Origin of the sequence: Paucibacter soli (assembly GCF_037482845.1) — a bacterium.
GTDB lineage: Bacteria > Pseudomonadota > Gammaproteobacteria > Burkholderiales > Burkholderiaceae_C > Paucibacter_B > Paucibacter_B soli.
The window spans coordinates 53,469-107,539 of the sequence record NZ_JBBHJW010000008.1 but is presented as its reverse complement, the minus strand read 5'-3'; the positions used below and the strand labels follow the sequence as shown (position 1 = coordinate 107,539).

Annotated in this window: 54 protein-coding genes and 2 riboswitches (2 of these 56 cut by a window edge); of the genes, 28 read left to right on the top strand and 26 right to left on the bottom strand. The window is 68.8% G+C overall.

The window, feature by feature from the left end; translation table 11 throughout:
- Positions 1-152, top strand: partial view of an ATP-dependent zinc metalloprotease FtsH gene (gene ftsH / locus WG898_RS16910; protein WP_339603970.1) — the end only. 1,726 nt of this gene lie to the left of the window's left edge; only the last 152 of its 1,878 coding nucleotides appear in the window; its start codon lies off the left edge, out of view; the stop codon is at positions 150-152.
- On the opposite strand, the gene WG898_RS16905 is transcribed toward ftsH, so the two are convergent.
- Positions 149-349 (bottom strand): ribbon-helix-helix protein, encoded by a 201-nt coding sequence (locus WG898_RS16905; protein WP_339603969.1) that lies wholly within the window; start codon positions 347-349, stop codon positions 149-151. The two genes, ftsH and WG898_RS16905, sit on opposite strands and share 4 nt — an antisense overlap.
- A 66-nt stretch (positions 350-415) precedes the next feature.
- Here WG898_RS16905 and WG898_RS16900 point away from each other — a divergent pair, with 66 nt between their 5' ends.
- A complete protein-coding gene (locus WG898_RS16900) occupies positions 416-1,192 on the top strand; it encodes a YoaK family protein (protein ID WP_339603968.1) in 777 nt (258 codons plus the stop codon).
- A gap of 4 nt (positions 1,193-1,196) precedes the next feature.
- The gene (locus WG898_RS16895; protein WP_339603967.1) at positions 1,197-1,958 is read left to right on the top strand and encodes a spermine/spermidine synthase domain-containing protein; all 762 of its coding nucleotides are present in this window, start codon (positions 1,197-1,199) and stop codon (positions 1,956-1,958) included.
- 15 nt (positions 1,959-1,973) lie between these two features.
- On the opposite strand, the gene WG898_RS16890 is transcribed toward WG898_RS16895, so the two are convergent.
- The 4 genes from WG898_RS16890 to gcvT form a co-directional block, all read right to left on the bottom strand.
- A complete protein-coding gene (locus tag WG898_RS16890; RefSeq protein WP_339603966.1) occupies positions 1,974-3,365 on the bottom strand; it encodes an L-serine ammonia-lyase in 1,392 nt (463 codons plus the stop codon).
- A 12-nt stretch (positions 3,366-3,377) separates the two neighbouring features.
- Complete coding sequence (gene gcvP, locus WG898_RS16885; protein ID WP_339603965.1) at positions 3,378-6,254, bottom strand: aminomethyl-transferring glycine dehydrogenase; 2,877 nt, start codon at positions 6,252-6,254, stop codon at positions 3,378-3,380.
- 98 nt (positions 6,255-6,352) lie between these two features.
- Positions 6,353-6,730, bottom strand: a complete 378-nt coding sequence (gene gcvH / locus WG898_RS16880) for a glycine cleavage system protein GcvH (RefSeq protein WP_339603964.1) — start codon at positions 6,728-6,730, stop codon at positions 6,353-6,355.
- A 56-nt stretch (positions 6,731-6,786) separates the two neighbouring features.
- Complete coding sequence (gcvT, locus tag WG898_RS16875) at positions 6,787-7,902, bottom strand: glycine cleavage system aminomethyltransferase GcvT (RefSeq protein ID WP_339603963.1); 1,116 nt, start codon at positions 7,900-7,902, stop codon at positions 6,787-6,789.
- Between the two features lie 59 nt (positions 7,903-7,961).
- Positions 7,962-8,078: riboswitch (glycine riboswitch) on the bottom strand.
- Between the two features lie 9 nt (positions 8,079-8,087).
- Positions 8,088-8,192, bottom strand: a riboswitch (glycine riboswitch).
- Between the two features lie 101 nt (positions 8,193-8,293).
- Between gcvT and WG898_RS16870 the strand changes: the two genes are divergently transcribed.
- From WG898_RS16870 to WG898_RS16860, 3 genes are all read left to right on the top strand, one after another.
- Positions 8,294-8,953, top strand: a complete 660-nt coding sequence (locus tag WG898_RS16870; protein WP_339603962.1) for a response regulator — start codon at positions 8,294-8,296, stop codon at positions 8,951-8,953.
- 2 nt (positions 8,954-8,955) lie between these two features.
- A complete protein-coding gene (locus tag WG898_RS16865) occupies positions 8,956-10,287 on the top strand; it encodes an ATP-binding protein (RefSeq protein ID WP_339603961.1) in 1,332 nt (443 codons plus the stop codon).
- A gap of 66 nt (positions 10,288-10,353) precedes the next feature.
- Complete coding sequence (locus tag WG898_RS16860) at positions 10,354-11,907, top strand: DegQ family serine endoprotease (RefSeq protein WP_339603960.1); 1,554 nt, start codon at positions 10,354-10,356, stop codon at positions 11,905-11,907.
- Here the strand turns inward: WG898_RS16860 and WG898_RS16855 are convergent.
- Positions 11,904-15,146, bottom strand: a complete 3,243-nt coding sequence (locus tag WG898_RS16855; protein WP_339603959.1) for an amidohydrolase family protein — start codon at positions 15,144-15,146, stop codon at positions 11,904-11,906. The genes WG898_RS16860 and WG898_RS16855 overlap by 4 nt on opposite strands.
- Positions 15,147-15,283: 137 nt before the next feature.
- Between WG898_RS16855 and WG898_RS16850 the strand changes: the two genes are divergently transcribed.
- Entirely contained in the window at positions 15,284-15,784 is a 501-nt protein-coding gene (locus tag WG898_RS16850) for a GlcG/HbpS family heme-binding protein (RefSeq protein WP_339603958.1), read from the top strand.
- A gap of 11 nt (positions 15,785-15,795) precedes the next feature.
- Here WG898_RS16850 and WG898_RS16845 read toward each other — a convergent pair whose 3' ends face one another.
- Positions 15,796-16,428, bottom strand: a complete 633-nt coding sequence (locus tag WG898_RS16845; RefSeq protein ID WP_339603957.1) for a phosphoribosyltransferase — start codon at positions 16,426-16,428, stop codon at positions 15,796-15,798.
- A 133-nt stretch (positions 16,429-16,561) separates the two neighbouring features.
- On the opposite strand from WG898_RS16845, the gene WG898_RS16840 reads away from it, so the two are divergent.
- The 4 genes from WG898_RS16840 to WG898_RS16825 all read left to right on the top strand — a co-directional run bounded on the left by WG898_RS16840 (position 16,562) and on the right by WG898_RS16825 (position 18,055).
- A complete protein-coding gene (locus WG898_RS16840; protein ID WP_339603956.1) occupies positions 16,562-17,035 on the top strand; it encodes a flavodoxin family protein in 474 nt (157 codons plus the stop codon).
- A gap of 111 nt (positions 17,036-17,146) precedes the next feature.
- Positions 17,147-17,374 (top strand): CBS domain-containing protein, encoded by a 228-nt coding sequence (locus WG898_RS16835; protein WP_339603955.1) that lies wholly within the window; start codon positions 17,147-17,149, stop codon positions 17,372-17,374.
- A gap of 169 nt (positions 17,375-17,543) precedes the next feature.
- Entirely contained in the window at positions 17,544-17,771 is a 228-nt protein-coding gene (locus tag WG898_RS16830; RefSeq protein WP_339603954.1) for a YMGG-like glycine zipper-containing protein, read from the top strand.
- A gap of 20 nt (positions 17,772-17,791) precedes the next feature.
- A complete protein-coding gene (locus WG898_RS16825) occupies positions 17,792-18,055 on the top strand; it encodes a hypothetical protein (RefSeq protein ID WP_339603953.1) in 264 nt (87 codons plus the stop codon).
- A gap of 10 nt (positions 18,056-18,065) precedes the next feature.
- Here the strand turns inward: WG898_RS16825 and WG898_RS16820 are convergent, their stop codons facing one another.
- The 7 genes from WG898_RS16820 to mltG form a co-directional block, all read right to left on the bottom strand.
- Positions 18,066-18,323, bottom strand: a complete 258-nt coding sequence (locus tag WG898_RS16820) for a hypothetical protein (RefSeq protein ID WP_339603952.1) — start codon at positions 18,321-18,323, stop codon at positions 18,066-18,068.
- Positions 18,324-18,445: 122 nt separating this feature from the next.
- Positions 18,446-19,093, bottom strand: coding sequence for an ankyrin repeat domain-containing protein (locus tag WG898_RS16815; protein ID WP_339603951.1), 648 nt, complete (start codon positions 19,091-19,093; stop codon positions 18,446-18,448).
- 4 nt (positions 19,094-19,097) lie between these two features.
- Entirely contained in the window at positions 19,098-19,880 is a 783-nt protein-coding gene (locus tag WG898_RS16810; protein ID WP_339603950.1) for a TatD family hydrolase, read from the bottom strand.
- 50 nt (positions 19,881-19,930) lie between these two features.
- On the bottom strand, positions 19,931-20,332 hold the full coding sequence (locus tag WG898_RS16805) for a PilZ domain-containing protein (protein ID WP_339603949.1): 402 nt from the start codon (positions 20,330-20,332) through the stop codon (positions 19,931-19,933).
- A gap of 95 nt (positions 20,333-20,427) precedes the next feature.
- On the bottom strand, positions 20,428-21,444 hold the full coding sequence (gene holB / locus WG898_RS16800) for a DNA polymerase III subunit delta' (RefSeq protein WP_339603948.1): 1,017 nt from the start codon (positions 21,442-21,444) through the stop codon (positions 20,428-20,430).
- Positions 21,438-22,064: a dTMP kinase gene (gene tmk, locus WG898_RS16795; RefSeq protein WP_339603947.1), complete on the bottom strand. Its 627-nt coding sequence runs from the start codon at positions 22,062-22,064 to the stop codon at positions 21,438-21,440. The genes holB and tmk overlap by 7 nt, the downstream gene beginning before the upstream one ends.
- Positions 22,061-23,065, bottom strand: coding sequence for an endolytic transglycosylase MltG (mltG, locus tag WG898_RS16790; RefSeq protein WP_339603946.1), 1,005 nt, complete (start codon positions 23,063-23,065; stop codon positions 22,061-22,063). The genes tmk and mltG overlap by 4 nt, the downstream gene beginning before the upstream one ends.
- A 59-nt stretch (positions 23,066-23,124) precedes the next feature.
- Here mltG and ygfZ point away from each other — a divergent pair, with 59 nt between their 5' ends.
- Both ygfZ and WG898_RS16780 read left to right on the top strand, forming a co-directional pair.
- On the top strand, positions 23,125-24,057 hold the full coding sequence (ygfZ, locus tag WG898_RS16785) for a CAF17-like 4Fe-4S cluster assembly/insertion protein YgfZ (protein ID WP_339603945.1): 933 nt from the start codon (positions 23,125-23,127) through the stop codon (positions 24,055-24,057).
- Entirely contained in the window at positions 24,054-24,350 is a 297-nt protein-coding gene (locus WG898_RS16780) for a DUF4936 family protein (RefSeq protein WP_339603944.1), read from the top strand. The genes ygfZ and WG898_RS16780 overlap by 4 nt, the downstream gene beginning before the upstream one ends.
- Here the strand turns inward: WG898_RS16780 and WG898_RS16775 are convergent.
- Both WG898_RS16775 and WG898_RS16770 read right to left on the bottom strand, forming a co-directional pair.
- A complete protein-coding gene (locus WG898_RS16775; RefSeq protein WP_339603943.1) occupies positions 24,337-25,194 on the bottom strand; it encodes a YbgC/FadM family acyl-CoA thioesterase in 858 nt (285 codons plus the stop codon). The two genes, WG898_RS16780 and WG898_RS16775, sit on opposite strands and share 14 nt — an antisense overlap.
- A complete protein-coding gene (locus tag WG898_RS16770; protein WP_339604147.1) occupies positions 25,191-26,126 on the bottom strand; it encodes an alpha/beta hydrolase in 936 nt (311 codons plus the stop codon). The genes WG898_RS16775 and WG898_RS16770 overlap by 4 nt, the downstream gene beginning before the upstream one ends.
- Before the next feature lie 83 nt (positions 26,127-26,209).
- Between WG898_RS16770 and gbd the strand changes: the two genes are divergently transcribed.
- The gene (gene gbd, locus WG898_RS16765) at positions 26,210-27,358 is read left to right on the top strand and encodes a 4-hydroxybutyrate dehydrogenase (RefSeq protein ID WP_339603942.1); all 1,149 of its coding nucleotides are present in this window, start codon (positions 26,210-26,212) and stop codon (positions 27,356-27,358) included.
- Positions 27,359-27,420: 62 nt separating this feature from the next.
- Here the strand turns inward: gbd and aceA are convergent, their stop codons facing one another.
- Positions 27,421-28,722 carry an isocitrate lyase gene (gene aceA / locus WG898_RS16760; RefSeq protein WP_339603941.1) on the bottom strand — a complete coding sequence of 434 codons (1,302 nt, stop codon included), beginning with the start codon at positions 28,720-28,722 and terminating at the stop codon, positions 27,421-27,423.
- Between the two features lie 249 nt (positions 28,723-28,971).
- Positions 28,972-29,574, bottom strand: a complete 603-nt coding sequence (locus WG898_RS16755; RefSeq protein WP_339603940.1) for a MarC family protein — start codon at positions 29,572-29,574, stop codon at positions 28,972-28,974.
- Between the two features lie 43 nt (positions 29,575-29,617).
- Here WG898_RS16755 and WG898_RS16750 point away from each other — a divergent pair, with 43 nt between their 5' ends.
- Positions 29,618-30,097 carry an Lrp/AsnC family transcriptional regulator gene (locus tag WG898_RS16750; RefSeq protein WP_339603939.1) on the top strand — a complete coding sequence of 160 codons (480 nt, stop codon included), beginning with the start codon at positions 29,618-29,620 and terminating at the stop codon, positions 30,095-30,097.
- On the opposite strand, the gene xerD is transcribed toward WG898_RS16750, so the two are convergent.
- Positions 30,098-31,003: a site-specific tyrosine recombinase XerD gene (xerD, locus tag WG898_RS16745; protein ID WP_339603938.1), complete on the bottom strand. Its 906-nt coding sequence runs from the start codon at positions 31,001-31,003 to the stop codon at positions 30,098-30,100.
- Positions 30,996-31,973: a tripartite tricarboxylate transporter substrate binding protein BugE gene (locus WG898_RS16740; protein ID WP_339603937.1), complete on the bottom strand. Its 978-nt coding sequence runs from the start codon at positions 31,971-31,973 to the stop codon at positions 30,996-30,998. Before WG898_RS16740 ends, xerD begins: the two co-directional genes overlap by 8 nt.
- Before the next feature lie 121 nt (positions 31,974-32,094).
- Here WG898_RS16740 and WG898_RS16735 point away from each other — a divergent pair, with 121 nt between their 5' ends.
- Positions 32,095-32,991 (top strand): AEC family transporter, encoded by an 897-nt coding sequence (locus tag WG898_RS16735; protein WP_339603936.1) that lies wholly within the window; start codon positions 32,095-32,097, stop codon positions 32,989-32,991.
- Here the strand turns inward: WG898_RS16735 and queG are convergent.
- Positions 32,980-34,035, bottom strand: a complete 1,056-nt coding sequence (gene queG, locus WG898_RS16730; RefSeq protein ID WP_339604146.1) for a tRNA epoxyqueuosine(34) reductase QueG — start codon at positions 34,033-34,035, stop codon at positions 32,980-32,982. The genes WG898_RS16735 and queG overlap by 12 nt on opposite strands.
- 54 nt (positions 34,036-34,089) lie before the next feature.
- Here queG and tsaE point away from each other — a divergent pair, with 54 nt between their 5' ends.
- Together tsaE and WG898_RS16720 are read left to right on the top strand one after the other, a co-directional pair.
- The gene (gene tsaE / locus WG898_RS16725) at positions 34,090-34,581 is read left to right on the top strand and encodes a tRNA (adenosine(37)-N6)-threonylcarbamoyltransferase complex ATPase subunit type 1 TsaE (RefSeq protein ID WP_339604145.1); all 492 of its coding nucleotides are present in this window, start codon (positions 34,090-34,092) and stop codon (positions 34,579-34,581) included.
- A 73-nt stretch (positions 34,582-34,654) separates the two neighbouring features.
- Positions 34,655-36,037, top strand: coding sequence for an N-acetylmuramoyl-L-alanine amidase (locus tag WG898_RS16720; protein WP_339603935.1), 1,383 nt, complete (start codon positions 34,655-34,657; stop codon positions 36,035-36,037).
- Between the two features lie 28 nt (positions 36,038-36,065).
- Here WG898_RS16720 and WG898_RS16715 read toward each other — a convergent pair whose 3' ends face one another.
- From WG898_RS16715 to WG898_RS16705, 3 genes are read right to left on the bottom strand one after another with little or no spacing between them, the layout of a single operon-like run.
- Positions 36,066-36,716, bottom strand: coding sequence for a DedA family protein (locus WG898_RS16715; protein ID WP_339603934.1), 651 nt, complete (start codon positions 36,714-36,716; stop codon positions 36,066-36,068).
- Positions 36,717-36,725: 9 nt separating this feature from the next.
- On the bottom strand, positions 36,726-38,153 hold the full coding sequence (locus WG898_RS16710; protein ID WP_339603933.1) for a serine/threonine-protein kinase: 1,428 nt from the start codon (positions 38,151-38,153) through the stop codon (positions 36,726-36,728).
- 11 nt (positions 38,154-38,164) lie between these two features.
- A complete protein-coding gene (locus WG898_RS16705; protein WP_339603932.1) occupies positions 38,165-39,037 on the bottom strand; it encodes a Tll0287-like and HAMP domain-containing protein in 873 nt (290 codons plus the stop codon).
- A 101-nt stretch (positions 39,038-39,138) separates the two neighbouring features.
- Here WG898_RS16705 and mutL point away from each other — a divergent pair, with 101 nt between their 5' ends.
- From mutL to WG898_RS16670, 7 genes are read left to right on the top strand one after another with little or no spacing between them, the layout of a single operon-like run.
- Positions 39,139-41,052, top strand: a complete 1,914-nt coding sequence (mutL, locus tag WG898_RS16700; RefSeq protein WP_339603931.1) for a DNA mismatch repair endonuclease MutL — start codon at positions 39,139-39,141, stop codon at positions 41,050-41,052.
- A gap of 57 nt (positions 41,053-41,109) precedes the next feature.
- Complete coding sequence (locus WG898_RS16695; protein ID WP_339603930.1) at positions 41,110-42,342, top strand: pseudouridine synthase; 1,233 nt, start codon at positions 41,110-41,112, stop codon at positions 42,340-42,342.
- On the top strand, positions 42,342-43,592 hold the full coding sequence (locus WG898_RS16690) for a Bcr/CflA family efflux MFS transporter (RefSeq protein WP_339603929.1): 1,251 nt from the start codon (positions 42,342-42,344) through the stop codon (positions 43,590-43,592). Before WG898_RS16695 ends, WG898_RS16690 begins: the two co-directional genes overlap by 1 nt.
- A 15-nt stretch (positions 43,593-43,607) precedes the next feature.
- Entirely contained in the window at positions 43,608-44,570 is a 963-nt protein-coding gene (gene miaA / locus WG898_RS16685) for a tRNA (adenosine(37)-N6)-dimethylallyltransferase MiaA (protein ID WP_339603928.1), read from the top strand.
- Positions 44,554-45,189, top strand: coding sequence for an ABC transporter ATP-binding protein (locus WG898_RS16680; RefSeq protein WP_339603927.1), 636 nt, complete (start codon positions 44,554-44,556; stop codon positions 45,187-45,189). Before miaA ends, WG898_RS16680 begins: the two co-directional genes overlap by 17 nt.
- Before the next feature lie 3 nt (positions 45,190-45,192).
- Positions 45,193-47,733 (top strand): ABC transporter permease, encoded by a 2,541-nt coding sequence (locus tag WG898_RS16675; protein ID WP_339603926.1) that lies wholly within the window; start codon positions 45,193-45,195, stop codon positions 47,731-47,733.
- On the top strand, positions 47,733-48,845 hold the full coding sequence (locus WG898_RS16670; protein ID WP_339603925.1) for a lipocalin-like domain-containing protein: 1,113 nt from the start codon (positions 47,733-47,735) through the stop codon (positions 48,843-48,845). Before WG898_RS16675 ends, WG898_RS16670 begins: the two co-directional genes overlap by 1 nt.
- Here WG898_RS16670 and WG898_RS16665 read toward each other — a convergent pair.
- Both WG898_RS16665 and WG898_RS16660 read right to left on the bottom strand, forming a co-directional pair.
- Positions 48,837-49,721 (bottom strand): delta(1)-pyrroline-2-carboxylate reductase family protein, encoded by an 885-nt coding sequence (locus tag WG898_RS16665; protein ID WP_339603924.1) that lies wholly within the window; start codon positions 49,719-49,721, stop codon positions 48,837-48,839. The two genes, WG898_RS16670 and WG898_RS16665, sit on opposite strands and share 9 nt — an antisense overlap.
- A 16-nt stretch (positions 49,722-49,737) precedes the next feature.
- On the bottom strand, positions 49,738-50,583 hold the full coding sequence (locus tag WG898_RS16660) for a GGDEF domain-containing protein (protein ID WP_339603923.1): 846 nt from the start codon (positions 50,581-50,583) through the stop codon (positions 49,738-49,740).
- A 152-nt stretch (positions 50,584-50,735) separates the two neighbouring features.
- Between WG898_RS16660 and WG898_RS16655 the strand changes: the two genes are divergently transcribed.
- The 3 genes from WG898_RS16655 to WG898_RS16645 form a co-directional block, all read left to right on the top strand.
- The gene (locus WG898_RS16655) at positions 50,736-52,841 is read left to right on the top strand and encodes an acetyl-CoA hydrolase/transferase C-terminal domain-containing protein (protein ID WP_339603922.1); all 2,106 of its coding nucleotides are present in this window, start codon (positions 50,736-50,738) and stop codon (positions 52,839-52,841) included.
- Positions 52,842-53,250: 409 nt separating this feature from the next.
- Positions 53,251-53,940: an orotidine-5'-phosphate decarboxylase gene (pyrF, locus tag WG898_RS16650; protein ID WP_339603921.1), complete on the top strand. Its 690-nt coding sequence runs from the start codon at positions 53,251-53,253 to the stop codon at positions 53,938-53,940.
- A 23-nt stretch (positions 53,941-53,963) separates the two neighbouring features.
- On the top strand, positions 53,964-54,071 hold the beginning of the coding sequence (locus tag WG898_RS16645; protein WP_339603920.1) for a SixA phosphatase family protein. Its footprint extends 438 nt past the window's final position; 108 of the gene's 546 nt are visible here — the first part of the coding sequence; it begins with the start codon at positions 53,964-53,966; its stop codon lies beyond the right edge, outside the window.

Below are 54,071 nucleotides of genomic sequence, written 5' to 3'. Positions count from 1 at the left end.
AGGCCTATGGGCGCGCCACGGCGCTGTTGACGACCCGGCGCGGCCTGCTGGAGCAAGGGGCCGAGCGCCTGCTGGCGCAGGAAACACTCGGCGAGGATGAGCTGCGGCCCCTGGCCGAGGCGGCCAGGGCAATGTCCGCGGCTGGCGCTTAGCTTGGCGCCCGCGCCTCGGCGCCGTTGTCGTCCTCGCCGCCCGGCACAAGACTCGCGCCATGGGCCGCGAGGTACTCGCGTATCAGCTTGCGCACGACCTGGGACGGGGTCACGTCCTGCTTGGCGCACAGCGTTTCAAAGGCTTTCTTCTTGGCCGGATCGATCAACACGGTCAGGCGGGCAGTCTTCAGTTCCATACCGACTCCATATGTTAATCAAATTGTAATTGCAATCATGCTAAATGCACATTAGATTACAAGCTCATGGCATTCCACTACCTGCATCGTCTGACCGGCCGGGTTCGCACCCGCGAGGCGAACCGGCAGTTGGGCGGCATCCTGGCCTTTGTGGCAGGTGCCATCAATGCCGGTGGCTATCTGGCCGTGCAGCGCTACACCTCGCACATGACGGGCATCGTCTCGTCGATCGCTGACGACCTGGCCACTGGAGGTTTCGGCCTGGCGATTGCCGGGCTGGCGGCGCTGGCCTCGTTCGTGTGCGGCGCCGCCAGCACAGCGGTGCTGATCAACTGGGCCAGACGCCGTCAGTTGCGCAGCAAATATGCGCTGGCGCTGTTGCTGGAGGCTGTGCTGCTGCTGGCCTTCGGCCTGGTGGGGGCGCATCTGAGCTCCTTCGGGCATCTGCTGATTCCGACCGCGGTGCTGCTGCTGTGCTTTGTGATGGGCTTGCAGAACGCCATCGTCACCAAGATCTCGCGCGCCGAGATACGTACCACCCATATGACCGGCGTGGTCACCGACCTGGGCCTAGAACTGGGGCGCCTGTTCTACTGGAACCGCAACCCCGATGCCAATGCCATCCATGTCGTGCGGGCCAACCGCGACAAGCTGGCCATCCATGCGCTGGTGCTGGGCCTGTTCTTCTTCGGCGGCCTGCTTGGCGCCCTGGCCTTCAAGCACTTCGGCTTCAGTGCCACCATCCCGATTGCCTGCCTGCTGGTCCTGCTGGCCGCGCCACCGCTGCTGCTCGACCTGCGGCACGGCCGCCAGCTTTCACCTCCCCTGTCTCGCCACACCTGATCTGATGCTCGAATCCGAACCCGTGAACGACCACGTCAAGCCCTTCGTCTACGAGACACTCAACACCAAGGCCCTGCATTTCTCCATCTGCGAGATTCAGAGCCGTATGCAGACGCTGCGGCCCGATGCGCTGGACCTGGACTACACGCGCACCATGATGGGCTTTCTGTTGCTCAGGGACGAGCCCGACACGCTCACCATGATCGGCCTGGGCGGCGGTTCGCTGGCCAAGTTCTGCCACCGCTACCTGCCCACGACGCGCATCAAGGTGGTGGAGATCAACCCCCATGTGATCGCGTTGAAGAGCGAGTTCAAGGTGCCACCGGACGACGAGCGCTTCAAGGTACGCGAGGGCGACGGCGCCGATTTCGTGCGCTTCCCACCCTACCGCATGGACGTGCTGATGGTGGACGGCTTTGACAGCGAGGGCACGCCGCCGGCCCTGTGCTCGCAACGCTTCTACGACGACTGCCTGGACGCCTTGCAGCCCAATGGCCTGATGGTGGCCAATCTGCACAGCGGCCATGTCGATTTCGAGACCCATCTGGCGCGCATCAGGCGCAGCTTTGGCGAAGAGGTGCTGGTGGTGGGCGACGGCGACTGCAGCAACAGCATCGTGTTCGCCTGCAAGGGCCTGCTGCTGCGCCAGGCGCGGCCGGCGCTCCTGCGCAAGCCGCGGCATTTCGATCGCCAGACCTGGGACGAATTGCTGCCCTCGTTTGCCGCGGTGGCGGCCGAACTCAAGCGCCTGCAGGACGGCGCCTGAGCGCGGCCTGACGGCCTAACACTCGACGATATTCACCGCCAGACCGCCGCGTGCGGTCTCCTTGTACTTGGTCATCATGTCGGCGCCGGTGTCGCGCATGGTCTTGATGACCTTGTCAAGGCTGACGAAATGGGTGCCGTCGCCGCGCAGCGCCATGCGCGCGGCATTGATGGCCTTCACCGAGGCGATCGCGTTGCGCTCGATGCAGGGGATCTGCACCAGGCCGCCCACCGGGTCGCAGGTCAGGCCCAGGTGGTGCTCCATGCCGATCTCGGCGGCGTTCTCCACCTGCTCGGGCGTGCCGCCCATCACCTGGCATAAGGCCGCTGCGGCCATCGAGCAGGCCACGCCCACTTCGCCCTGGCAGCCGACCTCGGCGCCCGAGATCGAGGCGTTTTCCTTGTAGAGGATGCCGATGGCCGCGGCGGTGAGCAAAAAGTCGATCACGCCCTCGTCGTTGGCATGGTGGACGAAGCGGCTGTAGTAGTGCAGCACCGCCGGCACGATGCCGGCCGCGCCATTGGTGGGCGCGGTGACGACGCGGCCACCGGCGGCGTTCTCCTCGTTCACCGCCAGCGCATAGAGGTTGACCCAGTCCATCACCTGCAGCGGGTCGCGCAGCGCGGCCTCGGGGTTGGCGGTGAGGTCGCGGTGCAACTGGGCGGCGCGGCGCTTGACCTTGAAGCCTCCCGGCAGAATGCCCTCGGTGCGGCAGCCGCGGCTCACGCAATCCTGCATCACCTGCCAGATCTTGAGCAGGCCGGCGCGCGTCTCCTCGTCGCTGCGCCAGTGGCGCTCGTTGCGGCGCATCACCTCGGCGATGCTGATGCCATGCTCTTTGGTCAGCGCCAGCAATTCGTCGCCGGTTTTGAAGGGGTAGGGCAGCACGGTGGCGTCGGGTGCGATCACCTTGTGCTTCTGGCCGTCGGCCAGCACTTCTTCGGTGACGACGAAGCCGCCGCCCACCGAGTAATAGGTGCGCTCCGCCAGCAGCTCGCCGGCCGCATCGAAGGCGCTGAAGCGCATGCCGTTGGCATGCAGGGGCAGGCTCTGGCGGCGGAACAGGGTCAGGTCCTTGCTCTCGTCGAAGCCGATCTCATGCTCGCCCAGCAGCGCAATGCGCTTGGCGGCGCGGATCTCGGCCAGATAGCCCTCGATGCGCTCCACGTCGACGCTGTCGGGCTCATGGCCGGCCAGGCCCAGAAGCACCGCCTTGTCGCTGCCATGGCCCTTGCCGGTGGCGCCCAGCGAGCCGTAGAGCTGGGAGCTGACGCGCGCGGTGCGCGCCAGCAGGCCCTCATGGCGCAGGCGCAGCCCGAACAGGCGCGCCGCCCGCATCGGGCCCACGGTGTGCGAGCTCGATGGCCCGATACCGATCTTGAACAGGTCGAAAACGGAAACGGCCATCGGGGACTCGCTTTACTGATAGTCGGACAGGGGGGGGCAGGAGCAGACCAGATTGCGGTCGCCATAGACGTTGTCCACCCGTCCCACCGGCACCCAGTACTTCTGGCGGCGCAGCGTGGCCACCGGGTAGGCAGCGACCTCGCGGCTGTAGCCATGCGTCCACTCGGCCTTGAGCAGGCTCTCGGCGGTATGCGGTGCGTTCACCAGCGGGTTGTCCTCGCGCGTCCAGACCCCATCGGCCACTTGGGCAATCTCGGCGCGGATCGCCAGCATGGCATCGCAGAAGCGATCGAGCTCGGCCTTGGATTCGCTCTCGGTGGGTTCCACCATCAGCGTGCCGGCCACCGGGAAGCTCAGGGTGGGTGCATGGAAACCGTAGTCGATCAGGCGCTTGGCCACGTCCTCGGCACCCACGCCGGTGGCGTCCTTGAGCGGGCGGATGTCCAGGATGCACTCATGCGCGACGCCGCCGCCCTTCACGCCGGCGATATTGCCGCTGAAGTGGATGTCGTAGGCATCGGCCAAGCGCGCCGCCACATAATTGGCCGAGAGGATGGCCACCTCGGTGGCGGCGGTCAGACCCTCGGCGGCCATCATGCGCACATACATCCAGCTGATCGGCAGCACCGCGGCATTGCCCAGCGGCGCGGCCGAGACGGCGCCGATGGCGGTCTCGCTGGCATAGCCGGCCGAGCGATGGGTGGGCAGATAGGGCACCAGATCGGCCACCACGCAGACCGGGCCGACGCCCGGGCCGCCACCGCCGTGCGGGATGCAGAAGGTCTTGTGCAGATTCAGGTGGCTGACATCGCCGCCGAACTCGCCGGGCGCCGCCACGCCCACCAGGGCGTTCATGTTCGCGCCGTCCACATAGACGCGGCCGCCGTGGCTCTTGACCAGCGCGCAGATCTCCTTCACATGGGTGTCGAACACGCCATAGGTGGAGGGATAGGTGATCATGATGGCGGCCAAGTTGGCGGCATGTTGCTCGCACTTGGCCTTCAGGTCCACCAGGTCGATATTGCCCTCCTTGTCGCACTTGGTCACCACCACCTGCATGCCCACCATCTGGGCCGAGGCAGGGTTGGTGCCATGCGCCGATTCGGGGATCAGGCAGATCTTGCGGTGGCCTTCGCCGCGCGACTCATGCCAGGCCTTGATGGCCAGCAGGCCCGCGTACTCGCCCTGCGAGCCGGCATTGGGCTGCAGCGAGATGCCGGCATAGCCGGTGGCCTGGCAGAGCCAGCCGGTGAGCTGCTCGTTGAGCAGTGCATAACCCTGCAGCTGATCGTGCGGGGCGAAGGGGTGCACGCCCGCGAACTCCGGCCAGGTGATGGGGATCATCTCGCTGGTGGCGTTGAGCTTCATGGTGCAGGAGCCCAGCGGGATCATGCTGCGGTCCAGCGCCAGGTCCTTGTCGGCCAGGGCGCGCAGATAGCGCAGCATCTCGGTTTCCGAGTGGTAGCGGTTGAACACCGGGTGCGTCAGATAGGCGCTGCTGCGCTGCAGCTCGGCGGGGATCAGGCTCGCCACGCCCTTCTCGAAGGCGGCGAGGTCCGACGACAGGCCGAACACCGCCAGGATGGCAGCCAGGTCGGCGCGCGTGGTGGTTTCGTCCAGCGAAACCGACACGCTCTGAGCCGAGGCGCGGCGCAGGTTCATGCCGGCGGCCACGGCCTTGGCCAGGGTGGCCTCGGTGGCGGCTCCGGTCTTGATTACCAGCGTGTCGAAGGCGCTGCCGTTGGCCACGCGCTCGCCCAGCGCCTGGGCCAGGATGGCGGTGTAGCTGGCCACGCGCTGCGCGATGCGCTTGAGGCCTTGCGGGCCATGGTAGACCGCGTACATGCTGGCCACCACGGCCGGCAGCACCTGGGCGGTACAGATATTGGAGGTGGCCTTCTCGCGGCGGATATGCTGCTCGCGCGTCTGCAGCGCCAGGCGGTAGGCCGGGTTGCCGTGCACGTCCACGCTCACGCCCACCAAGCGGCCGGGCAGATTGCGCTTGTACTCGTCCTTGCAGGCCATATAGGCGGCGTGCGGGCCGCCATTGCACATCGGCATGCCAAAGCGCTGGGTGGTGCCCACGGCGATGTCGGCGCCTTGCTCGCCGGGTGCCTTCAGGAGCGTCAGCGCCAGCAGGTCGGCCGCGACGATCAGCAGGCCGCCCTGGGCGTGCACCGCATCGGCAATGGCTTGCAGGCCGCGCACTTCGCCGCCCACGCCGGGGTATTGCACCAGCGCTGCAAAGCATGCGCTCTGGCCGGCCTCGGCGGCCGGGCCCACCTGCACCTGGTAGCCCAGGGGCAGGGCGCGCGTGCGCACCACTTCCAGGGTCTGCGGCAGCACATCGTCGGCCACGAACAGGGTGGTGGACTTGCTCTTGCCCACGCGCGCGGCCAGGGTCATGGCCTCGGCGGCGGCGGTGGCCTCGTCCAGCATCGAGGAGTTGGCAATCGCCATGCCGGTCAGGTCGGTGACCATGGTCTGGAAGTTCACCAGCGCTTCCATGCGGCCTTGCGAGATCTCGGCCTGGTAGGGCGTGTAGGCGGTGTACCAGGCGGGGTTTTCGAGGATGTTGCGCAGGATCACGCCGGGGGTCAGGGTGTCGTAATAGCCCTGGCCGATATAGCTCTTCAGCACCTTGTTCTTGGCCGCCACAGCCTTCAATTCGGCCAGCGCCTGGGCTTCGGTGGCGACGCCCGGCAGCTGCATGCCCTGGCTGCGCTTGATGCTGGCTGGCACGATGGCCTCGATCAGCGCGCGGCGCGAGGCCGCGCCAATCACGGACAGCATCGCCGCCTCATCGGCCGCATCGGGACCGATATGACGGGCTTGGAATTCGGCGGCGTTCTCGAGCTCACCGAGCGGCTTCAGGGCAGACATCAACATGGCGCAATCCTTGGATGCCAGAGTTCGTGGCCCGGGCATCGGTATTCAATACAACAACGGGCACCACGTGCCCGCTTTCTTACCGGAAGAGCTGGTAATCAGCTGTTCTTGACCAGCTCGTCGTAGGCGGTGCTGTCCATCAGCGCGTCCAGCTGGGCGGGGTTGCTCAACTTGACCTTGAAGAACCAGCCGCTCTTGAGCGGGTCGGTGTTGGCCAGCGAGGGATCGTTGCGCAGCTCTTCGTTGACTTCGGTGATCTCGCCATCGACGGGCATGTAGACGTCGGCCGCGGCCTTCACCGACTCCACCACGCCGGCCACTTCCTTCTCGGCATAGCTCTGGCCCACATTGGGCAGGTCCACAAACACCACATCGCCCAGCGCGTCTTGCGCATGAACGGTGATGCCCACGGTGGCGGTGCCATCGGCTTCGATCTGGACCCACTCGTGGTCAGGCGTGTACTTGATGTTGCTCATGGTGTGCTCCGAATGTTGGGAGAAAAGACCAGGGGGTCAAAAGAAGATTGGCCGGTTCAGCCGCGGAAATAGCGATGCGGTGCAAAGGGTGTCGGTGCCACGCTCATGGCCACGCGCTTGTCGCGCACGATGGCGAACACCTGGGTGCCCACCGCCTGGTGGCTGCTGGGCAGATAGGCCAGGGCCACCGGGCTGCCCACCGTGGGGCCCAGCGAGCCGCTGGTGACGACGCCCAGCTCCCGGCCCTCGGCGTCCACCACCTTGGCGCCTTCGCGCACCGGCATGCGCTCGGCGCTGATCAGGCCCACGCGCTTGCGGCTGGCGCCGGCAGCGAGCTGGCCGTCGATCACCGCGGCGCCGGGGTAGCCACCGGCACGCGCGCCACCGGCGCGGCGCACCTTCTGGATCGCCCAGGTCAGCGCGCCTTCCACCGGCGTGGTTTCGGTATTGATGTCGTGGCCGTAGAGGCACAGGCCGGCTTCCAGGCGCAGGGTGTCGCGCGCGCCCAGGCCGATGGGCTTGACCTCGGGTTGGGCCAGCAGCTTGCGCGCCAGCGCCACCGCCTGGTCGTTGTGCACCGAGATCTCGAAGCCGTCTTCGCCGGTATAGCCCGAGCGGGTCAGGAAGGTCTCGATGCCGTCCAGACTGAAGAAGCCCCCGGTCATGAAGGTGAGCTTGGCCACCTCGGGGTTCAGGCGGGCCAGCGCGGTCACGGCCTGCGGGCCCTGCAGCGCCAGCAGGGCGCGCTCGGGCAGGCTGATGACCTCGCAGCGGCCGCCGATCTTGGCCTGCAGATGCGCGGTGTCCTGCTCCTTGCAGGCGGCGTTCACCACCACGAAGATGTCGTCGGGGCGGCGGCACAGCATCAGGTCGTCGAGGATGCCGCCCTGCTCATTGGTGAAGAGCGCATAGCGCTGTTTGAACACCGGCAGATCGATCACGTCGACGGGCACGATGGTTTCCAACGCGGCACCGGCATCGGCGCCGACCAGGCGCAGCTGGCCCATGTGCGAGACGTCGAACAGGCCGGCCGCCGTGCGCGTGTGCTTGTGCTCGGCGAGGATGCCTTCCTTGTACTGCACCGGCATGTCGTAGCCGCCAAACGGCACCATCTTGGCGCCAAGTTCGATGTGCAGAGCGTGCAGGGGGGTGGTCTTGAGATCGGCGGACAAGGGACATTCTCCGAGGGCATTTCGAAAGCCCACCCGGCCCTGAGACCCGTGGTGGGGGGTATGCCCTCGCTGTCCTTGGTACCTGAGAGATTGACCACCGGCGTATTGCCGACAGCTTGCCCCTTCGGTGGACGGGTTCAATGAACAAAGACCCGCCTCTCTCCAGTGAGGAACGCCTGCATCGAGGCGTTTTGTCAGTCCTTTTGCCTGAGCGTTCGAAGCGTGGGATCACCAGTGCCTCTGCGCCTTCGGCGGCTTTCGCGTGAAAAGCTCTCTCCTGACGGCGCGGATTGTAGCCATGGATTGGGGGGCGGGCGAGCAAATTAAGCCTCGTCTAATTGCTGAGCCATGCCGCCATGGAGAATCTCACTTCCCGGTAAAAGGACAAGGCATGCGACTGCTGCTGGTGGAAGACGACCCGATGATTGGCGAGCAGCTGCTCGAGTTGCTGCGCGCCGAGGGCTATGCGGTCGATTGGGTGCGCGATGGCGAGCTGGCCGACGCGGCCCTGCAGGCACAGAACTACGACCTGGTGCTCCTGGACCTGGGCCTGCCCAGGCGCGACGGCATGAGCGTGCTGCGTGCGCTGCGAGCGCGCAAGCAGGTCATGCCGGTGCTGATCGCCACCGCGCGCGACGCGCTGGAGCAGCGCATCGCCGGGCTGGACGCCGGCGCCGATGACTATGTGCTCAAGCCCTTCGAGCTGCACGAGCTGCTGGCGCGCATCCGCGCGCTCCTGCGGCGCGCCAGTGGCCGCGCCGAGCCGGTCTACGAGCACCGCGGCGTGAGCATCAACCCCGCCACCCGCGAGGTGGTGGCCGAGGGTAAACAGGTCACGCTGTCGGCACGCGAATGGGCGGTGCTGGAGCCGCTGCTGGCGCGGCCGGGCATGGTGCTGTCGCGCCAGCAGCTGGAGGAAAAGCTCTATGGCTGGAAGGACGAGATCAGCAGCAATGCGGTGGAGGTCTACATCCACGGCCTGCGCAAGAAGCTGGGCGCGGCGCTGATCCAGAACGTGCGCGGCGTGGGCTACCGGGTACCCAAGGAATGACGATGGTGATGAAGCTGCTGCCGCGTTCGCTGCGCTATCGCCTGATCGCCTTCCTGCTGCTGGCCTTCTCGCTCTCGGCCCTGGTGCAGGGCGGCAGCGCCTACCGCACCGCGCTGCAGGAGGCCGACGAGATCTTCGACTACCACATGCAGCAGATGGCCTTCTCGCTGCAGGGCAGCGTCGGCAGCGGCACGTTGAGCCTGCCGCTGGGCGACCAGAAGAGCTACGACTTCATGGTGCAGGTCTGGGGGCTGGACGGCGTGCCGATGTTTCGCTCGCCGGGCGAGGCCTTGTTGCCGCAGCGCGCGGTGCTGGGCTTCTCGAACCTGGACGCCAATGGCAAGCATTTCCGCGTGTTCTCGCTGCAGACGCGCTACCAGGTGGTGCAGGTGGCGCAGGACCTGGCGGTGCGCCAGCGCATGGCCGGCCAACTGGCCTTTCGCACCATCGCGCCCATCGCCCTGATGCTGCCGCTCTTGGCCCTGGTGGTGTGGTGGGTGGTGAGCCAATCGCTGGAGCCGGTGGCCAAGGTGCGCGACCAGCTGGCCGCGCGCGCGGTCGACGACCTCTCGCCGGTGGCCAGCGAGGAGCTGCCCGCCGAGGTGAAGCCCCTGGTGGACGAGCTTAACTCGCTGCTGGGCCGGGTGCGCCAGGCATTCGAGGCGCAGCAGCACTTCATTGCCGATGCGGCGCACGAGCTGCGCTCGCCGCTGGCGGCGCTCAAGCTGCAGCTGCAATCGCTGCAGCGCGCGCCCGATGCGCCTGGTCAGGCGCAGGCGATCGGGCGCCTGGCCAGCGGCATCGAGCGCGCCAGCCATCTGATCGAACAGCTGATGGCGCTGGCGCGCGAGCAGGCGCCGGGCGAGGCCCAGCAAACCATGCAGGCGCTGGCGCTGGACCAGCTCTGCAAGGACGCGGTGGTGGACATCAGCGATACCGCCGCGGCGCGCCAGATCGACCTGGGCCTGGCACGCTGCGATGCTGCGCAGGTGCGGGGCGAGCCCCAGGCCCTGCGCATCTTGCTGCGAAATCTGTTGGACAACGCCGTCAAGTACAGCCCCGCCGGCGGGCGCGTGGACCTGAGCCTGCTGGCCACGCCCGACGAGGCTCTGCTGGTGGTGGAGGACAGCGGCCCCGGCATTGCGGTGGCCGAGCGCGAGCGCGTGTTCGACCGCTTCTACCGCAGCGCCGACGCGCAGCAGGCCAGCGGCAGTGGCCTGGGCCTGGCCATCGTGAAGGCGATTGCCGAGCGCCATGGCGCCAAGCTCGGCTTGGGCGAGGCTGCCACATTGGGTGGCTTGCGTGTGGAGCTCAGGCTGCCCCGTGTTGGTTAAGTGAGGTCTAAGTCTCCGTTGGCAAAGTTTGGCCATCGCGTCAACTCTCTCTCAGGAGGCTTACTCATGAACACCAAGCAAGTCAGCGAAACCATGGTTCCGGCCAAGCGCCTTGTGTGGGCGCTGGTGACGGCCGGGGTGCTCGGCGCCGCCGGCGGAGCCGCTGCGATGCGTGGTGCGGTGGCGATCAAGACCTCGGCCACTGCCGAAGCCGCAGCGCCGGCTGCCGAGCTGCTGGCCAGCGCGACGCCCAGCGCCGCGACGCCGGCCCCGGCGGCCACGCCCACGCCTGCCGGCCTGCCCGACTTTGCGCAGATCGCGGCGCGGCAGGGCCCGGCGGTGGTGAACATCAGCGTCACCGGTACGGTGAAGACCGCGGCGCGCCGCGGCCAGCCGCCGCAGCAGCTGGATCCGAACGATCCCTTCTACGAATTCTTCCGTCGCTTCGGCGTGCCCGGCATGCCTGGGGGGGGCGAGGGCAGGGAGATGCCCACGCGCGGCCAGGGCTCGGGCTTCATCGTCAGCGACGACGGCGTTATCCTCACCAACGCCCATGTGGTGCGCGATGCCAGCGAGGTCAGTGTCAAGCTCACCGATCGCCGCGAGTTCCGCGCCAAGGTGCTGGGCAGTGATCCCAAGACCGATGTGGCGGTGATCAAGATCGAGGCCAAGGGTCTGCCCACGGTCCAGCTGGGTTCGACCAAAGACCTGCGCGTGGGCGAATGGGTGCTGGCGATCGGCTCGCCCTTTGGCTTCGAGAACAGCGTCAGTGCCGGCGTGGTGAGCGCCAAGGGCCGCGCCCTGCCGCAGGAGAACTTCGTGCCCTTCCTGCAGACCGATGTGGCGATCAACCCCGGCAATTCGGGCGGCCCGCTGTTCAATGCGCGCGGCGAGGTGGTGGGCATCAACTCGCAGATCTACAGCCAGAGCGGCGGCTACCAGGGCCTGTCCTTCGCGATCCCGATCGAGCTCGCGAACCGGGTGCGCCAGCAGATCCAGAACGGCGGCAAGGCCCAGCATGCGCGCCTGGGCGTGACCATCCAAGACGTCAACCAGGGCTTTGCCGACTCCTTCAAGCTGGAGCGTCCCGAGGGCGCGCTGGTGGCGAGCGTGGAGGAGGGCGGGCCCGCCGCCAAGGCCGGCCTGCGCCCGGGCGATGTGATCCTGAAGTTCAAGGGCCAGCCGATTGTGGCCAGCACCGACCTGCCCGCCATGCTGGGCCTGGCCACGCCGGGCGAGAGCGCCAAGCTGGAGATCTGGCGCCAGGGCAAGCGCGAGGAAATCAGCGCCAAGCTGGGTGATGCCAACGAGAAGGCAGCGCAGGTGGCGAGCAGCGACGAGGCCGGACCGGCCCAGGGCAAGCTGGGACTGGCGCTGCGCCCGCTGCAGCCCGAGGAAAAGCGCGAGTCCGGCCTGCGCGAGGGCCTGGTGGTGGAGGACGCCGGCGGCCCCGCCGCACAGGCCGGCGTGCGCCCCGGCGATGTGCTGCTGGCGGTGAACGGCACGCCTGTCAGCAGCATCGAACAGGTGCGCGCCGTGGTGGCCGGCGCCGAGAAGTCGGTGGCCCTGCTGGTGCAGCGCGGCAAGGAGAAGATCTTCGTGCCGGTGCGGCTGGGCTAATCGGCGTGCCCATGCGACACCTGTTCTGTGTCGATGGGCGTGTGCACGCCGGCCCCCTCGAAGAAGAAGGGCTTGCGCGCCTTGGGGCGCAGGCCCACCTCGTTCATCGAGGGCAGGGCGTATAGGCGGCCGTTCAGCATCACCTGGCTGATCTTGTCGCTGTTGCGGATATCGCCCAGCACATCGCCGTCGATGATCACCAGGTCGGCCAGCTTGCCGGCCTCGAGCGAGCCGATGTCCTTGTCCAGCCCCAGGTAGCGGGCCGGATTCAGGGTGGCGCTGCGGATCGCTTCCAGCGAGCTCATGCCGCCCAGGCCGAACATCCACATCTCCCAGTGCGCGCCCAGGCCCTCGCGCTGGCCATGGGCGCCGATATTGCTGCGCACGCCGGCACGCTCCAGCTCGGTGGCGGTCTTGGCCACCTGGATGATGTTGAAGTCTTCCAGCGGTGCGGTGAGACGGCGCACGCTGCGCGGCTCCAGCACCGAGCGCGGCACGAACTGCGAAAGAATCGGGTGCTTCCACACCTCGGTGCTGGCGTACCAGTAATGCTCGCCGTCCAGGCCGCCGTAGCCGACGTTGAGCGTCGGCGTGTAGCCCACCTGGGTCTGGCTCCAGAGCTGCTTCACGTCGTCGTAGATCTTGGCCACCGGCAAGGCATGCTCGACGCCGGTGTGGCCGTCCACCACCTGGGTCATATTCAGCTGGAACAGCGAGCCGCCCTCGGGCACCACCATCATGCCGGTCTGGCGCGCCGCTTCGATGATCTGCTGGCGCTGGTCGCGGCGCGGCTGGTTGTAGCTCTTCACGCTGATCGCACCGCCGGCCTTGAGGCGCTTGAGGTGGGTGAGGGCGTCGTCGAGGTTGTTGACGACGGCCGTCACATCCGCCTTGGCGCCATAGAGGATGGTGCCGGTGGAGTAGATGCGCGGCGCCACCAGATGGCCGGCGCGCTGCATCTCCGATTGCGTATAGATGTCGCTGGTGCGGTTGGAGGGGTCGTGGATGGTGGTGAGGCCGAAGGCCAGCGAGGCGTAGTTGACCCAGCTCTGCTGCGGGATGATCTGGCTCTCGCCCATGCCGCCGTGCCAATGCGCGTCGATCAGGCCGGGGATCACGGTCTTGCCCCTGGCATCGACGGCGAGCGCATCGGCCGGCAGCTGCAGCTCGCCGCGCTTGCCGACGGCGGCGATGCGGTTGCCGTCCACCAGGATCACGCCGTCGTCGATGACCTCGTCGCCCCGCATCGTGACGATGCGTGCGCCGCTGATGGCCAGCCTGCCGCGTGGCTTGTCGGCGGCCTGCTTGAAGCCGATCTTGATGCCGGTCTCCGAGGGCTTGCCGTCCACCACCGCCACATTGAAGAGCTGGTCGCCCAGGGCATAGCGCAGGGTCTGGCTGTCGCCCGACCAATGCAGGTATTCGCCGGCGTTCACATCCAGCTGCCGGACCGGCAGGGCATCGGCCTTGGGGCCGACGCTGATCGACTTGCCGGTCTGCGGCAACGGCATCACATAGGCGTGGAAGCGCTCGGCAAAGCCCAGCCAGCGACCGTCGGGCGAGACCGCGTATTCGCTCGCGAACTCGCTCTTGGCGATCTCGGTCTCCTGCCGGTCCGCCAGGTTCACGCGCACCAGCTTGTGCGCCGAGTCCACCTCGTTGGCAAAGCTGTGGCGGCTCAGGTAGAGGGTATCGCTGGCGGCGCCGAACTGCGGCGCATCGCCGTCCTTGCTGATGCGTTCGGCCTTGCCGCGGCCATCGCTGGCGGCGATGAACACGCCCGTCTCCAGACCATGCCATGGCGTGGTGAGGTAGCCGCCGCGCGCCTTCACATAAGCCACCTGCCTGCCATCGGGCGAGAAGCGCGGCTGCAGGTATTTGCCGGGCTGCTTGGTGATGACGGTCTCGCGGCCGCTGGCCAGCTCCAGCTTGCGCACGCTGCCCAGCTGCTCGTCGCTCCAGGTCGTGAACACAAGCTCGCGGCCATCGCGCGAGAAGCTCGGGAAGAACTCGAAATGCTCGCCCTGCTGCGTCAGACGCTTCGGTGCACCGTTAGGCAGGTGCTTCAGGTATAGATGGCCCAGGGCCGAATAGACCACGCGCTTGCCGTCGGGCGAGACATTGACCCAGCGCAGCTGGTGCACGTCGAACTGCTCGGGTGCCACCTCGTGCGCCACGCGCAGTGCCGGGCGCAGCTCGCGGCTGTCCTTCACATGGAAGGGAATCGGCGTGGCGCTTTGCTTGAAGGGGTCGACCCGCCACAGCCCGCCCTGGGCCCAGACGACGATCTGCTTGGCGTCGGGCGTCCAGGCAAAACCGGGGTAGACGCCGTGTACCGACCAGGCCTCCTGCATATCGCGCTCGAGCTCGCCCCAGGCGGGGAATTCGCGCCCCGTTTGCAGGTCCTTCAGGAACAGGGTCGATTGATGGCTTGAGCCATTGCGCACGCGGCGCACAAAGGCGAGGTATTTGCCATCGGGCGAGGGCGTGGGGCGGATCGCGCCGCCGGGGCCGGTGACAAAGGGCTCGCTGCTGCCGTCGCTCAAGTCCTGCCGCACGATGCGGAAGATCTCCTTGTTCGAATCCTTGTTGTACTCGAAGCTGCGGCCCGGCGTGGCGTCGGTCGAGTAGTAGAGGTATTTGCCATCGGGCGAGAGCGCGGGCTCGCCCAGGTCCTTCTGCCAGTTGGGCTTCTCGTTGAGCTGCACGCCCTTGCCACCATCGAGGCTGAATAGCCAGATCTCGCCCGAGCCCAGCGAGCGCGTCCCGGTGTAATGCTTGCGTGCGGCGATGTAGCGGCCATTGGGGTGCCAGACCGGGTTGTTGAGCAGACGGTAGTCTTCCTTGCTGATGGCGCGCGCGCCGCTGCCGTCCACATTCATGACCCAGATGTTGTCGCCACCGCCGGCGTCCGACACATAGGCCAGCTGCTTGCCGTCGGGCGAGAAACGCGCCTGCATCTCCCAGGCGATGCTGTGGGTCAGGGCCTTGGCCTCACCGCCTGCGATGGGCAGCAGATAGAGATCGCCCAGCAGGTCGAACACCAGCTGCTTGCCGTCTGGGCTCACGTCCACACTCATCCAGGTGCCGCTGCGTGTGTCGATCTGAGCCAGCCTGGCCTCGCCGGGCGGCTTGTTGACGTCCCAGACCGGCGCCTGGGCATCGCCGGCAGCCATGGAGTTGGAGAGGAGGGCCGCTTGCAGCAGCGCAGCGCTGAGGAGTCGGAATATGTGTGACATGGCGGCGCAGCTTAGCGACGCGTCAAGCCCGTCACCATGGGGCTTGCCCCGTTTTGAGCCGCCAGGCGAACGGCCGTGCCCGCTTACCATCGGGGATACCACCGAAACTTGGATCAACGAAAGCGCTGGAGGTTTGCATGTCCCACAAGATCCGCCTTGCGCTGTTGCTGTGCGCCTGCTTTTCATGTCTGCATGCGCAGGCCCAGGAAGGCAGCTTCACGACACGGTCACTGACGCCGGAGACCGCCCTGCAGGCGGCTCGCACGGCGCTGGAGTCCTGCCGCAAGCAGGGCTTCCAGGTGGCGGTGGCGGTGGTCGATCGCGGCGGCATCACCCAGGTCCTGTTGCGCGACCGTTACGCCGGGCCGCACACCGTGGAGGTGGCCGCCAGCAAGGCCTGGACGGCGCTGAGTTTTCGCACCGCTAGCAGCACGCTGGCGCAGGAAACCCAGGCCGGCCGGCCGATGAGCGGCATGCGCAACCAGCCGCGCGTCATCGCCGCGGGCGGTGGCCTGCCTGTCGAGGGCGGCGGCAGCCTGCTGGGCGGCATCGGCGTGTCCGGTGCACCAAGTGGTGAGCTGGACGACGCTTGCGCGCAAGCGGGGCTGAAGGCGGTGGCCGATCTGATCGAGTTCTGAACAAGTTCGAGTCAATCGCGCAGCAGCACCATCACCTCGTCGTCCTCGATCTGCGGGAAATGGCGATAGAACTGCCCCACGGCTTCGAAGCCCGAGGGGATTTGCAGGCAAACCAACTCGTCGGCCAGCGGGCCGACCTTGTCGATCGCGCTGTCCGACGCCACCGGTACGGCGCAGATCAACCGGGCAGGGTGGCGTTGGCGCAGTCCATGCAGGGCCGCCACCATGGTGGCGCCGGTGGCCAGGCCATCGTCCACCACGATCACGATGCGGCCGGCCGGATCTATCGGTGCGCGCACCGGCGTGTAGGCAGCGCGGCGCTGCCTGATGGTCTCAAGCTGGCGGCGTTTCTCGGCCTCGATATGGGCCTCGTCGGCGCCCGCCGAAGCCGCATAGGGCGCCAGATAGGTCCAGCCGCTCTCGTCCACCGAGCCGATCGCCAGCTCGGGCTGCCACGGCGCCCGCAGCTTGCGCACCAGCACCACGTCCAGCTCGCCCTGCAGTTGATGGGCGAGCAGCTTGCCCATCGGCACCGCGCCGCGCGGAATCGCGAGTATCAAGGGCTGCTGTCCGCGATAGGCCTGCAGCCGCTCGCCCAGCTGGCGTGCCGCGTCGGCGCGGTGCGCGAATGTCTGACTTCTCATCGCTGGCTCCCGTCATTGATGCCTATGCTCGGTCGTCGCAGGCGACGGCGCTTGCGCTGGCTCAACGTCACAGGTAAGTCTTGACCTAGGCTGTGCCGTGGGCCGCACGCCCGTTCATGCTTGGAGTGCTGTGATGAAGACCTTGGTCGTTTACTACTCTCGCTCAGGCCATACGGCGCGCATCGCCGAGGAGATCGCGTCGCATTGCAAGGCGGACATCGAGCGTATCAAGGACGCCGGCGCAGAGCGTGGCGGGCTGTGGGGCTATCTGCGCTCGGCCTGCCAGGCCGCCATCGGGGCCAAGCCGCCGATCAAGAAACCCAGCAAGAACCCGGCCGACTACGAGCTCGTGGTGATAGGCACACCGGTCTGGAACTGGGGTTTGGCAGCACCCGTGCGTAGCTATGCCAGCCAATATGCACAGCAGTTCAAGCAGGTCGCGTTCTTCTGCACCGAGGGTGGGTCGGGCGAGCAAGGGGCTTTTGACGAACTGCAGCGCATCTGTGGCAAGTCCCCGCTTGTCACACTGGCCGTCAAGGAAGGCGAACTTGAGCCCCTGCAGCATGCGCAGCCGCTGCGCCGCTTTGCCATGCGGCTGTCCGGCTGAGCCGGCCATACGGACTGGCCGACCCGCGGCCTTGAGTTGGCGGACTCATGCCGGCATGCGCGACGACCGGCAGACGCAGGTGGGCCAGCGTGCCCCGGGGCCATCGAGCGCATGCGCGCGGCCGGCGTGCGGTGGCTGCTGGTCTGCGATGCCGAAGGGATGTTGATGGGGCTGGTATCTCTGGGCCTGCGCGTGGTGGCCGAGGGCGTGGAAAACGCCGCGCAGCTGCTGCGCCTGCGCGAGCAGGGCTGCGACGAAGTGCAGAGCTTCTTGTTCGGCGCGGCGATGTCGCCGGACGCAAGCCGGGCTTGCTTGCTCAGGCGGCCTGAAAGTTTCTGAATTGCCAGGGATCGCTGGCGTCCGGCACTTAGTCGAACAAGCAATGTTGGTTTACATAATACACATTGTCGTAATTTACGACGCGCTCGGTGCGGCAGCGTACGGACATCGGCCTTGCCAAGCCCTAGGTTGGGTTTGTTCGTTTCACTTTCACTACCGAGGTCCCATCATGATCCAACGTTACCGTATCCCAATTGGCCTGTGCGCACTGGTCCTGATGCTTGGACTGAGCGCCTGTGCGGGCATGTCACACCGTGATCGCAATGTGGCCGTGGGGGCTGGCGTTGGCGCCGTGGGCGGCGCGGTGCTGACCGGCGGCAGCACGGTGGGCACCGTGGGCGGCGCCATCATTGGCGGCGTGATCGCCAACGAACTTGAAAAGGACAAGAAGCGTTGATGCGGCGGCCGGAGCCCGTCTTGTCACACGACGCCTACTTCCACGTCGACTCGGAGGCCGTACGCTTCTGGGTCTGTCATGGGGATGCGCTGGTGGGCGCCAGCGTCAGCCGGCGCGCTCTGCATTACCGGTTTCGCCCCGAGGCCGTCGACGATGATCCGCTGGAAACCTACCAACGCTTCGCCGAACTGATAGACGCTGCGGTGTTGCGCCGTGTCGCCGAGGGTGCGCTGGCACCGGTGATGTTGCGCGAGTTCGACCTGCGCCTGCAAGACGCGCCATAGCCCAATCGCGTCAGCAGGACTGCGCGTCGCTGGCGTCGCATCCGATGCAAGCGTCATCGACCATGCGGTCGAAATCGGCCAGATCGCTGAGCGCCTTCAGCGCGGCCTTGCCCTTGGGGATCAGCGGCTTGTCCAGCGGGCGATAGATGCGGCTGCGCAGGCGCGCGAGGCGCTCGGAATGCTCCATCGCGAACACCACGCTGTCGAGGTCCAGCAGCATGGCGAATGGGTCGACGAGCGAGGTGGCGGCGTTGGGGTTCAGGCGCATGGTGCTTGCTCCGTTAGGGTTTGAAGCAACTGTAGGCAGCATGGGCTCGATGCAGTAGTCGGCCCAGGGCCAAAGCGCTTGTCAGGCAAGTTCCTAGGCCGCTGCTGCGGCGCGGGCCCGGATCAAGGCTTGCGCGCCCGGGCGAGCTGCTCGGCCAGTCGCTCGCGCCCGGCGCGGCGCGCGAAGTCGGCTGCGTCCATGCCCTGCTCGTTGCGCAGGCCGGCATCGGCGCCGGCCTTCAGCAAGACCTCGACGCTGCTGCTGTCGCCATAGCCGGCCGCCATCATCAGCGGCGTGCTGCCATTGGCCGAGCGTGCGTCGATCGCGGCGCCCTGCTCCAGCAACCAGCGCACCGCACCGCGATCGGGGCCGCTGCAGGCGTAATGCAGGGCGGTCCAGCCCGGTTCATTGACGAGCGCGCCGCGCGCCACTAGGGCCTTCATCCAGTCCAGCCGCCCTTTCAAGGCCGCCAGCATCAGCGGCGTTTCGCCGGCCTGGTTGATGGCGTTGACGTCCAGCCCGGGATGTTTGAGCAGGGTCTGGAAGGTTGTGTCGGATTCGTGGCGCAGCGCCAGATGCAGCGCGGTCTGGCGCTCGGCATTGCGCAGATTGGGGTCGGTGCCGCGCAACATCAGGGTCATGACGAGGCTGGCGTTGTCGCGCTGCGCGGCCGTGAGCAGTTGTTCGGTCAGCTCGGCGCCGGCTTGAGCCTGCAGCATCGCGGGCAGCGCCAGCAGCAGGCCCAGCCAATGGCGTGCCCTTCTTTTCATGCTTTCAGGCCTCGGGCAGGCGGAACAGCCGCCTGGTGTTGGCGCTGCAGGCCTCGGCCAGCGCCTCCAGCGCCAGCCCCTTCACCGCCGCCAGCTGCTGCGCCACATGCGGCACATAGGCCGGGCTATTGGTCTTGCCGCGGTAGGGCATGGGGGCGAGGTAGGGGCTGTCGGTCTCGATCAGCAGATGGTCCAGCGGCAGGGCCAGCGCCACGGCGCGCAGGTCGGCGGCGTTCTTGAAGGTCAGGATGCCCGAGAAGGAGATATAGAAACCCAGGTCCACCGCGGCCTTGGCCACCTCCAGGCTTTCGGTGAAGCAATGAAACACACCGCCGGCCTGCTCGCCGCCCTCCTCCTTGAGGATCTCCAAGGTGTGCGCGGCGCTGCTGCGCGTGTGTATCACCATGGGTTTGGCGGCCTGGCGCGCGGCGCGGATATGGGTGCGAAAACGTTCGCGCTGCCATTCCATATCGGCCAGGGTGCGCTCGCCCAGGCGGTAATAGTCCAGGCCGGTCTCGCCGATGGCCAGCACCCTGGCATCCTGCGCGCCCGCCACCAGCTCGGCCACACTGGGCTCGTGCACATCCTCGTTGTCGGGGTGCACGCCCACGGTGGCAAAGAGCTGCGGATGCGCATGCGCCAGGGCGCGCACCTCGGGAAATTCCTCCATGGTGGTGCAGATGCAGATCGCCTGCGTCACGCGCGCGGCCTGCATCTCGGCCAGGATTTGCGGCAGCTTGGCCTTGAGCTCGGGAAAGCTCAGATGGCAATGGGAGTCGATATACATGGCAGCCTCGCACGGGCCCGCGCCGGGCGGCGCGCCGTATGTCAAAAGGGTCAGATGGTCTGCGTCGCCTTGGACGAGGAGATCGAGGTGCCCAGCATCTCTTCGATCTTCAGCTTGATGTGGCGGGTTTTCTCGTCGCCTGGGAAGCGCACGCCCACGCCCTGGGTGCGGCCGGCCGAGGCATTCGCCGGGGTGATCCAGGCGATCTTGCCAGCCACCGGATAACGCTGCGGATCATCGGGCAGCATCATCAGCAGGTAGATGTCTTCGCCAAGCTTGTAGTCGCGCGTGGTGGGCACGAAGATGCCCCCGTCGATGAAGATAGGAATGTAGGCGGCATAGAGCGCGCTCTTTTCCTTGAAGACCAACTGCACCACGCTCGGGCGCGCACCCCCGCCAGCCGGCACGGCTGCCAGGGCGGCGGCCTGGGGTTTGGTTGGAATTTCACTCATATGCGGCAGTGTAGCGAAGGTCAAGGCCGCCCATCCGCGCGAATGCACCGACAAGCGGGAGCTTCTTGGCCCTTGCTTGTCCCTTCCTTTGCCGTTCAGGCCGCCACGCGCATCGCGCGCTGCCCCTGCGCCACCAGCGACTCCATCAGCAGGCCGGCGTTGAGCGGATGTTCGGCGTGCCGCGCCGCATCCTGCAAGGCGCGGCCCCAGGCATGCAGGCCGGCCGCGCCGCGCGGCTTGGGCAGGGCGGTGGGCGGGAAATAGCTGGGCGGCGCGCCATGGCTGCCGCGCAGCAGGTCGTGGGTGAGGCGCTGCAACGCGGCGATGGCGCGTGGCACCGGCCAGTCGCTCAGCGCCGCGCTTTCACCGCGCGCCACGCGGCGCGGCAACTCCAGCCAGGCCTGGGCGCGCACGCCGTCGGCCCACCAGGCCAGCGCCTCCTGCGGGCGGCCGCCGGTGGCGGCCAGCAGCACCTCGGCCGCCTCCACGCCCTGCTCGGCCAGCCAGGCCTGCGCCAGTTCTTGAGGCGGCAGGCCCAGCGGCACTGGCTGGCAGCGGCTGCGTATGGTGGGCAGCAAGGCCTCGGGGGCCGTGCTGGCAAGCGCGAAGCGCAGCACGCCGGCCGGCTCTTCCAGGGTCTTCAGCAGGGCATTCGCCGCCACGGTGTTGAGGGCCTCGGCGGGATAGACCACCACCACCTTGGCGCGCCCGCGCGCCGCCGTGACCTGGGCGAAGCCCAGCATCTGTCGCACCGCATCGATCTTGATCTCGCGGCTGGGCTTGGCCTTGCCGGCCTTAGTGCCCTTGCCCTCGCCCTCCTCCTCGTCGGCGCCATAACCCAGGCTTTCGCGCAGCGCCTCGGGCAGCAGCACCATGAAGTCCGGATGCGCATGGGCCAGGAACAGGTGGCAGGCGGCGCAGCGGCCACAGGCCAGCTTGCCGGCGGCGGGTGCCTCGCACAGCCAGGACTGGGCCAGCAGCAGGGCCAGCTCGAACTGGCCCACGCCGGCCGGACCCTGCACCAGCAGGGCATGCGAGCGCGCGGTCGCGAGCGCCTGCGCCAGTGGCGCCTCCAGCCAGGGCAGCGGCAGCTTGCCGTCGGGGCCTAGCATCCCCTGGCCTCCATCAGCGCGCGCAACTGCGCCGCGACCTGGTCCACCGTGCCGCTAGCGTCGATGCGGGCAAAGCGTGCCGGTGCGGCCGCGGCGCGAGCCGCGTAGCCGGCGCGCACGCGTTCGAAGAAGTCCAGATCCTGCTGCTCGAAGCGATCGGCCTCGCGCGCCGCGGCGCGGCGCTGTGCGGCGGTGGCCGGCGGCAGGTCGAACCAGATCGTCAGGTCGGGCTGACGCAGGCCCTGGGGCCCCTGCTGCACCCATTGCTCCAGCGTCTCCAGCACCTGCAGGTCCATGCCGCGGCCGGCGCCCTGGTAGGCAAAGGTGGCGTCGGTGAAGCGGTCGCACAGCACCGTCTGGCCGGCCGCCAAGGCCGGCTCGATGACGCGCAGCAGATGATCGCGCCGGCCGGCAAACACCAGCAGTGCCTCGGTCAGGCCGTCCATGCCGCTGTGCAAGACCAGCTCGCGCAGGCGCTCGGCCAGCTCGGTGCCGCCGGGCTCTCGTGTGTTCAAGACCTTGGCCCCGCCGGCGGCGAGGCGTTTACTCAGGGCGGCGATATGGGTGGACTTGCCGGCACCGTCGATGCCTTCAATGCTGATGAATCTGGGGGAGCTCACTTGCCACGCTGGTATTTGTTGACGGCGCGATTATGCGCGGCCAGGTCTTCGCTGAATTCGCTGCTGCCGTCGCCGCGCGCCACGAAGTACAGGGCGCGCGAGGGCGCCGGATGCAGGGTCGCGGCCAGCGAGGCGGCGCCGGGCATGGCGATGGGGGTGGGCGGCAGGCCGCCGCGGGTGTAGCTGTTGTAGGGCGTGTCGGCCAGCAGGTCGCGCTTGCGCAGATTGCCGTCGAAGGCCGCGCCCAGGCCGTAGATCACCGTGGGGTCGGTCTGCAAGGGCATGCCAATGCGCAGCCGGTTCACGAACACCGCCGCCACCAGGCCGCGGTCGGCCGCGGCGCCGGTCTCCTTCTCGACGATGGAGGCCAGGATCAGCGCCTCGTCGGGCGACTTGAGCGGCAGCTTCTCGGCGCGGCCGGCCCAGGCCGCGTCCAGCCTCCTGCCCATGGCGCGGTAGGCGCGCCTGAGCACGGTGAGGTCGCTGACGCCGCGGCTGTAGGCATAGGTGTCGGGAAAGAAGCGCCCCTCCGGATGCTGACCCGGCGCGCCCAGCGCGGCCATGATGTCGGCCTCGCTGAGTGCGGCGGTCTGGTGCTTGAGCGCGGGGGCGGCGGCCAGCGCGGCGCGCCATTGGCGGAAGGTCCAGCCCTCGATCAGGCGCACCTGCTCCAGCACCTCGTCGCCGCGCACCATCTTGGCAAGCAGCTCGCGCGGCGTGGCGCCCTGGTGGATCTCGTAGCTGCCGGCGCGTATCTGCTTGGCCTGGCCCGACCAGCGGAACCATTGGTACAGCAGCCGCGCATCCTCCTGCACCCCGGCCACCACCCAGGCCTGGGCCACCTCGCGCGGCGAGCTGCCGGCCTCGATGGAGAGCTCGACCGATGGCGCCGCCAGCGTCATCGGCCGCTGCAGCCACCACCAGGCGCCGCCCGCGGCCGCGCCCAGGGCCAGCAGCGCCAAGAGTGAAAGGGTCAGCAGGGCCTTGCCCAATGTCTTCATGCTTGCCAAATGTCCTTGCTGCTCGCCTTGTTGGCGGGCGCTGATGATAATCGCCCGCCATGAACCAAGAAATCGCAACCTTTGCTGGCGCGGCCCTGCGCCTGAACCAATTCGGCGTGATCCGCGCGGCCGGCGCCGAGGCCGCCAAGTTCCTGCACAGCCAGCTGACCCAGGACTTCGCCCTGCTGGGCGACGGCCAGGCCCGCCTGGCCGGCTATTGCTCGGCCAAGGGGCGCCTGCTGGCCACCCTGGTGGGCTGGAAGAACGGGCCCGAGGAACTCCTGCTGGTGCTGCCGCTGGAACTGCTGGCGCCGACGCTCAAGCGTTTGAGCATGTTCGTGATGCGCGCCAAGTGCAAGCTCAGCGATGCCACGGCCGAGTTCCAGCTCTGGGGCCTGGCGGGCGCGCAGGCCAGCGCCTGGCTGGGTGCGGCGGCGCCGACCCAGACCTGGGACCTGGCGGCCTTCAACGAGGGTCAGGTCTTGCGCCTGCCGACTTCAAGCGGCCAGGCGCGCTATCTGCTGGCCCTGCCCGCCAGCGCCGCGGCACCGGATTTGCCGGCCATGAGCGCCGCCGACTGGCAATGGCTGGACGTGCAAAGCGGCCTGGCCTGGGTGCAGGCCGCCACGGTGGAGCAGTTCGTGCCGCAGATGCTGAACCTCGAACTGCTGGGCGGGGTGAATTTCCAGAAGGGTTGCTACCCCGGCCAGGAGGTGGTGGCGCGCAGCCAGTACCGCGGCACCCTGAAGCGCCGCACCTTTTTGTTCGAAACCGCTGCGCCGGCGCTGGTCGGCCAGGAAATCTTCCACAGCGAAGACCCGGGCCAGCCCGCCGGCCTGGTGGCGGCGGTGGCCGAGCGCAATGGCCGCGCCCTGCTGCTGGCCGAGACCAAGATCGCGGCGCTGGAGGGCGGCAGCCTGCACCTGGGCAGGGTGGACGGCGCGCCGCTGGAGCCGCGCGCCCTGCCCTACGAGCTGCGCGAGCCGCAGTGACTGCGCCCGAGCTTTACGTCTACTACAGGCTGCTGCCGGCGCAGGCCGAGGCGGCGCGGGCGCAGATCGCCGCCTTGCGCCTGCCCGACGGGGTCACGCTGCGTCTGCTGCAACGCGACGCCGATGATGTAAAGGTGGCCGACATGCCGACCTGGATGGAAATCTACCAGGGCGCCTCGGCGCAAGACCTGACCCTGGCCGAGCGGGCGGTGGCGGCGGCGCTGGCGCCCTGCATCGAGGGCGAGCGCCATATTGAGCGCTTCTTCCCCCTGCTGTTGCCTACAGCGCCCTGACCATCTCCACATGGCCGATGCCGGCCTCCTCGAACACCGGGCCGCGCTGCACAAAGCCGGCGCGGGTGTAGAAGCCGGCGGCGCTGAGCTGCGCATGCAGCAGCACCTCGCGGTAGCCGCGCTCGCGGCCGGCCGCCATCAGCGCCTCCAGTACCTGGCGCCCGACCTGGCCGCCGCGCATGGCCCGCAGCACCGCCATGCGGCCGATCTTGGCCACGCCCGGCACATGCTCCAGCAGCCGGCCGGTGGCCAGGGCCTTGCCGAGGCGGTTGTAGGCCACCGCGTGCAGGCAGCCGGCGTCGCCGGCGTCCCATTCCATCTCGGCCGGGATCTTCTGTTCGTCGACGAACACCGCCTGGCGGATCCGGCTGGCGTCCGGCCCCAGCTCTGACCAGGCGCCGACATGCACCTCGACCATGGCCGCGCCGGCCTCGAAGCCGGTGAGCGCCTGGCGCAGGGTTTCGGGCACCGGCTTTGGGGTTTGGGCCTGCGCGTCGGCAAACACATAGATCAGCTCGCCATGCACCAGCAGCTCGTCGGCGCGGAACACCGCGCATTGCACCAGGATCGAGCTGTTGCCGACGCGCTCGCAGCGCACGCCCACGTCCAGCTGATCGTCGTAGCGCGCCGAGCCCAGGTATTCCAGCGTCGCCTTGCGCACGAACAGGTCGCCGCCCAGCGACTGCATGGTTTCGGCATAGGGCAGCGCCAGGGCGCGCCAATAGCCGCCCACGGCGGTGTCGAAGTAGGTCAGGTAATGGCCGTTGAAGACGATTTGCTGGGCGTCGATCTCGGCCCAGCGCACGCGCAGGCGCTCGAAGAAACGGAATTGGCTGCGGTTCATGGCTTGGGAAAAAGCGCCTCCTTCAGCGCCATTGCGCAGGCGTCCAGCGCCAGCAGGGCCTCGGGGATGCTGCGGCCCATCTTGATGAAATCATGCGTCACGCCGCGGTACAGCTCCAGCTGCACCGTGCCACCGTTGGCGCGCAGCAGGTCGGCATAGGCGAGGCCCTCGTCCACCAGCGGATCGCATTCGGCCAGGATCACGCAGGCCGGCGCCAGGCCGCTGTGGTCGCTCGCCTCCATGGGTGCAAAGCGCCAGTCGCGCTTGTGGTGGTGCTCGATGTAATGGTCGAAGAACCAGGCGATCGCGGCCGCGTCGAGCAAGAAACCGTTGGCGAACAGCTTGTGCGAGGGCGTGTCGGCATGGGCACAGGTGCCGGGGGTGATCAGCAGCTGCAGGGCCAGGTCTTGCCCGAACTGCTCGCGGACGTCGCGCGCGTGCAGCGCGCACACCGCCGCCAGCGTGCCGCCGGCGCTGTCGCCGCCCACGGCGATGCGGCTGCCGTCCAGCCCCAGGGCCGCGGCCCCACCCGGCAGCCAGCGCAGCACGGCCCAGGCATCGTCCACCGCGGCGGGAAACTTATGCTCGGGCGCGAGCCGGTAGTCCAGCGACAGCACCGCCGCACCGCTGCGCAGCGCGAGCTGCCGGCACAGCGAGTCGTGCGTTTCCAGGCTGCCGATGGTGAAGCCGCCGCCATGCAGATACAGCAGCACCGGCAGCCGGGCTTCTGCGGGGGTCTTGGGCGCATACAGGCGCGCCGCCAGCGGCCCCTCGGCGCCCGGCACCATGAGGTTCTCCACCCGTGGCAGCGGCGCGCGCGGCAGGTCCAGGATCTCGGCCCCCATCAGATAGCCGATGCGGGCCTGCCTGGGGGTGAGGGAATGAAAGGCCGGGCGGTTCGCACGGTGGATGCGCGTCAGCACACCCGCCATGCGCGGTGTCAACAAGGTGCTACTCAACAAGAACTCCAGGGCTTAGGCTTGGATTTTCGCAGACATGCCGGAGCGCAGACACGATGGCCCTGATCCAGTACCTCACCCATATCCATCTGGCGCATGGCGCACGCAGCGTGCTGGGCGCCGAATGCGCGCGCGTCGGCATGCGCAGGCCGCTGGTGATCACCGATGCTGGCGTGCGCGCGGCCGGCGTGCTGGAGCTGGCGCTGTCGGGCTGGCAGGGCCCCGCCCTGCCGGTGTTCGACGCCACCCCCGCCAACCCCACCGAGGCGGCGGTGCGCCTGGGCGTGCAGGCCTGGCGCGAGGGCGGCTGCGACGGCCTGATCGCCATCGGCGGCGGCTCGGCCATGGACCTGGCCAAGGGCGTGGCGATCGCCGCCACCCACGCCGGGCCGCTCACCCGCTACGCCACCATCGAGGGTGGCAGCGGCCTGATCACCAAGGCGGTGCTGCCGCTGATCGCGATGCCCACCACCGCCGGCACCGGCAGCGAGGTGGCGCGCGGCGCCGTCGTCATCGTCGACGACGGCCGCAAGCTGGGCTTCCACAACTGGGAGCTGCTGCCCAAGTCGGCGATCTGCGACCCCGAGCTCACGCTGGGCCTGCCGCCCTTGCTGACCGCCGCCACCGGCATGGATGCGATCGCGCATTGCATGGAGACCTTTATGTCCGCTGCCTTCAATCCGCCCGCCGACGGCATTGCGCTCGAAGGGCTGCGGCGCGGCTGGGACGCGATCGAGCGCGCCACCCGCGACGGCAGCGACCGCGACGCGCGCCTGCAGATGATGAGCGCCAGCATGCAGGGCGCGATGGCCTTCCAGAAGGGCTTGGGTGCGGTGCATTCGCTCAGCCATGCGCTGGGCGGCCTGAATCCGCGTCTGCATCACGGCACCTTGAACGCGATGTTCCTGCCGGCGGTGGTGCGCTTCAACGCCCAGCATGCTAGCCTGCAACAGGATGCGCGACTGCATCGCATGGCCCATGCCATGGGCTTGCAGGATTGCGACGCCGCCGGCGAAGTGTTGGCCGAGGCGCTACGGGCCATGAATGCGCGCCTCGGGCTGGCCAGCGGCCTGGCGGCGCTGGGCGTGACCGAAGCGCTGTTTGAGCGTGTCATCGACGGCGCGATGAAGGACCATTGTCACCAGACCAATCCGCGCCTGGCCACGCGCGAGGATTACGCGGCGCTGCTCAAGGCCTCGATGTAGACAGCAAAAAAAGGCCCGAACCTTTTGAGTTCGGGCCGGCATGCCGCTGAACGCGATCGCGATCAGCCGTGCTTCTTGTTGTCGAAGAACTGCTCGTCCTCGGTCGAACCCTTGAGCGCCGCGGTGGAGGCCTCGGCTTCGATGGTGGTGGTGACGGCGTCGAAGTAACCCGTGCCCACCTCGCGCTGGTGCTTCACAGCGGTGAAGCCGCGCTCGGCCGCCGAGAATTCCTTTTCCTGCAGCTCGACGAAGGCGCTCATATTGTTGCGGGCATAGCCGTAGGCCAGGTCGAACATCGAGTAGTTCAGGCTGTGGAAGCCGGCCAGGGTGATGAACTGGAACTTGTAGCCCATCGCGCCGAGCTCGCGCTGGAACTTGGCAATCGTCGCGTCGTCCAGGTTCTTCTTCCAGTTGAAGGACGGCGAACAGTTGTAGGCCAGCAGCTTGCCGGGGAACTTGGCGTGAATGGCGTCGGCAAAAGCCTTGGCAAAGGCCAGGTCGGGCTTGCCGGTCTCGCACCAGATCATGTCGGCATAAGGCGCATAGGCCAGGCCACGGCTGATGGCCTGCTCCAGGCCGTTGCGGGTGCGGAAGAAGCCTTCGACGGTGCGCTCGCCGGTGCAGAAGGGCTTGTCGTTGTCGTCCACATCGGTGGTGACGAGGTCGCCGGCTTCGGCATCGGTACGCGCCAGCAGCACGGTGGGAACGCCCATCACGTCGGCCGCCAGGCGGGCAGCCACCAGCTTGGCCACGGCCTCGCGGGTGGGCACCAGCACCTTGCCGCCCATATGGCCGCATTTCTTGGCGGCGGCCAGCTGGTCTTCGAAGTGCACGCCCGCGGCACCCGCGTCGATCATGGACTTCATCAGCTCGAAGGCGTTCAGCACGCCGCCGAAACCGGCCTCGGCATCGGCCACGATGGGGGCGAAGTAGTCGATGTCGTTCTTGCCTTCGCTCCACTGGATCTCGTCGGCGCGCTTGAAGGTGGCGTTGATGCGCTTCACGACCTTGGGCACCGAGTCCACCGAGTACAGCGACTGGTCGGGGTACATCTCGCCATTGCTGTTGGCGTCGCCCGCGACCTGCCAGCCCGACAGGTAGATGGCTTTGAGGCCGGCCTTGACCTGCTGCATGGCCTGGTTGCCGGTCAGCGCGCCCAGCGAGTTGACAAAAGGCTCGGTGTTCACCAGGCCCCAGAGCTTCTCGGCGCCGCGCTTGGCCAGGGTGTGCTCGATGGCCAGCGAGCCACGCAGACGCACCACATCGGCAGCGGTGTAGCCGCGCTTGATGCCCTTCCAACGGGGGTTCTCGGCCCAATCCTTTTCGAGGGCGGCGATTTGCTGGTCACGGGTGAGTGTCGTCATGGAAAGCTCCTGCTGTGAGGTGAAAAACAAAGGACTCGATGGCTCCTAGATTAGGCCTTTGTCAGCTTTCGGGGAAGACTTGTGTCTTATATAAGACTAAAAATGTTTTCCTTATAAATCAATGGCTTGCATTGTAAATATCGGATTGTGAAACGACGCTCACCATAATGAGAAAAATTGCGGCAGCGCAACAGACCAAAATTTTGCGATCTGAAAACGATGTTTCGTATTGCGAAATGCCAGAGGGGATTACAGGCCGCCGATGAAATAGCGCTTCAGCCCGGCCAGCACCATTTCCACCGCAATCGCGGTGAGCACCAGGCCCATCAGCTTCTCGATTGCCGACACCACCGAGTCGCCCAGCAGCTTGCGGATGCGGTCGGCCAGCAGCAGGGTCAGGCCCGAGACCAGCATGGCGGCGGTGAGCGCGCCGATCCAGTCAAAGATGCGCTCGGGCTGGCGCGAGGCCAGCAGCAGCACCGTGGCCATCGCCGAGGGGCCGGCCAGCAGGGGCACGGCCAGCGGGAAGATAAAGGGTTCGCGGCCGGGTTCGATGCCATAGGCCGAGTCGCCGGCGCTGCCGAAGATCATGCGGATCGCGATGATGAGCAGGATCACCCCGCCGGCCACCTCCAGCGAACGCTCGGAGAGATGCATCACCTCCAGAAAGCCGCCGCCCAGGAACATGAAGGCGAACAGCACCACGAAGGCAATGCCCACCTCGCGCGCCGCCATGCGCGTGCGGCGGGCCTTCGGCACCTCGCGCATGATGGAAATGAAGATGGGCAGGCTGCCCAGCGGGTCCAAGACCAGCAGCAGCAGGATGAAGGCGGAGAGAAAGCTATGGTCCATCGCGGGATTGTCCCCCATGCACAGGCCGTAGACTGCGCCCTGTATGCCAGCCCCTGCCCCGCCCACCCTGGACGCCATCGACAGCAAGATCCTGGAGATCCTGCAGCGCGATGGCCGCATCTCGAATGTGGACCTGGCGGCGCAGATCCATCTCTCGCCGCCGCAATGCTTTCGCCGCGTGCGCGCGCTGGAGGAGCGCGGCGTGCTGCAGGGCTACCGCGCCCTGGTGGCGCCCGAGAGCCTGGGGCTGGGCGTGACCGCCTTCGTCAGCCTCAACATCGAGGCCCAGGCCTTTGCGCGTGTGCGCGAGCTGGAGGCCTTGCTGCGCGACTTCCCGCAGATCCTGGAATGCCACACCGTCTCGGGCGATTGCGACTACCTGCTCAAGGTGGTGGCTAGCGACCTCAAGGCGCTCTCGCAATTCCTCACCGACAAGCTGATGCAGCTGGAGGGCGTGGCCGACGTGCGCTCGATGATCTGCCTGGAGGAAATCAAGCCCCCCTCGGGCCTACCCGTGCGCTGATCAGGCGCGCGGGTGGTGCGCCGCATGCAGGCTCTTGAGTCGCTCGCGCGCCACATGGGTGTAGATCTGGGTGGTGGAAAGGTCGGCATGCCCCAGCAGCAGCTGCACCGCGCGCAGATCCGCGCCATGGTTGAGCAAATGGGTGGCGAAGGCATGGCGCAGGGTATGCGGCGAAATCGGCGCGAGGATGCCGGCCGCCACGGCGTACTTCTTGATCAGCTTCCAGAACATCTGCCGGCTCATGCCCTCGCCCTGCACGGTCACGAACAGGGCCTCGCTGCGCCGGCCCTGCAGGAGCTCGGCGCGCGCCTCCTGCAAATAGCGCAAGAGCCAGCCATGCGCCTCCTCGCCAAAGGGCACGAGGCGCTCCTTGCTGCCCTTGCCGGTGATGCGCAACGCCGCTTCCTTCATACCCAGGTGCACGCTCTTGAGCGTGACCAGCTCGCTCACGCGCAGGCCGCTGGCATACATCAGCTCCAGCATGGCACGGTCGCGCAGGCCCAGCGGTTCGCCGGTATGGGGCGCCGACAGCAGGGCGTCGACCTGGCCCTCGCTGAGCGTCTTGGGCACGCGCAAGGGCTGGCGCGCGTTCTGCAGGCGCAGGGTCGGGTCTTGCGTGCAACGGTGCTCGCGCAGGGCCCAGCGGAAATAGCGCTTGAACACCGAGAGCCGCCGGTTTGCGCTGGTGGCGCGGCTGGCCGCGTGGCGCGCGCTGGCATAGCCCAGCAGGTCCTGCTCGCGGGCCTCGTCCAGCGCACGCACAGCCTCGCGCGCCAGCCAGTCGGCCAGCAGCAGCAGATCGCGCTTGTAGGCCTCCAGCGTGTTGCGCGCCAGGCCGTCCTCGATCCAGAGGGCTTCGACAAACGCGTCTATGCCCTGCCGGCTGCGTTCAATAAGCTCAGTCAAGTTTCAGCTTCTGCGACTCGACAACCTTTTTGTAGACCTCGTACTCGGCCTTGATCTGGGCGCCGAATTGCTCGGGCGTGTTGGCCACGATGAGCGAGCCGGTGTCCTCGATGCGCTTCTTCACATCCGGCAGCTCCAGCGTCTTCTTGACCGCGCCATGGACCTTGTCCACCACCTCCTTGGACAAACCCTTGGGCCCGTAGATGCCGTAATAGGCCATGCGGTTCACCGGCTCCAGCCCGACCTCCTTGAGGGTGGGCACCTGGGGCAACTGCGAAAGACGCTGCGGCGCCGCCACCACGATGGGGATCAGGCGCCCGTCCTTGATGAAGGGCAGCGCCGAGGGCAGGTTGTCAAACATGATAGGCACCTGGCCGGCCACCGTGTCGTTCAGCGCCGGGCCGGCGCCACGGTAGGGAATGTGCAGCAAGAACACCCCGGCCAGGTTCTTGTACAGCTCCATCTGCAGATGGCCGATGGTGCCGGTGCCGGCGCTGGCATAGCTGTACTTGCCCGGGTTCTTCTTGAGCTCGGCGACGAAACCCTTGTAGTCGCGCGCCGGGAAGCTCGGATGCACCGCGATCACATTGGGTGTGGCCGCCACATTGATGATGGGGCTGAAGTCGGTGAGCGGGTTGTAGGGAATCTTGGGGTCGATGGCGGGGTTTGCGGCGGTGGTCGAGACCGTCGCCATGCCCAGGGAATAGCCGTCCGGCGCGGCCTTGGCGGTTTCATTGGCACCCACCTTGCCGCCACCGCCGGCCTTGTTCTCCACCACCACGGTCTGGCCCAGCGCCAGGTGCAGCTTCTCGGCCACCACGCGCGCCACGATGTCGGTGGTGCCGCCGGGCGCAAAAGGCACCAGCAGCCGGATCGGCTTGTTGGGATAGCTCTGGGCGTGCAAGGCGGGGGCCAGCAAGGTGCTGGCGGCCAGCGCAAGACTGGCGTGCAGGCAATGACGACGCTTCATGGTGATCCTTTGGGTGGTCTGTCTCCAGCCACGATGCTAGGCGGCCGAGTCGCAAGCGATGCTAGCGGAATTACGTAGCCTCCCGCATGAGCCGCGCCCGCCACCCAGGCACACTGGGCGCATGCCGGACCTGCTGTTGCTGCTGCCTGACTTGCTGCTGATACTGACGGGTTTCGCCCTGTGCCGCTTTACCAGCCTGGACCGCCCGGTGTGGGAGGCGGCGGAGAAGCTGGTGTATTACCTGCTCTTCCCGGTGCTGCTGTTCAACTCGATCTCGCGCAGCGTGCTGCAGCCCGCGGCCACCCTGCACCTGGCCCTGGGCGGCCTGGGCGTGGTGGGCAGCGGAGTGCTGCTGGCCTACGCGCTGCGACTGTGGCCCGGGGTCGACGCACAGACCCATGCCTCGGGCGCCCAGGTGGGCTTTCGCTTCAACAGCTTCGTCGCGCTGGCCCTGGCCGAGCGCCTGCAGGGCGCGCAGGGCGTGGCCTGGGTGGCGCTGCTGATCGCCATCTGCGTGCCGCTGGCCAATGTGGCCGCGGTCTGGCCGCTGGCGCGCCATGGTGGCCATGGCTACGCGCGCGAGCTGGCGCGCAATCCGCTCATCCTCAGCACCCTGGCCGGCTTGGTGGCCAATCTGCTGGGCCTGCGCCTGCCCGAGGCCGCCGCCATCAGCCTGCAGAAGATCGGCCTGGCCGCCCTGCCCCTGGGCCTGATGGCGGTGGGCGCCGGCCTGCGCCTGGGCGCGCTGCGGGATGCACCCGGGCTGGCCGCCGCGCTGCTGGCGATACGCCATGCCGCCCTGCCCCTGCTGGCCCTTGCCTACGCCTGGGCGCTGGCGCTGGCGCCGGACCAGCGCAGCATCCTGGTGGCCTTTGCCGCCCTGCCCACCGCCTCCAGCGCCTATGTGCTGGCGGCGCGCATGGGCGGCCATGCCTCCTTTGTGGCCGGGCTGGTGACGGTCTCGACCCTGCTGGGCATGCTGACCCTGCCGCTGTGGCTGATGCTGCTACGCTTCTAAGGCCCAATGGATGTGTTCGGCCAGCAGCTCACTGGCCTGCGGCAGGCGCGCCTGCAGCGCGGCGCGCAGCGCTGCGTCGTCCGCCGGGGCCAGGTCTTGCCTTAGCGCATTGCCCATCGCTACCGCCAGGTTGCGCTGCCAGCGCGCGTGGCCGATGCGGCGTATCGCCGAGCCCTCGGTGAGGCGCAGAAACTCGGCCTCGCTCCAGCCCCACAGCTGCAGCAGGGTGGGCGCCTCGAAGGGGCCACGGGTGTCGAAATCCGCCAGGGCGTGGCGCTGCGCGAACTTGTTCCAGGGGCAGACGAGCTGGCAGTCGTCGCAGCCATAGATGCGGTTGCCCAGCAGCGGCCGCAACTCCAGCGGGATGGGCTCGTCCGACTCGATCGTCAGGTAGGAGATGCAGCGCCGCGCGTCCACCTGGTAGGGCGCGACGATGGCCCGCGTCGGGCAGGCGTCGATGCAGGCCGTGCATTGCCCGCAATGGCCGCTGACCGGCTCGCTCAGCGGCAGCGGCAGGTCCACCATGATCTCGCCCAGGAAGAACATCGAGCCGGCCTCGCGGTGCAGGGTCAGGCTGTGCTTGCCGCGCCAGCCTATGCCGGAGCGGCTCGCCAACTCGACCTCCAGCACCGGCGCCGAGTCGGTGAAGACGCGGTAGCCCAGCGGCCCCACCAGCGCCTCCAGCCGGCTGGCAAGCTGCTGCAGGCGCTGGCGCAGCACCTTGTGATAGTCGCGGCCACGCGCATAGAGCGAGACCTGGGCGGCCAGCGGCTCGGCCAGGCGCTGCCATTCGATCGCCTGCCAGTCTCCCTCCAGATGCTGGGGCAGATAGTCCATGCGCGCGGTAAGCACGCGCACCGTGCCCGGCACCAGCTCGGCCGGCCGGGCGCGCTTGAGGCCATGGCTGGCCATGTAATGCATGCTGCCGTGAAAGCCCGCAGCCAGCCAGGCCAGCAGGCCGGGCTCGGCGCTGCTGAGGTCGATATCGGCCACGCCAATCTGTGAGAATCCGAGCTCAAGCGCCCAGGCCTGCAATTGCGCCATCACCGCCTGGGTGTCGATCTCGGTTGGCGTTCTTTCCTCAGTTCGCGGAGCGTGCTGCATTTGGCCATTCTAGAAACCCGTTTGTTCCACTGGCCCGACGAGTCGGCCTGCGAGCGCTTTGCGCAGGCACTCGCCCAGGCCCCAGGCCTGATGCATGCCAGCATCGAGCTGCATGGCGCCCTGGGCGCCGGCAAGACCAGCCTGGTGCGCCATCTCTTGCGCGCGCTGGGCGTCACGGGCCGCATCAAGAGCCCCAGCTATGCGGTGCTGGAGAGCTACCAGCTGCCGGCCGGCGAGGTCAGCCATTTCGATTTCTACCGCTTCAACGACGCACGCGAGTGGGAGGACGCGGGCTTTCGCGAGATCTTCACCGCGCCCGGCCTGAAGCTGAGCGAATGGCCCGAGAAGGCTTCAGGCATGCTGCCCACGCCGACGCTGGCGATCCACCTCGAAGCGCAGGATGACCAGAGCCGCCGCGTGCGCGTCGAGGCCTGCACGCCCGAGGGTCAGGTCTTGCTGGACGGGCTGAAAGGGCTGAGCACATGAGCGCAGCGCAGGGCAGCCCCAAGCAAGCTCGCCCCCGCCTGGCGGGACAGGCCGCAGGCCGAAGGGTGCACCAATGAGCCGCCGCCACGCCCTGCGCGCGATGGGCAGCCTGGCGCTGCTGCTGCGCGCACCGAAGCTGCGCGCAGCAGCAGCGCCGGCCGGCGCCAACATCCTCGCGGTGCGCGTCTGGCCCGCGGCCGAATACACGCGCGTCACGCTGGAGTCCGACAAGCCGCTGGCCGCCAAGCATTTCCTGGCCGCCAACCCGGACCGGCTGGTGATCGACATCGACGGCCTGGAGCTCAGCCCCGGCCTGCGCGAGCTGCTCGGCAAGGTCAAGGCCGACGATCCCTATATCGCCGGCGTGCGCGTGGGCCAGAACCAGCCGCGCGTGGTGCGCATCGTGCTGGACCTCAAGCAGGGCGTGGCGCCGCAGCTGTTCTCGATCGCGCCGGTAGCGGCCTACAAGCACCGCCTGGTGTTCGACCTTTATCCGCTGCAGGAGCGCGACCCGCTGCTGGCGCTGATACGCGAGAAGGAAAATGCCGAAAAGGCCGCGGCGCAGTCGGTGCAGGATGCGCTGGGCGAGCTGATCGGCCGCATCGACCGGCCGGCGCTGCCCAAGCCCGCGGCCTCGGCGGCGCTGCAGCTGCCGGCCGCCAGCGCGCCGGCGCCCGATTACCAGACCCCGGCACCGCCACCACCGCCGCCGGCCATTGCCGGTGCGCAGCAGAAGATCGACCGCCTGATCGTGATCGCGCTGGATCCCGGCCATGGCGGCGAGGACCCCGGCGCCGTCGGCCCCTCGGGCCTGAAGGAAAAGGACGTGGTGCTGGAGATCGGCCTGCAGCTGCGCGAGCGCCTCAACGCCAACTCGAATATCCGCGTGATGATGACGCGCGATGCCGATTTCTTCGTGCCCCTGCACGAACGCGTGCGCAAGGCACGGCGCGTGAATGCCGACCTGTTCGTCTCCATCCATGCCGATGCCTTCTTCACGCCCCAGGCCAAGGGTGCCTCGGTGTTCGTGCTCAGCACCAATGGCGCGAGCAGCTCGGCGGCACGCTGGATGGCCGACCGCGAGAACGCCGCCGACCTGGTGGGCGGGGTCAACAACCTGGCGGTCAAGGATGCCGCCGTGCTGCGCACCCTCTTGGACATGAGCACCACGGCGCAGATCAAGGACAGCCTCAAGCTCGGCTCCGAGGTGCTGGGCCAGATCGGCCGCGTTGGCAATCTGCACAAGCGCCAGGTCGAGCAGGCCGGCTTTGCGGTGCTGAAGGCGCCCGACATGCCCTCCATCCTGGTCGAGACGGCCTTCATCTCCAACCCGGAGGAGGAAAGCCGGCTGCGCGATCCCGACTACCAGGCCAGGCTGGTGCAGGCCCTGGCCACCGGCATCGCGCGCTACTTTGCCAAGAACCCGCCGCTGGCCAGGCACCGCCCGCTCAGTTGATGGGTCAGCTGATGGGTCAGTCGAGCCATCAGCCGATGGCCGGCTTGCTGCGCCGCGCCTTCCAGGCGCCGAAGATCGCGATCAGGCCCGGGATGCCGATCAGCGCCCAGATGATTTTCTCGAGGTTGTGCTGCACCCAGGGCACGTTGCCGAAGGCATAGCCCATGCTCATCACGCCCACCACCCAGAGCAGGCCGCCGCTCACGTCGTAGAGCGTGAACTTGCGGCGCGTCATCTGCGCCACCCCGGCCACAAAGGGCGCGAAGGTGCGCACAAAGGGCATGAAGCGCGCCACCACGATGGTGATGCCGCCCCAGCGCTCGTAGAACTCATGCGCCTGATTGAAGGCGCGCTTGTTGAAGAAGCGCGAGTCCTCCCACTGGAACACCTTGGGCCCGAAAAAGCGGCCGATGGTGTAGTTGGTCTGGTTGCCCGCCACCGCCGCCACGCTCATCAGGCCCATCGCGATGGGCAGCTCCAAAAGGCCGGTGCCGCACATCGCGCCGACGATGAAGAGCAAGGAATCGCCGGGCAGGAAGGGCATCACCACCAGGCCGGTCTCCACGAAAATGATCAGGAACAGCAGCGCATAGACCCAGCCGCCGTAGGCGGCCACGAACTGGTTCAGATAGCGGTCGACGTGGATGATGAAGTCGATGACGAGGGCAAGGTATTCCATGGGCGCGCATTATGGCGGCGCCTGCAGCGCCTGCCTGAGCCGGCGCGCATCGAGCTCCGGGCATTCGGCCAGCAGCGCCTCGATGAACTGCTCGGCGCTGCCGGCGCGTGCCGCCGCCCGCTTCACCACCACCTTGGCGACCGGCCCCAGCTCATGGCTCAGCACCGCCAGGGCATGGCTCTTGAGGGCCTCGTCCAGGGCCTGGCCGCTGGCCGCCATTGCGGCCAGGCTGGCCTCGCGCGGCGGCGCGACGATGCCGGTGCTGCCCATGGGCGCGAGCTGGCTGCTGCCCTCGGTGCTCTCCAGCAGAAAGCGCTGGCGCGCCTCGGCGTCGGCGATATGGGCCGACACCGCCGAGGCCAGGCTCTGCAGGTCGTGGCATTGGCGCGCGGCCTCGCGCACCATCAGCCTGGCCATCGGCCCCACGTGGCTGGCCAGCGAGCGCTCGATGCGGCTCAGCGAGGGGGCGTCCCAATGGCTGGACCAGCTGCCATGCCCATGGCTGGAGGGCGCACCGGCCGGCGCCGCAAGCGGCGCTGCAGCCATCACCAGGGTCTTGGCCCATTGATCGAGGGCGACGATCTCGGTGCCGCCATGCTCCTCGGGGTCCAGCATGGCGGCCACGCCGGTCAGCGCGGCGCGGAACTCGGCGGCACTGCCGAAGCGCTGCTCGGGCCGCTTGGCCATGGCACGCTCGACCAGCGCGTCGAACACCGCCGGCCGCGGCGCCAGCGCCACCTGGCTGGGCGGCGGCGCCGGCTCGTTGAGCACCTGGTACATGACTTGCTGGGCGTTGCCCTTGAAGGGCGGCACACCGGCCAGCAGGCGGTACAGCAGCACGCCGGCGGCGTACAGGTCGGCACGCTGGTCCACGCCCTCGCCCAGGTATTGCTCGGGCGCCATATAGCCGGGTGTGCCTATCACCGACGAGACCCGGGTCAGGCCCAGGTTCTCGATGCGGGCGATGCCGAAGTCGCTCAGCTTGAGCTGGCCGCTCACACTCAGCAGCAGGTTGGCGGGCTTGATGTCGCGGTGCCAGACGCCCTGGCCGTGCGCGTGCGCCAGCGCGTCGAGCAGCTGGTCCATCATGCGCAGCAGCGCCGGCAGGCTCAGCATGGGCGTGGCCAGCAGCACCTGCTGCAGCGTGCTGCCCTCGACGAACTCCATCACGATGTAGGCGCTGTCGGCGTCCTCGCCGAACTCATGGATGGCCACCACGCCCGGGTGCGCGATGCGGCCCACCGCCTGGGCCTCGTTGCGAAAGCGCGCCACCGCCTGGGTGGCGCCCTGGTCGGCATCAAGCAGGCTCTTCAGGATGGTCTTGATCGCCACGGCGCGTTGGATATGCGGGTCGAAGGCCTTGTAGACCACGCCCATGGCGCCGCGCCCCAGCACGCCGGAGATGCGGTATTTGCCGATGTAGGCGGGCTGGTCCATGGTGACGGACGCTAGACGTCGAGCATCTTCATCGCATGGCTCAGGCTCTTGCGCATGCGGCCGAAGGACTGGGCCAGCACGCCCACCTCATCGCGGCTGCGGGTCTCGAATTCGGGCGCGCTCAGCTCGCCCAGGCTGACGCGGTCGGCCAGCGCGGCGAGCTGGCGCACCGGCCGTATCACCAGCAGCCAGAGCATGAAGTTGAGCGCCGCGCCGATCAGCACGAACACCCCGGTCAGCGCGCCCATCACCACCTTGAGCGCCTCGTGCGCGCGCTGCAGCGGCACCGTCATCGGCACCGACACCAGCTGCGCGCCCAGGGTGTCGCCCATCTTCCAGCCGAAGCCGTTGGAGGGTCCGTAGCGTGCCACCAGCGTGGCCGGGGCGGCATCGGGCGTGCTGTGGCAGCTCAGGCAGACCGGGTTGCCGATGCGGATCGGGCGCGCCACATAGAGCGAGGGGCCGGTGGGCGTGTCGCGCTTGCCCACCAGCTCCTGCAAGCCGGTGTTGCGGCTGAACTGCGCGATCACGTCCTCTTCCCAATCCACCGCGCGGTCGCGCGGATTGGTGGGGTTGAGCATGGCCGACTTGAAGCGGTACTCGGGATACTGTTTCTGCAGCGTGGCCTGCACCTCGGCCGCCGAATAGGCCGGCACCGACTGCGGCAAAAAGGCCTCGGCCATCTGCGCGGCCAGCAACGGCCTGATCTGCTCGGCCGTGTAGGCGCTCACGGCGCTGGCGTTCTGCATCAGCAGCTTGGCACTCTCGGCCACCTCGGCGGCGGCGGCCTTTTGCAGCAGGCCGCGCGCCACCAGGGCCGATCCGGCCAGGCCCAGCACGAAGATGAGTGCAAAGATCAGATTGAACTTGAGCAGCAGTTTCATGATCTGGCGCCCCAAGATGCAGGTGCATGAGCATAGCCCTCCCAGCGCCCTGCCATGTACCCACTTCAGGGGCTGGGTTGGGCCGCTTCATACAATGCGGCATGGACCTGTCTTCCCCCACGCCCGGCGCGCCGCGCCGCGCCATCCGCGAACTTCCCGATGAACTGATCAGCCAGATCGCCGCCGGCGAGGTGGTGGAGCGCCCGGCCTCGGTGGTGCGCGAGCTGGTGGACAACGCGCTGGATGCCGGCGCCACACAAATCAATGTGAAGCTGATGGCCGGCGGTGTGCGCGCCATCGTGGTGGAAGACGACGGCCTGGGCATTCCGGTGGACGAGCTGCCGCTGGCGCTCAAGCGCCATGCCACCAGCAAGATCCGCAGCCTCGAAGAGCTGGAATCGGTGGCCACCATGGGCTTTCGCGGCGAGGCCCTGGCGGCGATTGCCTCGGTGGCCGAGATGGCCATCGCCACGCGCTGCGAGGGCGCGCCGCATGCCAGCCGCCTGGACGCGCGCTCGGGCGAGCTGAGCCCGGCGGCGCGCTCGCGCGGCACCAGCGTGGAAGTGCGCGAGCTGTTCTTCAGCACCCCGGCGCGCCGCAAATTCCTCAAGACCGACGCCACCGAGCTGGCGCATTGCCTGGAGGCGGTGCGCCGCCATGCGCTGGCCCGGCCCGATGTGGGCTTTGCGATCTGGCACGAGGGCAAGCTGGTGGAACAATGGCGCGCCGCCGGCGCCGAGCAGCGCCTGAAGGATGTGCTGGGCGAGGACTTCTTCGCGGCCAGCCGCGCGGTGTTTTCCGAGGCCGGCCCCTTGCGCGTCTATGGCCGCGCCGGCCTGCCCGAGGCGGCGCGCAGCCGCTCGGACATGCAGTACGTCTATGTGAACGGCCGCTATGTGCGCGACAAGCTGATCGCCCACGGGGTGCGTTCGGCCTACGAGGACGTGCTGCATGGCAACCGCCAGCCCAGCTATGTGCTCTTCATCGAGATCGCGCCCGACCGCGTGGACGTCAACGTGCATCCCACCAAGATCGAGGTGCGCTTTCGCGATGGCCGCGAGATCCACCAGCGCGTGCGTTACGCGGTGCAGGGCGCGCTGGCGATCTCGCGCTCGGCCGAGGAGGCCGCCGCCGAAGCCGCGACCCCAGCCATGATCGAGGAGGCCGGCGTGCTGTCCGCCGCCCATACCAGCTCGGTGCAGGCCAGCCGGCCCGGCCCCGGCAATCCGCCCGCCTGGTTCAATGCCGCCTCGGCCCAGGAGCGCGCCGCGCCGGGCTATGTGGGCAATGGCAGCCTGAACAGCGGCGTGGCCAGCTGGCGCAGCAATAGCCAAGCCTCGCTGGGCCTGACCGAGGTGGCCACGCTCTATGGCAGCGCGCCCGCGCCGATGCGTTCAGATGTGCCCGCGGCCGCCCCCCTCCCCGCTGGTGACTGGCCGCTGGGCCGCGCCATCGCGCAGATCCAGGGCGTCTATGTGCTGGCCGAGAACGCCCAGGGCCTGGTGATCGTGGACATGCATGCGGCGCATGAGCGTGTGGTCTACGAGCGCTTGAAGGCCAGCCTGGGCGAGGCCGCGATCGAGTCGCAGCCGCTGCTGATCCCGGTCACCTTTGCCGCCACCGCGGCCGAGATCGCCACCGCCGAGGCGCAGGGCGAGACGCTGCTGCGGTTGGGCCTCGATGTGGCGCCGCTCTCGGCCAAGGTGCTGGCGGTGCGCGCCCGGCCCGCCGCGCTGGCGGGTGGCGATGTGGTGGAGCTGGTGCGCGGCGTGCTGGCCGAGCTGGCCCAGTTCGATGCCAGTCATGCCATCGAGCGCGCCCAGCACGAGATCCTGGCCACCATGGCCTGCCATGGTGCGGTGCGCGCGAATCGCCAGCTCAACCTGGACGAGATGAACGCCTTGCTGCGCGATATGGAGCGCACCGAACGCGCCGACCAATGCAACCATGGCCGCCCGACCTGGCGCCAGCTCGGCATGCGCGAGCTGGACGCGCTGTTTCTGCGCGGCCGCTAGTTGTCTGATGGACGGCAGGGCATGGTCCAATACGGTCTTGAACAGCCGAGCATCACCATGGCCACCCTGACCCTGAAGAAAAAGAACAACAGCAAGCCCGTCGACAAGGCCCGGCCCGATGGCGAGCGCCGCGCGCCGCTGCGTGGCAAGGGCGTGTCGCGCCCGCGCCAGACCCTGGAACAGGCCCAGGCCGAGCGGCAGGAGCGCCAGGCCGAGTTCGAGCAGCGCCGCGCCCGCGAGGACGCCAGGCCCGCCGCACCGCGCGGCCGCCCCGAGCCCCGCCCGGACGCAAGACCTGGCCCCCGTGGTGATGCCCGTGCCGAGCCGCGCCGCGATGCCCGCCCCGCCGGCGGCAGCAGCTTCCGCCGCGAGGATGGCCCTGCGCCCGAGCCCCGCCGCGACCAGCGCCGCGCCAGCGGCCCGCGCCCGTCCTACCCAACGCAGGGCGAGCCCTATGGTCAAGCGCCCCGCCCGGCGCCGCGCCAGCGCGCCGAGCACCGCGAGATGCCCTCTGACGAGGGCGAGCGCCTGTCCAAGCGCATGAGCGAGCTGGGCATGGCCTCGCGCCGCGAGGCCGATGAATGGATCGCCGCCGGCTGGGTGCGTGTGGACGGCAAGATGGCCGTGCTGGGCCAGCGCGTCGGCCCCGATGTCCGCATCGAGGTCGACCAGCGCGCCCACAAGGAACAGGCCAAGCAGGTCACCATCCTTTTGCACAAGCCCATAGGTTATGTCTCGGGCCAGGCCGAAGACGGCTACGAGCCCGCCTCGGTGCTGGTGCGCAGCAATACCCAGTGGGCCGACGATGCCTCGGGCATCAAGTACCACATCGGCCACACGCGCGGCCTGGCGCCCGCCGGCCGGCTGGACATCGACTCCACCGGCCTCCTGGTGCTGACCCAGGACGGCCGCGTCGCCAAGGTGCTGATCGGTGAGGACTCGGATGTCGAGAAGGAATACCTGGTGCGGGTCGAATTCGTCGGCCTGAACGGCGAGCCGGTGGGCCCGGGCCGCGCCAGCGAGCAGATGCCGCCCGAGCGCATGGCCCTGCTGGCCCATGGCCTGGAACTCGACGGCGTCAAGCTCAAGCCCGCCAAGGTCAGCTGGGCCAATGAGGACCAGCTGCGCGTGGTGCTGCGCGAGGGCCGCAAGCGCCAGATCCGCCGCATGTGCGAGCTGGTGGGGCTCAAGGTGGTGGGCCTCAAGCGCGTGCGCATCGGCCGCATCAATCTGGGCCATCTGCCGGTCGGCCAGTGGCGCTTTCTGGCGCCCTGGGAGCGTTTCGACTGATGGCCGTGGATCAGGGCGCCGCCAAAGGTGTCGCCAAGGGCGCCACGCCGCGCCTGCTGATGCAGGTGGCGGCGCTGGCCTTGCTGCTGGGCCTGCAGCCCGTCACCACCGATCTCTACCTGCCCGCCCTGCCGGCGCTGCGCGCCGAGCTGGCCGCGCCCATGAGCGCGGTGCAGCTGACGCTCTCGGCGCTGATGCTCAGCTTCGGCCTGGGCCAGCTGCTGATCGGGCCGCTGTCCGACCGCTTTGGCCGCCGGCCCATCCTGCTGGCTGGCCTGGCCCTGTATGTGCTGGCCGCGCTGGCCGTCGCGTTGGCGCCCGATATCTGGCTGCTGGTGGCCTGCCGCACGCTGCAGGGGCTGGCGCTGGCCGCCGCGGTGGTGGGCGGCCGCGCCATGCTGCGCGACTGGTTCGAGCCGCATGAAGGTGCGCGCGTGATGGCGCGCGCCCTCAGCGGCCTGGGCCTGATCGCGACGCTGAGCCCGGCCCTGGGCGGCCTGCTGGCGCTCTACCTGGGTTGGCGCGCCGCGCTGCTGGCCACCGGCCTGTTCGCCGCCGGCGCGCTTGCGCTGATTGCCTGGCAGATTCCCGAGAGCCTGGCGGCGCGGCACCGCCAGGCGCTCAATCCGCGCCAATGGCTGGCGAACTGGGCGCTGGTGCTGGCGCACCCGGGCTTTCGCGCCTACGCCCTGCTCACCACCCTGGCCTATGCCACGCTCTACGCCTTTCTGGCCGGCTCCTCCTTTGTCTTCATCGAGGTGCTGGGCCTCTCGCGCATGCATTACGGCGCCCTGGTGAGCCTGGGTGCGGCCATCTATGTGGCCGGCACCTGGCTGTGCCGGCGCTGGCTGGCGCATGCCAGCCTGCCGCAGACGGTGCGGCGCGGCGCCGTCTTCACCGCCCTGGGCGCGCTGGGCATGGGCGCGGCCGCTTGGGCTTGGCCGCCCTCGGTGCTGGCGCTGATGCTGCCGCATGGCTTCATCATGCTGGGCCATGGCGTGCTGCAACCCTGCGGCCAGGCCGGCGCGGTGGGCCCCTTCCCCAGGCAGGCCGGTGCCGCCGCGGCGCTCTCGGGCTTTGCGATCGCGCTGGGCGCCTTCGCGGTGAGCGCCTGGCTCGCCCGCAGCCTGGACAGCACGGTGCGCCCGCTGGCGCTCACCATGATGAGCCTGGGCCTGGCCACCGCGCTGTGCGCCTGGACCCTGGTGCAGGCCGAGGGCCGACGCCAGCGCGCCGCCGCGCTGGCCTGACAATCCCCATTCCTGATGTCGCTGCAACAAGATTTTTTCCCTCTCCGCCCGATCTGCCTGGCCGGCCCCACCGGCAGCGGCAAGACCGCCTGCGCGCTCAAGGCCGCCGAATACCTGCCGATCGAGATCATCAGCGTCGATTCGGCCCTGGTCTACCGCGGCATGGACATAGGCACGGCCAAGCCGACGCCGGCCGAGCTGGCGGCGGTGCCGCACCACCTGATCGACATCATCGAGCCGACCCAGTCCTACTCGGCCGCCGAGTTCGCGCGCAGTGCCAAGGCACTGGCCGCCGAGATCCTGGCGCGCGGCAAGCTGCCCCTGCTGGTGGGCGGCACCATGCTGTACTTCAAGGCCTTGTTCGACGGCCTCTCCAACCTGCCTCAGGCCGACGCGGCGCTGCGCGCGCGCCTGGACGCCCAGGCCGCCGCGCAGGGCTGGCCGGCAATGCATGCCGAGCTGGCAAGACATGACCCCAGCACCGCCGCGCGCCTGGCGCCCAACGATGCGCAACGCATCCAGCGCGCGCTGGAGGTCTGGCATCTGAGCGGCACACCGATGTCCCAGCTCTATGCCGAGCAGGCGCGCAGCAGCGGCGTCGACTGGCCGCTGATCTCGCTCGAACCGCAGGACCGCGCCTGGCTGCACCGCCGGCTGGACCAGCGTTTCGCGCAGATGCTGGAGGCCGGCCTGGTGGACGAAGTGCGCGGCCTGCGCGCGCGCGGCGACCTGAGCCTGGATCTGCCCTCGATGCGCTGCGTGGGCTATCGCCAGACCTGGGAGGCGCTGGACGCGAACGATTTCAGCCAGCTTGCCGAGCTGGGCAGCGCCGCCACCCGCCAGCTCGCCAAGCGCCAGCTGACCTGGCTGCGCTCCATGCCGCAGCGCCAGGTGATCGCGGCCGACAGCGACCAGCTGGAACTGCAGGTGCTGGTGGCCCTGCAAAAGATTCTGCGCGCCCATGGCCCCTCTTCTTGAAGCCGAAGGCCTCGCCAAGTCCTATGGCGAGACGCGCGTGTTCGCCGACATCAGCCTGAGGCTTGAGGCCGGTGAGTTGGTGGCCCTGCTGGGCGAGTCGGGCAGCGGCAAGTCCACCCTCTTGAACTGCCTGGCCGGCCTGGACCGGCCCGACGCCGGCCGGGTGCTGCTGCAGGGTGAGGACCTGAGCCTGATGGACGAGGCCGAGCTGGCGCTGCTGCGCCGCGAGCGCCTGGGCTTTGTGTTCCAGGCCTTCCATGTGCTGCCGCACCTGAGCGTGGCCGACAACGTGGGCCTGCCCCTGCTGCTGCAGCGCCGCCCCGATGCGGCGCGCGTGCAGCAGATGCTGGAGGCCGTCGGCCTGGGCGAGCTGGCCGCGCGCATGCCGCGCCAGCTCTCCGGCGGCCAGCTGCAGCGCGTCGCGATCGCGCGCGCCCTGGTGCACCGGCCGGCCCTGGTGCTGGCCGACGAACCCACCGGCAACCTCGACCCGCGCCATGCCGAGCAGGTGCTGCAGCTCTTGCTGGCGCAAGTGCGCGAGCAGGGCTCGGCCTGCCTGCTGGTGACGCATTCCGAGCGCGCGGCGGCGCATGCCGACCGCTGCATCCACCTGGCCTGAGCCATGACGCCGTCTTCGTGGATTGCTTGGCTGCGGCACCTCTCCTGGCCCGCACTGCGCCAGCAATGGGGCCGCCAGACCCTGGCCTTGCTGGCGATCGCGCTGGGCGTGGCGCTGGCCACGGCGGTGCAGCTGATCAACAGCGCCGGCCTGCGTGAGTTCGACGCGGCGGCGCGCGCGCTCAGCGGTCAGGCCGATCTGGAGCTGAGCGCGGCCACCGGCGCGCTCGACGAGGCCTTGTTCGCGCGCCTGGCCGAGCGCGAGGACGTGCTGGCGCTGGGGCCCATGCTGGAGGGCCGCGCTCAGCTGCTGGACGCCCAGGGCCAGCCCTTCAGCCTGCGCCTGCTGGGCGTGGACATGCTGCAACTGGCCCAGCTGCAGCCCGAGCTGCTGCCGCTGTTCGATGGCGAAACCCCTCCCGACCTGCTCGCCGATGGCCAGCTGTTTCTGAATCCCGCGGCGCTGCAGCGCCTTGGCCCCAAGCCGCCGGCCGAGCTGAGCCTGCGCCTGCAGCTCCAGGGCCAGCCACGCAGCGTCACGCTGCGCCTGGCCGGCCGCACGGGCACGCCGGGCGCGCCGCTGGCGGTGCTGGACATCGCCGTGGCCCAGGCCCTGCTGGGTCGGCCCGGCGAGCTGGATCGCATCGCGATGCGCCTGCTGCCGGGGCTGGACCCGCAGGCCGTGGCCGCCGGCCTGGCCCTGCCGCCGGGAGTGCGCGCACGCAGCGCCGCGGCGGCAGAGGGCCAGGCGGCGCAGCTGAGCCAGGCCTATCGCGTCAACCTGGGCGTGCTCTCGCTGATGGCGCTGTTCGTCGGCGGCTTTCTGGTGTTTGCGGTGCACACGCTATCTGTGGCGCAGCGCCTGCCCCAGCTGGCCCTGCTGGGCGTGCTGGGCATGAGCGCGCGCGAGCGCGCCGGCCTGGTGCTGGCCGAGGCCCTGCTGCTGGGCCTGCTGGGCAGCCTGCTGGGGCTGGCCCTGGGCATAGGCCTGGCGGCGCTGGGCTTGGAACTGCTGGGCGGTGATCTCGGCGCGGGCATGCTGGCTGGCATGTCGGGCGGGGTCAGGCCGCAGCTGCAGCTGCCCTTCTTGCCCTTGCTGGCGCTGGGCGGCCTGGGCCTGGCGGTGAGCCCGGCCGCCGCCGCCCTGCCCGTCTGGGGCCTGCGCCGTCTGCCGGCCGCCCAGGTGCTCAAGGGCCTGGGGGCCGATAGCCATCCGCGCCTGCCGCGCTGGCTGGGCCCGGGCCTGTTGCTGCTGGGCGGGCTGCTGAGCCTGACGCCGCCGCTGCAGGGCCTGCCGCTGGGCGCTTATGCCGCCATGCTCTGCCTGCTGTTCGGCGGCCTGGCGGCGGTGCCGGCCTTGGTGGATGGCTTGCGCCGCCTGTTGCCGCGCCGGCGCAGCGCGCTGGCCCTGCTGATACGCGAACGCGCGCACGACCAGGCGGGCGAGGCCACGCGCATGCTGGCCGGCGTGCTGGTGGCACTGAGCCTGTCGGTGGCGATGCTGGTGATGGTGGGCAGCTTCCGCGCCTCGCTGGACGCCTGGTTGCGCGACATGCTGCCGGCCGATCTGTTCGTGCGCAACGGCCTGCGGGCGGCGCGCCAGGAGGGCTTGCCGTTGCCGCCGGACTTTGTGCAGCGCCTGCGCGCCAGCGGCATCGCCGAGCGCATCGCCCAGCAGCGCACGCGCGAGCTCAGCGTGGCCGGCCAGCCGGTGCTGATGCTGGCGCGCGAGCTGCCGGACGATGAAGGCCGACTGCCGCTCACCGGCGCCCTGGCGGCGCCGCGCGGCCAGATGCCCAAGATCTATGTGAACGAGGCCATGCGCGACCAGCTGCGCCTGCACCCTGGCGACACGCCGAGCCTGGAGCTGGCCGGCCGGGCGCCGCTGCCGGTGCTGGTGCGCGGCGTCTGGCGCGACTACAGCCGCCAGAGCCCGGCCCTCTTGATCGCGCTGGCCGACTACCGGCGCTGGAGCGGCGATGCCGCGGCCACCGATCTGATGCTTTACCTGCCGCCGGGCACCGCGGACATGCAGGCGCTGCAACAGCGCCTGCGCGCCCTGGCCGAGCGGCCCGAGGACATCGAGCTGGCGGCGGCCGGCGAGCTGCGACGCTTCTCGCTGCAGCTGTTCGACCGCAGCTTTGCCGTCACCTACTGGCTGCAGGCCGTGGCCCTGGGCGTGGGCCTGTTCGGCGTGGCCGCCAGCCTCTCGGCCCAGGTGCTGGCGCGGCGGCGCGAGTTCGGCCTGCTGCTGCACCTGGGCTTCGAGCGCCGCACGCTGCGCCGCATGGTGGTGGCCGAGGCCCTGCTGTTCGGCGCGGCCGGCGCCATCGCGGGCCTGCTGCTGGGGCTGGCGATCAGCGCGGTGCTGGTATGGGTGCTGAATCCGCAGAGCTTCCACTGGAGCATGGACATGCATGTGCCGCTGGCGCGCCTGGCCCTGCTGATGCTCGCGGTGCTGCTGGCCAGCGGCCTGACGGCCTGGTGGGCGGCACGCGCGGCGGCCGGGCCGGATGCGCTGCAGTCGGTCAAGGAGGACTGGTGATGATGATGCTGCGGCGACGTGCTGTGTTGCCAGCGCTGGCAGGTTTGCTGGCGCGACCCAGCTGGGCCGCGCCACTGCAGTTTCCACGCGACCATGGCGCCCACCCCGAGACTGCGCTGGAATGGTGGTACCTCACCGGCCTGCTGAGCGTTGAGGACGGCGGGGGCGCCGCGGGCGGCAGGCCGCCCAGCCATGGTTTTCAGCTCACCTTTTTTCGCCTGCGCCGTGCCGAGGCGCAACAGCAGGTCGGCAGCTTCGCGCCGCGCCAGCTGCTGATCGCCCATGCGGCGCTGAGCGAGCTGGCGCCTGGTCGGCTGCGCCACGACCAGCACCTGGCGCGCCAGGGCTTTGCCCATGCCCATGCGGACGAGCGCGACACCGCGCTGCGCCTGGGCGCGTGGCGGCTGCAACGCAGCGTCGCGCCGGACACGGGCCTGTCGCGTTATGCCGCCAAGCTGAATAGTTTCCACGCCGGCTTCGCTCTAGACCTGCAGCTGTCGGCCGTGCAGCCGCCCCTGCTACAGGGCGAACAGGGTCTGTCACGCAAGGGACCGGATGCTGCCCAGTTCAGCCACTACATCACCGAGCCCCAGCTGCAGACCCAAGGGCAGCTCAAGCTCGACGGCCGCACGCTGCGCGTGCGCGGCCGCGCCTGGCTGGACCATGAGTGGAGCGATGCCCTGCTGGGCAGCGGCGCTGGCGACGCCGCGGTGGGCTGGGACTGGTTGGGCATCAATCTGCACGACGGCGGCGCGCTGACCCTGTTCCAGCTGCGCCGCGCCGATGGCAGCCGGCAATGGGCCGGCGGGAGCTGGCGGCGCGCCGACGGCAGCCAGGCCGAGTTCGGGCCGGAACAGCTGGGCTTTGAGGCCGGGCGGCGCTGGCGCAGTGCCGTCTCGCAGGCCGAATACCCTGTGGAATGGACCCTGCAGACGCCGCTGGGCCGCCTGAGCCTGCGCGCGCTGTTCGACGCCCAGGAGGTGGATGCGCGCCGCAGCACCGCCATGCTTTACTGGGAGGGTGCGGCCCGCCTCACCGACGCCCAGGGCCGCGAAATCGGCCTGGGCTATCTGGAGATGACGGGCTATTCCGGCCGCATGCCCCTACCCTAGCGCACAGCGGACCGCCGCCATGTCCCAGGCGGCCTGGCCCACGGTCTTGTAGAGCAAGGGTCCCTCGACCCGCACCTCGCCCGCCAGCAGCTCGGCCAGGCCATGCACGCGCGACCAGTCCACGCCGGCCTGCAGCAGGTCGCCGGCCTCGTGCCTTGCACCCTCGGGATCGTCGACGAAGACCTGGCGTGCCCGCACCTGGGTGGCGGGCAGCTCGGCCATGTCGGGGCGGAAGCTGCCGATGCCAACGATCAGGGTCTCGCTCGCCACCTCGTCGGGCAGCACCGCCTTGAGCGAGGTGGTGGCGGCGAGCACGCAATCTCCATAGTCATCGCCCTCGTGCCAGACCGTGGCCGCCAGGCCCGACGCGGCCAGGCGCTGTACGAAGCCGGCGGCGCCGGCGCGCCCCTTGATGCGCAGGCGCAGGCCCGGCCAGACCTCCAGCAGCGCTAGCGCATGCGACCAGGCCTGGCCGCCCGTGCCCACCAGGGTCAGGTCTTGCGGCACGCGGCCGAGCAGGCGCTGGATGCCCAGCAGGCTCACCGCGGCGGTGCGGCGCGCCGTCACCGTGCCGCCATGCAGCAGCGCCAGCGGGCTGCCGTTACGGGCATCGCTGGCCAGCACCAGCCCCTGGATGGTGGGCAGGCCCAGGGCCTGGTTGGCGGGCGTCACCGAGACCAGCTTGCTGATCGCGTATTGGGCGTCGGTGCAGGGCATGGCCAGGTAGCTGCCGCCCTCGGGCAGCGGCAGCACGGCGCGCGGGCAGCTGTGGATGTGGCCGGCACGCAGGTCCAGCATTGCCTGGGCCACGGCGGGTATCAGGCGTGCATAGGGCAGGCGTGCCGCGGTGGCCGCGGCGTCATCGAGCATTTGCATGTGGGGGAAACAGGCGTCAGTTGTTGTTATTCATCATGCTTGGCTTGCCGGGCAGCAGCCCGGCGCCGGCGCGCACGCAGTTGCGGCCCGCGGACTTGGCCGCGGCCAGGGCGGCGTCGGCGTCGTGGATCAGCTGATCCAGCGTCAGATGCTCGGGATGCAGTGCCGCCACGCCCAGGCTGACGCTGACGCGCAGCTCGGCGCCGTTCCAGGCCAGCTGCAGCGCCTCCACGCGCTCGCGCATGCGCTCGGCCACGTCCAGCGCGCCGAGCGGGTCGGTATGCGGCAGGAAGACGATGAACTCCTCGCCGCCGAAACGCGCCAGCACATCGGCGTGGCGCAGGGTTTCGACGCTGGCCGCGGCGATCTCGCGCAGCACCTGGTCGCCGCAGCGATGGCCGAAGCGCTCGTTGACGCGCTTGAAATGGTCCACATCCATCAGCAGCAACGCGCAGGCCATGTCGTAGCGGCGCGCCCGCGACCATTCGCGCTCCACCAGGTCGAGGAAATGGCGGCGGTTCAGGGTGCCGGTGAGTGGGTCCTCGGTGGCGTGGCGCAGCACGCCGTCTTGCGCGCGCTCGACATGCTGCACCAGGCGCAGCAGCAGATAGGCGCTCAGGCCGGTACAGGCCAGCGCCATGCCGCTGGCCACCAGGGCCGCGGCCAGATTGTCGGCCTGACCGAGCAGCGTCAGGCCGAGCTGCGCCAGCCCCAGGCTCAGCATCAACGCGCCGGCGCACAGCAAGAGCCAGGTGCGCAGCAGGCCCAGGCGTTGGACCCAGAGACCCAGCATGGGCAGCCAGCGTGGTGTGTCGATCTCGTTGAACGGCATGGCGAGGAATGGCGTGATGCGCCCGGCCATTGCAGCACAGCTTGCCCTGCCCGGCGCCGCACGTCCCCGGAATGGGGGATGGGCCGGGCGGCAGCGCGCACCAGCGCTTGACTTGCCCAGAATCAAGAATGCCCGAATCAGATGCACCGACACTGCGGACACATGCAGGAAGGAGACCTGAGATGACGATGCTGAATCCTGCGCCCATGCTGGCGCTGAACGACCTGGAAGCCGCGGTGGACGCGGTGCTGGAACGCATTCCGGGCGACATCGTGCTGGCGATCCCGCTCGGCCTGGGCAAGCCCAACCCTTTGGTCAACGCGCTCTACCGCCGCATCGCCGCGACACCGGCGCGGCGGCTCAAGATCTTCACCGCGCTGTCGCTGGAGCGGCCGGTGGGCAAGTCCGAGCTGGAGCAGCATTTCCTCGGGCCCCTGCTGGAGCGCGTGTTCGGCGACTACCCGGACCTGGACTATGTGAAGGCGGCGCGCGCCCAGACCCTGCCGCCCAATATCGAGGTGCATGAGTTCTTCTTCAAGACCGGCGACTACCTCAACAACGACGCGGCCCAGCAGGGTTTCGTCTGCACCAACTACAGCTTTGTGGCGCGCGACATGATGGCCCAGGGCGTGAACCTGATCGCCCAGGCGGTGGCGCTGCGCGAGGACGCCGCCGGCGCTCTGCAGCTCTCGATGTCCTGCAACCCGGACGTGACCCAGGAGCTGATCGAGCGCATGGCCGCCGCCGGCCGGCCGCTGCTGAAGGTGGCGGTGGTGAACGAGCGCCTGCCCTTCATGCCCGGCGCGGCGGCGCAGTGGCCGCTGGAGCGGGTGGACATCTTGCTGCTGCGTTGCCCGCAGGCCAGCCATGAGTTGTTCGGGCCGCCGAACGCCTCGATCAGCTGGGCCGACTACGCCATCGGCCTGCATGCCTCCAGCCTGGTGCGCGACGGCGGCACGCTGCAGATCGGCATCGGCTCGCTGGGCGACGCGGTGGCGCAAAGCCTGATCGTGCGCGATCGCCAGCCCGAGGCCTACCGCAACATCCTCGCCTCGATCTGCCCCGACGGGCTGGCCGGGCGCGAGCTCGGCGGCTTTGCGCAAGGGCTCTACGGTTGCTCGGAAATGTTCGTCAACGGCTTCATGCGCCTGATCGACGCCGGCCTGATACGCCGTGCCGTGTACGAGGACCTGGATCTGCAGGAACTGGCCAATGCGGGCCGGGTGGGCGAGCGCCCCGACCTGGCGGTGCTGCGGGCGCTGGCCGAGCGCGGCCGCATCGCCTCGCCGCTAGAGGCGCAAGACATCGCCTATCTGGAGCGCCTGGGTGCGCTGCTGCCCGGCCGCGTGCCGACCGGCACGGCGCTGGACGATGAGCGCGTGGCGGCGGCGCTGGGCGAGCGCTGGTTGCAGGCCACCATCATGCACGGCGGATTCTTCCTCGGCCCGCGCGATTTCTATCAGCGCCTGCGCGATCTGCCCGAGGCCCAGCTCGAGCGCATCTCGATGACGCGCATCGCCCATATCAACGAACTCTACGGTGACGCCCTGGGCAGCGAGGCCCTGAAGCGCGCCCAGCGCCGCGATGCGCGCCTGTTCAACACCACCATGAAGCTGACCCTGCTGGGCGCGGCCTCGTCGGACGGGCTGGACTCGGGCCAGATGGTCTCGGGCGTGGGCGGCCAGTACAACTTCGTGGCGATGGGCCATGCCCTGCCGGATGCGCGCTCCATCCTGATGCTGCGCGCCACGCACGAGAACCAGCATGGCCTCACCAGCTCCATCGTCTGGAGCTACGGCAACATCACCATCCCGCGCCATCTGCGCGATATCGCGATCACCGAGTACGGCGTGGCCGATCTGCGCGGCCAGACCGATAACGAGGTGGTGAAGCGCCTGCTGGCGATTGCCGATTCGCGCTTCCAGGATCAGCTCGTCGCCGAGGCCAAGGCGCATGGCAAGCTGGAGGCCGACTACCAGCTGCCCGAACAGTACCGCAACAACCTGCCGGCCATGCTGCGCGAGAAGCTGCGCCCCTGGCGCAACGAGGGCGTGCTGCCCGACTTCCCCTTCGGCACCGACCTCAGCGAGGACGAGATCACCATCGTGCGCGCGCTCAAGAAGCTCAAGCATGCCAGCGCGCATCCGCTGCAACTGCTGCCGATGATTCTCAAGAGCCTCACCGGCGAGCGCCCGGTGCCACCCGCCTACCTGGAGCGCCTGGGGCTGGACCAGGCCACGAGCTTCAAGGACTTGTTCATACGCAGGCTGTTTGCGGCGAACCTTTAGGCGGAGGGCCAGAGGAGCGATGCACGAGCGTCGACGCTCGTGCGTTGGTTCGTCTTGACCCCGGGGCAAGCACCAGCAGCGTCGGTGCCTATTCGGCGTTAGGCTTGGGCCGGATCATCAACAAGTGCAGGCGGTGCTTGCCAGTGATTCCCATGTCCACCTTTGACCCTATTTGGGCAACGGCGCCCATTTCGAGGCATTGATGAAAACATGGGCTGCCGTCCAAGTTTCGCTAGGGCTAGCTGCTTTGCGTTTAACAGGGCTTCTCTTCCTTCTGCAGCTGGTCGCTCCCCCTATGGACGGTACGACGTTGACTACTTCTACTAACCCAAGCTTGGCGCTCCAACAGTCGGCCTTCGGTCGCGGCTAAGCTTCGACACCATGCGCCACCATCCCTGGATCCCCCACCGTGCCCTCCCCCGTCATCGTTGCTCTTGACTATGAATCCGAGGCCCAAGCGCTGGCACTCGTTGCCCGCCTTGGTCCTGGCGCGGAGTTCTACAAAGTTGGTCTGCAGTTGCTGGTCGAGGCGGGGCCTTCGGTCGTGCGGGAACTCGTGCGCGCGGGCAAGCGTGTGTTCCTGGACCTGAAGCTGCATGAGATTCCCAACTCCGTGGCCGGTGGCGTCACGGCGGCAGGCAAGCTCGGCGCCAGCTTTGTGACCGTGCATGCCTGTGCCGGCTCCGCGGTCCTCAAGGCTGCGGTTGCGGCGGCCAAGCCGTTTCCCGAGTTGCGAGTGCTTGCGCTGACGGTCATCACCAGCCTGACAGACGAGCAACTTCCCGAAGTGGGGCTGGCGCCATCGGTGCGCACGCAGGTCGAGCGCCTGGCGCGGCTCAGCGCGGCATGCGGCTGCCATGGCGTGGTGGCGTCGGCCAACGAGGCTGCCTTCCTGAAGGCTCTGCTTCCGGCAGGTAGCCTGATCGTCACCCCAGGCATTCAGTTGCCTGCCACCGCCGCCAATGACCAGGCGCGCATCGCAACGCCGCAATTGGCAGCACGCGCTGGTTCGAGTCACATCATCGTGGGTCGCGCCGTCACGGCGGCCGAGGATCCGGTAGCCGCACTTGCTGCCGTGGCGCAGGCGTTCGCACCATGACGCAAATGCATGCCTCTGAACGGATGAGCCTCAAACTCCTGTGTTGGTCCCTGTGGCTGCTGGCGCTATGCCCCGCCCTGCCCGCCGCGGCCGAGCCGACGCAGGTGATCATCGTGCGCCACGCCGAGCGC

Bases quoted from the DNA above. Each gene is read 5' to 3' on its own strand.
- WG898_RS16905 (WP_339603969.1), bottom strand. From the start codon at position 349: ATGGAACTGAAGACTGCCCGCCTGACCGTGTTGATCGATCCGGCCAAG.
- WG898_RS16900 (WP_339603968.1), top strand. From the start codon at position 416: ATGGCATTCCACTACCTGCATCGTCTGACCGGCCGGGTTCGCACCCGC.
- WG898_RS16895 (WP_339603967.1), top strand. From the start codon at position 1,197: ATGCTCGAATCCGAACCCGTGAACGACCACGTCAAGCCCTTCGTCTAC.
- WG898_RS16890 (WP_339603966.1), bottom strand. From the start codon at position 3,365: ATGGCCGTTTCCGTTTTCGACCTGTTCAAGATCGGTATCGGGCCATCG.
- gcvP (WP_339603965.1), bottom strand. From the start codon at position 6,254: ATGTTGATGTCTGCCCTGAAGCCGCTCGGTGAGCTCGAGAACGCCGCC.
- gcvH (WP_339603964.1), bottom strand. From the start codon at position 6,730: ATGAGCAACATCAAGTACACGCCTGACCACGAGTGGGTCCAGATCGAA.
- WG898_RS16870 (WP_339603962.1), top strand. From the start codon at position 8,294: ATGCGACTGCTGCTGGTGGAAGACGACCCGATGATTGGCGAGCAGCTG.
- WG898_RS16865 (WP_339603961.1), top strand. From the start codon at position 8,956: ATGGTGATGAAGCTGCTGCCGCGTTCGCTGCGCTATCGCCTGATCGCC.
- WG898_RS16860 (WP_339603960.1), top strand. From the start codon at position 10,354: ATGAACACCAAGCAAGTCAGCGAAACCATGGTTCCGGCCAAGCGCCTT.
- WG898_RS16855 (WP_339603959.1), bottom strand. From the start codon at position 15,146: ATGTCACACATATTCCGACTCCTCAGCGCTGCGCTGCTGCAAGCGGCC.
- WG898_RS16850 (WP_339603958.1), top strand. From the start codon at position 15,284: ATGTCCCACAAGATCCGCCTTGCGCTGTTGCTGTGCGCCTGCTTTTCA.
- WG898_RS16845 (WP_339603957.1), bottom strand. From the start codon at position 16,428: ATGAGAAGTCAGACATTCGCGCACCGCGCCGACGCGGCACGCCAGCTG.
- WG898_RS16840 (WP_339603956.1), top strand. From the start codon at position 16,562: ATGAAGACCTTGGTCGTTTACTACTCTCGCTCAGGCCATACGGCGCGC.
- WG898_RS16835 (WP_339603955.1), top strand. From the start codon at position 17,147: ATGCGCGCGGCCGGCGTGCGGTGGCTGCTGGTCTGCGATGCCGAAGGG.
- WG898_RS16830 (WP_339603954.1), top strand. From the start codon at position 17,544: ATGATCCAACGTTACCGTATCCCAATTGGCCTGTGCGCACTGGTCCTG.
- WG898_RS16820 (WP_339603952.1), bottom strand. From the start codon at position 18,323: ATGCGCCTGAACCCCAACGCCGCCACCTCGCTCGTCGACCCATTCGCC.
- WG898_RS16815 (WP_339603951.1), bottom strand. From the start codon at position 19,093: ATGAAAAGAAGGGCACGCCATTGGCTGGGCCTGCTGCTGGCGCTGCCC.
- WG898_RS16810 (WP_339603950.1), bottom strand. From the start codon at position 19,880: ATGTATATCGACTCCCATTGCCATCTGAGCTTTCCCGAGCTCAAGGCC.
- WG898_RS16805 (WP_339603949.1), bottom strand. From the start codon at position 20,332: ATGAGTGAAATTCCAACCAAACCCCAGGCCGCCGCCCTGGCAGCCGTG.
- holB (WP_339603948.1), bottom strand. From the start codon at position 21,444: ATGCTAGGCCCCGACGGCAAGCTGCCGCTGCCCTGGCTGGAGGCGCCA.
- mltG (WP_339603946.1), bottom strand. From the start codon at position 23,065: ATGAAGACATTGGGCAAGGCCCTGCTGACCCTTTCACTCTTGGCGCTG.
- ygfZ (WP_339603945.1), top strand. From the start codon at position 23,125: ATGAACCAAGAAATCGCAACCTTTGCTGGCGCGGCCCTGCGCCTGAAC.
- WG898_RS16775 (WP_339603943.1), bottom strand. From the start codon at position 25,194: ATGAACCGCAGCCAATTCCGTTTCTTCGAGCGCCTGCGCGTGCGCTGG.
- WG898_RS16770 (WP_339604147.1), bottom strand. From the start codon at position 26,126: ATGGCGGGTGTGCTGACGCGCATCCACCGTGCGAACCGCCCGGCCTTT.
- gbd (WP_339603942.1), top strand. From the start codon at position 26,210: ATGGCCCTGATCCAGTACCTCACCCATATCCATCTGGCGCATGGCGCA.
- aceA (WP_339603941.1), bottom strand. From the start codon at position 28,722: ATGACGACACTCACCCGTGACCAGCAAATCGCCGCCCTCGAAAAGGAT.
- WG898_RS16755 (WP_339603940.1), bottom strand. From the start codon at position 29,574: ATGGACCATAGCTTTCTCTCCGCCTTCATCCTGCTGCTGCTGGTCTTG.
- WG898_RS16750 (WP_339603939.1), top strand. From the start codon at position 29,618: ATGCCAGCCCCTGCCCCGCCCACCCTGGACGCCATCGACAGCAAGATC.
- WG898_RS16740 (WP_339603937.1), bottom strand. From the start codon at position 31,973: ATGAAGCGTCGTCATTGCCTGCACGCCAGTCTTGCGCTGGCCGCCAGC.
- WG898_RS16735 (WP_339603936.1), top strand. From the start codon at position 32,095: ATGCCGGACCTGCTGTTGCTGCTGCCTGACTTGCTGCTGATACTGACG.
- queG (WP_339604146.1), bottom strand. From the start codon at position 34,035: ATGGCGCAATTGCAGGCCTGGGCGCTTGAGCTCGGATTCTCACAGATT.
- WG898_RS16720 (WP_339603935.1), top strand. From the start codon at position 34,655: ATGAGCCGCCGCCACGCCCTGCGCGCGATGGGCAGCCTGGCGCTGCTG.
- WG898_RS16715 (WP_339603934.1), bottom strand. From the start codon at position 36,716: ATGGAATACCTTGCCCTCGTCATCGACTTCATCATCCACGTCGACCGC.
- WG898_RS16710 (WP_339603933.1), bottom strand. From the start codon at position 38,153: ATGGACCAGCCCGCCTACATCGGCAAATACCGCATCTCCGGCGTGCTG.
- WG898_RS16705 (WP_339603932.1), bottom strand. From the start codon at position 39,037: ATGAAACTGCTGCTCAAGTTCAATCTGATCTTTGCACTCATCTTCGTG.
- mutL (WP_339603931.1), top strand. From the start codon at position 39,139: ATGGACCTGTCTTCCCCCACGCCCGGCGCGCCGCGCCGCGCCATCCGC.
- WG898_RS16695 (WP_339603930.1), top strand. From the start codon at position 41,110: ATGGCCACCCTGACCCTGAAGAAAAAGAACAACAGCAAGCCCGTCGAC.
- WG898_RS16690 (WP_339603929.1), top strand. From the start codon at position 42,342: ATGGCCGTGGATCAGGGCGCCGCCAAAGGTGTCGCCAAGGGCGCCACG.
- miaA (WP_339603928.1), top strand. From the start codon at position 43,608: ATGTCGCTGCAACAAGATTTTTTCCCTCTCCGCCCGATCTGCCTGGCC.
- WG898_RS16680 (WP_339603927.1), top strand. From the start codon at position 44,554: ATGGCCCCTCTTCTTGAAGCCGAAGGCCTCGCCAAGTCCTATGGCGAG.
- WG898_RS16675 (WP_339603926.1), top strand. From the start codon at position 45,193: ATGACGCCGTCTTCGTGGATTGCTTGGCTGCGGCACCTCTCCTGGCCC.
- WG898_RS16670 (WP_339603925.1), top strand. From the start codon at position 47,733: ATGATGATGCTGCGGCGACGTGCTGTGTTGCCAGCGCTGGCAGGTTTG.
- WG898_RS16665 (WP_339603924.1), bottom strand. From the start codon at position 49,721: ATGCAAATGCTCGATGACGCCGCGGCCACCGCGGCACGCCTGCCCTAT.
- WG898_RS16660 (WP_339603923.1), bottom strand. From the start codon at position 50,583: ATGGCCGGGCGCATCACGCCATTCCTCGCCATGCCGTTCAACGAGATC.
- WG898_RS16655 (WP_339603922.1), top strand. From the start codon at position 50,736: ATGACGATGCTGAATCCTGCGCCCATGCTGGCGCTGAACGACCTGGAA.